This is a genomic window from Cytobacillus sp., assembly GCF_964223445.1.
Classification (GTDB): Bacteria; Bacillota; Bacilli; order Bacillales; family Cytobacillaceae; genus Cytobacillus.
This window is the reverse complement of the sequence record NZ_CAXQGS010000074.1, coordinates 1-57,671: the sequence shown is the minus strand read 5'-3', so window position 1 is coordinate 57,671 and position 57,671 is coordinate 1. Positions and strand designations below refer to the sequence as shown.

The window sequence follows — 57,671 nt, the reverse complement described above, 5'->3', positions numbered from 1 at the left end:
AAACAGAATGGGTGCTTCCAGACAGACTTTTGAGCATAGTGAAGGCTTCCTTGCCGCTGCCTGGCTTTCCTAAAACATTGCCGTCTTTAACTACAACTGTATCTGAGCCAATTACATATGAATCAGGATGCTTTTTAAATACAGCCTGTGCCTTTCTATGGGCAAGCTCCTTCACGATCTCTCCTGGTGACAGCACGGGATCAAAACTTTCATCGACATCACTGCTGGAGACTTCAAAATGCAAATGAAGATTTTCAAGAAGTTCTTTTCGCCGCGGGGAAGAAGAGGCTAAAATGAGGTTTTGCATGTAATCACCTTACCTTTATGTATCGTATTGGGAGATACAGGTTAATCGTATCAAAAAATTGCCAGACAAACAATTTTAAAGAGGTCATTTATTGATATTTTTATCATATATTATCGAATAATGACAAAAAGAAAGAGTCTGTCTAAATTTCCCGAACAGACTCCATTTAATATGTGATATTTCCCAGAAAATATTCGAAACGAATATTATTATGGCAAAATATGCCGGGTCCTTACTGCCCGTCTGACTGCAGCAAAGTCTGATAAGCTGCAAGAAACGCCAGCAGATGCTCCTGAATTTTTCCGGCTGATGCAGAATCACCCGCCTGCTGGTATGCGTCTATTTGCTTTGAAGCACCCAACAGTTCTTCTCTTATAGAAATCAGGCTTTTATTTTTAATTTGATCGGCCGGCAGATCATTCACTGCCTTGCTATGATTTTTTATTTTCTCAGCCGCCTCAGGGGTTATGGAGCTGCCGAGAGAGGCACTGGCTGCACCTTCTGAAAGGGATTGATAAAAGGCAGGAGCATTTTCTGCAAGTTTTTTCTCTTCGGTATTCAGCCCTTTAATCGCTTTACCTTCAAAGGCGACTTCTTTTGCAAATACATCAATCCCTTTGCTTTTTAGATCCGCACCTATTTCCTTCGCCTGATCAAGGCTACCGGAAACCCCTAAAAAAAGAAAAGTCTGCTCTCCCATTTTTATTGTTTGGCTATAGACTCCTTTTTGTGAGTTAGCTTCCTGGATTTGCTGTGCTGCTTCACTGTTTGAGAAAACGCCGCCTTGAACTACGTATGCAGTTAGGGCCTCTAAAGCTGCCGCTGCAGCGGGTGTCTTCTGATTTGATGCTGCCGGAGTTTCATTAATTGGAGGCGCCACAGTTTCTGCTGCCTGATCTGTAAATACCAGCTTCAGCATGATGAATCCAAAGCTTGTCCCAAGCAGTACAGCAAAAAACACAGCCAGAAATATGGATGTTAAGAATCCTTGCTTATTTCTCCCCTGGAATTTCTTAGCCAGAGTGCTCAGCCCATTTTTTGCTGGTGATTTAGGAGGAGCTGCTTTTTTATATTCCTTTATATCCGCATCTTCCGTTTCCTCAGGCAGAATCCAGTCGAAGCTGTCATCCGCCTCTTTGCCGGCCGCTGTTTGTATGGATGCGAAAAATTCAGTTTGCTCCTGCTTCTTCTTTCTATCCAGCTGTCTCGGATCCCATGCTTTCTCCTGCACTTCTTCCTTTTTCTCCTGAAACGGACGGTCCTTGCCATTTATTTTAATCGTGATCGTTTTTTCGCTTTTAGGCTTGTCCACATCTCATCCTCCTTCCGTACCGTTTCCTGAATTGTTTTCATCCTAACATAAGGAAAAAAAAAAATAACAAGACTTTTGTCGTCTTGTTACGGAAGGATTTCGTCAAATTTTTCATTAGTATTTCCGGATAATTTTCTGTAATTAAATCAGGATCTAATTTATATATGGGGATTCCTTCATTGCCATCAGAATAGCATAAACTCCGCTTTTCGCCTTTAAAACAAACAGCAGTTATGGATTTTCCTTTGACGACAGCAAAAGTATACTCTGAAGGCTGAAGAAGTTTTTTTGTATCCGGGTCCCTAATAGGTTCAATGAAGTCAGCTTCTGCCAGTCTTTTGTATGTCACTTTTTCCGGCAGCGCACTTCCGCTGATCATTTCATTTTTTATATAAAGCTCTGCTGATTCCTTTAATGCAAAGGCATTACCCACAAAAGCCTGATCCTTTACTCTTTGAATGACATTATTAACAGCGATGATGGCTATTAAAGAAATGATGCCTAATATAATTAGGACAGCAAGCACTTCAATTAATGTAAATCCTTTTTGTTTTAGTCTAGCAGCAAACATCATTTACTAGACCTCTCTTCATTTTTTTGATTAAGGTGTTTTCTCATCATCCTCAGCTTCCAGTTCAGAGAAACTGCTTAATGGATTTCTTTTATTGGAAATTCCCGGGGCATCCAAAGGAGGAATCTCCTTTCGCAATTCTTCCAGTTCAGGGTAGTAATAGGCAGCTATCGCCAGTTCGAATTCAACCATCTGGTCTTCCTGCATTACACTTACAACTTCATCGAATCCTGTATACTTCAGGCTTTCCACTTTAATGATTCTTTTTAAATCTAATAGATTCTTTATGAAACTTTCCATTTCAAAATATGTATCTGCTTGTCCATTTAAGACAATAGAAACCTTTTTAATCCCATTTGGCAGCTTCTCTTCAGATAATGGATCTGCTTCTGCAATTTCATTGGAATCATCCGTTTCAGGCTCCGCCTCTGAAACTTCTTGTTGAGACTGATTCCTTTCTTCTTCAGACAGGTCGATTTCTTCATCACTTTCCGTCCCATTCATCTTCAATTCTATGATATTGGTATCTGATATAATTTCAGATTTTTCGATATCCAAAAGAAGCTGATCAAGCAGCCTCTTAACCGGCACCTGTTTTTGAAGTTCAACTGTGCTCAATACGGTTTGATCATTCAGCTGCTGAAGATTATTTTCTAATATGGTTAATTGCTGAGCGGCCATTTGCAGCTCGGTTTGCTTTCTGTCCATTTTTTCGTTCAAAGGGCTAATAAAGAGATAATAACTGCCAAAAGCCATTGCCGCGAATAGAACAACGGCAAGCAAGAAAACCCCAAGCTGTTTTTTGGAAATTTCCCGGTTCACGGAGAATCATCTCCTTCCTCTTGCTGAGCGGCGGAATCCTTCTCCTCTATATCTTTGATTACTTTCTGTTCGGCTGCTTCATTAAGCAATGATGTGTTAATTTTTAATTCATATTCTGCATAATACCTCGGCTGAATGTTTGCCTGTTTTCGAAGTTCAGCTGCTTCATCTTTTAAGATGTCTGCTGTTTTAGCTTCGGTTATAATCGCTTCGTCAACCCAGGACAATTCCGTCAAACTATGCAAATAATAGGCCGCCTCACTTTTTGCATCAAATTGAACGATTTGTTTGATTCTGTTTTCTTCATCCAGCTCAAATTCTATTACAAATCCTCGTTCAGGAAGAAGCCTGGTTATTTGTTCCATAAGGAAGACTAAATCGAATGGCTGTCTGTCTGCCCATTCAATTGCAACTTTCAGCTCCTCTGCCGCATTGGAAGATTGATATTCTTGAAGCTTTGCCTGCTGAGCTTCAAGAATTTCATTTGTCTGGATTATTCTTTTCTCAATTCCCAAAAGCTCATTGTTTTTCTCTTTAACCGTTAAAAAAACAAGCAAGAAGGCTGCAGTAAGCAGGACTACAATAAAAGCTATCATAATATAGACGTTTTTAGGCCTTTTTTCCTTTTGAGGAAGCAGGTTAATGTCAACTCGCATGTGCTACCCCTCTTTTAAACCCAGTCCAATATTTACATGGAAAGATGATTGTTTTAACAGCTCATTTTGTCCGGTGATAAGGCAGTCTTCGAAAGAAGCAACTGGCACTTCCATTCTGTTTTTTATGTCCTTATGAATGTTTTCAAGCCATGGATGGTCACCGCTTACAATGATCCTGTCAATTTGGCGCTGTCCCTGATTTAATGAATACCTGTAAAAATTCATTACTTTTTCTATATCATTGTAAATATCCAATAGGGGATTTAGCACTTCTTCTTCTTTGCCAATGTATTCTATCTTCTTTTCTCCACTGGGCATTTTTACAGTCCCCCACTTGCTGAGATCGATCTCAATCGCAATATTTCTCATGAATACCGGTATGTCCGATTCGAAGATGCTGCACACTGCAGAATTAAGGTCAAACTGAATGAGCATGATATCTTCTCCTGTTTTATCCTCAAAATGGCTGCAATAAAGCCGATACAGTGCTAGAGAAGACACATCTGCAGCAGCGGGACGGAGTTTTGCATCCTCGAAAAGACCGGTATATTCCATGACAATTTCCTCAGGCGCAGCGAATAGCAGTATTTCAGTTGAATTCTGCTGATTAATACCGAGAACATGATAATCAAAAACAGGCTCTTCAAAAGGCAGGTGTATGCTTGTGCCGAGTTCCATATATAAATAGCCTTTAATTTCATCCAGCTGGACATCTCCTGGCAATGTCAGCTTTCTCAAAACAATAAAAGGATCAGGTACAGTAAAAAATACCTGCCTGTTTTTTATTTTCCACTCATTGACGCATTCTTCAAGAATGAGAGCAAGTGTATCATAATCCAGGATCTTCCCATCCTTAATAATTCCCGGCGGCAGAAAACGTTCATTCCATTTTGCCATTTCCAAATCGCGCTGACTTTTTAATTCTGCATAACGAATAACGTGGTCTTTGATAATGATATTTACAGGCTTCTTTTTTCCGGGAAGAAATCGCTTTGCCATGATGAAAAACTCCTTGTTAATAGAATTGCCTAGGGAGAGATAAGAGCCGGAATAATCCAGCTCCTAGCCCAAAAATTCGTATCCTTATAGAAATAAATGAAAATACCATTCAATTAATTCATTCCCATAGAAATATGCTATTAAAGTCCCGATTCCTATGAATGGACCAAATGGGATGGGCTTGCCTTTTTGCACAAGTCCCAGAACCATGCCAAGTCCTCCAAGGACAGCTCCGAACAAAGTTGCGAGAAAAAACGAAAGCATAACAAGCTTTACACCTAATGCAATGCCGATGACAGCATACAGCTTTATATCCCCTCCACCCATGCCGCCTTTACTGATAACAGCTATAAGCATCAGAAGGAAAAAACCAAGTCCTGAACCTGCTAAACTGTCCCACCATGGAGAGAGCGGAATGAAAATGCGTTCTGCCATAATAATTACAGCAAAAAACAATAAAACCTTATCCGGGATGATCATATATTTGAAATCAGATACAAACACAATGATCACAAGGGAAATCAGTGTCCAGGCGACAAACAATTCAGCAGTCCAGCCCATGATCAGCGGCGCAGCCGCAAATAAAATCCCTGTGGAAAGCTCAACAGCCGGATATAAGGCTGAAACCGGCGCTTTGCAGCGCCGGCATTTTCCGCCTAGAATTATATACGATAGTATTGGAATAAGCTCCAGAGGTGATAGAGTATGCTTACATTTTGGGCAATGGGACCGCGGTGCTGCGATAGACTGGTTTTGCGGGATTCTTAGGCCTGCTACGTTGTAGAAGGAGCCAAGGATGGTACCTAAAATAAATGACAAGCTATAAATGCTAATCATTTAATTAGTCTTCAACCTCTGTTCCTTCAGGATCATTTCCACTGAACTCAAGAAGTTGAGCTTCAGTAACTGTAACGTCACTTGTACTATCTTTAACAATTTTTCCACCATCATGTTTTTGCAGCTTGTAAGTGAACTTACCGTCAGTTCCTTTTTCTACTGTTACAACATAATCTTTATCTTTTACTTTCTCTAAATAAGATTTCAAATCATCGTGAGTCAAATCCTGAGCAGAAGGGTTTGTTGTAATATAAAGTTTTGCAGCATTAACAATCTGAACTGCTTCTGCAACTTTTGCATCATCCTTAGTTTTATTAATCAACCCACCGATACTAGGAACAGCAATCGCCGCAATAATTCCCAAAATAACAATAACCGCAAGCAATTCAATCAGTGTCAATCCTTTTTGATTCTTAAGTCTATTCCTTAAATTTTTCAGCATTTTTTCTCTCCCTCTCAAATATTCTAGTTTATTTTACCTATTATGGCACTATTATACTAAACTCAAATTCTAATAACAGTCGAATTTTTTACTATTTTGTAAATATTTAGCCAATGTGCTGGAATATTTCAAACATCGGTACCATAATTGATGTGACTATAGTCCCGACTATACTGGCCAGAAAGACGATCATGAGGGGTTCAATGAGTGATTTAAGCCTGTCTGTGGCGCTTTCTACTTCTTTTTCATAAAAGTCAGCTACCTTCCCAAGCATGGCATCAAGCGATCCTGACTCTTCCCCAATGGCTATCATTTGAGAGACTAGCGGAGGGAACACCCAGTGTTTTTTCATCGGTTCCGTCAGAGACTTCCCCTGCTCGAGTGAATCTCTTGATTTTGCAATTACCTTTGCCATCACTTCATTTTCTACAATGCTTTCTACAATGCTTAAGGCCTGCAGAATCGGCACAGAGCTGGAAAACAAGGAGCTTAAGGTTCTTGTCATTCTTGCTATGGCTGCTTTCTGAAGAATCTTTCCGAAGATAGGCATTCTCAGCAGGAAATAATCAAGATAATATTTACTGGCTTTGTTATTGCGAACTAATACAACACCCATAAAAACGACCAAAAATAAGCTGATGATCAGCCACCAGTATTGCTGCATAAATTCACTGGAGCCCAGAACAAATTGTGTAATGGCAGGGAGTTCTCCTCCGAAATCCTTAAACATCTCCACGAAAATAGGAACAACAGAAACAAGCAGAAAGATGACTACTGCAATAGCTATAATGCCGACAGTTATCGGATAGGCAAGTGCTGAAATGATTTTCTGCTTTGTGTAGTGCTGCTTTTCAAAATGAACTGCCAGCCTTTCCAGCGTTTCATCCATATTCCCGCCTGCTTCGCCTGCTTTGATCATATTGACAAACATTCCACTGAAGATTTTTCTATGTCTGGAGGCAGCATCTGAAAGCGGAAGTCCATCACGCAAGTCCTGTTCGACAGCTTTCAATGCTTTTTTCAGCGCTTTGCTTTCTGTTTGCTTCGCAAGTATTGCGGTTGACTCTACTACTGTCACTCCGGCTTTCAGCAAAGTTGCAAACTGACGCAGATAGATAACAAAATCCTGAAGCTTAACAGGATTGCCAATTGTTATTTCTTTTGTTAAAAAAGTCTCCGGAACTTCCTGTATATCAAGAACTCTTATTCCGTTTTCCTTCAGCTGAAGCATAGCTTCCCTTTTAGAAACTGCTGTCACGATCCCTGACTTCTTGCCTTTTCGGTCACGCCCGCTGTATTTATAGCGGGACATGATCCGTCACCTGTTCCTGTATGTATGGCAATGCTGATTCTTTGGCGATTTTTCCGGTCTCCAGGAGAGAATTAATGCTTGTCTCAAGTGTATGCATTCCCTGGGCGCGTGATGTTTGCATCACATTAATAATCTGATAAATCTTTTCATTTCGAATCAGGTTTGCTACAGCTGAATTATTGATAAGAATTTCTGTAGCTGCATAACGGCCCTTCCTGTCAGCTTTCAGAAAAAGTCGCTGCGATATAATTGATACTAGTACAGTGGCAAGCTGGATTCTGATTTGTGCCTGCTGTGAAGGCGGAAATACATCAATAATCCGGTTAATTGTAGCCGGAGCACTGGAAGTATGCAGTGTTCCAAGAACTAAATGGCCAGTTTCGGCTGCTGTTATGGCTGTTTGAATAGTTTCCAGGTCCCGCATTTCCCCTACTAGAATGACATCCGGGTCCTGCCGTAAAGCAGCTCTCAATCCATTAGCAAAATGCTTTGTATCAAATCCCACTTCACGCTGATCAATAATGCACTTTCCATGCTTATGCAGATATTCAATCGGGTCCTCGAGCGTGATAATATGTTTTCTCATCGTCTCGTTCATATAATTAATCATTGATGCCAATGTCGTTGATTTCCCGCTTCCCGTCGGCCCTGTTACCAGCACTAGCCCCTGGGGTTTTTCTGCCACTTTTTTTAATACAGGGGGAAGCCCAAGTTCTTCTAAAGCAGGAATTCGTGTAGGGACAACACGGATGGCCAGTGATATGCATGACCGCTGAAAATAAGCATTGACCCTGAAACGGGACAGTCCCGGGATTCCATATGAGAAATCAAGCTCGCCGATATCCTCGAATTTTTTCCATATGTCTGCAGGAATAATTGCCTTAGCCATGCCCTCGGTGTCTTCAGGACGCAAACTTTCTTTCCCATATTTTTTTAAACCCCCATTAATTCTTATGACGGGGGGGACCCCAACAGTCAAATGGAGATCCGAGGCCTTCAGCTCATACGCCACTCTCAACAGATGTTCTATTTTAGTTTTCATACTGTACTCCTAATCAGATATAGCTACCCGTAATACTTCTTCAGTGGTTGTAATGCCCTGTTTTACTTTTAGCAGGCCATCGTCAATAAGAAAAACTGTTTTATTTCTTATTGCATAATCCCGAAGTTTTGAAAATGATTCACCATTCATAATGATTTTACGCATCTCATCGTTTATGGGCAGCACTTCGTGAATGGCAATTCTCCCCTTATATCCAGTCATATTACAGGAAGAACAGCCTTTCCCCCGCACAACCTTCTCAAGCCTTATGCCTCTCTTTGCAAAGATTTCGATTTCCCGCTTAGCCGGCTGCTGTTCTTCGGCACAATCCCGGCAGACTTTCCTTACCAGCCGCTGTGCAACAATTCCGCTCAAAGACGATGCGACGAGAAATGGTTCGACTCCCATATCCAGCAGACGTGTAATGGAACCTAATGAATCATTTGTATGCAATGTACTAAGCACAAGATGTCCCGTTAATGATGCTCTAATTGAAACTTCTGCAGTTTCTCTATCCCTGATTTCACCTACCATAATGATATTTGGATCCTGACGCAGAATAGCTCGTAAACCTTTCGCAAAAGTCATTCCGACATTTGAGTTAACTTGAATCTGATTAATTCCTTCAAGCTGATACTCAACCGGATCTTCAACGGTTATAATGTTTACTTCTTCACAGTTCAGGCGATTTAAAGCCGCATATAGAGTAGAGGATTTCCCTGAGCCGGTAGGACCGGTTATCAAAACAATGCCTGTAGGCTTTTCAATCATTTCGGTAAATCTCTGCAGATTTAATTTATTGAAGCCAAGCTTTTGGATGTCATTCAAAGCACTGCCTAAGTCCAGCAATCTCAAAACAATTTTCTCACCATACACAGTGGGAAGTGTAGAAACCCTCAAGTCTACCGGATGAAAATCAATATTAAGCTTTATTCTTCCATCCTGGGGAATTCTATGTTCAGTAATATCCAGGTTGGACATGATTTTAATTCGGGCTGAAAGCACACTTTGCATATGCTTAGGGAGAACACGCTCAGTTCTTAAAACTCCATCTATCCGGTATCTGATCAGCACCTTTGTTTCCTGGGGATCTAGGTGTATATCACTTGCCTTTAAAGCAGCTGCACTGGCAATGATCTGATTGACAAGACGGACGACCGGGGAATCTTCATCTACCATCTGCTTATCTTCTGCTGCATCAGGATTCCCAGCTGTCCCCAGCAGTTCCTCAAAACCTTCATTCATATCGTAATATTTATTGATTGCCCGGAGAATATCATCCTTTGTTGCAATGGCCGCTTCAATTTGAAACCCCGTTGATAGCCGCAAATCATCAATAGTGTAGAAATCCATAGGATCGGCCATGGCCACAAATAGCTTCTCTCCGTCTTTCTTTAATGGGATGAGGAGATTGCGCTTTGCCACGTCTTTTGGAACGATGCTGAACAGCTTAGTATCAAAGGGATAGCGATACAAGCTGACATGTGGAATCCCAAGCTGAAATTCAAGAACCTCAATCAGCTGCTGTTCTGTAATATATCCTTTTTGAAGCAAAACATCACCGAGCTTTTGATTTGAATCCTTTTCTCTTAAAGATGTTTGAAGCTGCTCCCCGGTGATAAGGCCGGCGTCCACCAGCAAATCTCCCAGTCTCTTACGCATCTGCTTCATGCCCATCACTGCCTTACCTTTTTATTTGACGGCTTCATCCTCTATTCCCCATAGGTCTTCACCATTTCCACTTTTATTCACGCTAGTGTCTTTATTGCCATCTGTTTCAGATTGTTTATTTTTAGTGTCCTGTTCAGCTGAAGTACTGCCATCAACTGATTCTGATTTCTCATTCTCAGTGCTTACGCTTTCTTCAGGCACATTTCCCGCTGTTTCATTTGCGCTATTCGGATTATCCTTTTTAATTGCCAGACTGTATATAAGAACCTCATGAACTGGCGGATAGAAGTCCTCTGCTATTTTTTCGGAGTTTACTAGTTTTCCTGCTTCATCAATCTGATTACGATATACATCTATCAAAATGCCTTCTTCGCCTTCAACTCCAGTTCTTTTTTGTCCAAATGGCAGCTTGGCATCAGTTTGGATTATTGTTTTCGGCTTAAAAGTCTGCTTATTTTTTAGAACTGCCTGATAAGTATATATCGTTTTGGGCCCTTTAACAGAAACATACAAAAGCTTATCAAGCTGCTGGAATTCAATCACGTATTCATGGTCATTCGGATTACTAAAAATTAAATCCATTTGTTTTAGTGAGTCCACTCTGGCCTCAAATCCGGGTTCAATGTATCCAGGAAGCAATCTCCCAATATGCCTTTCTGTAATCATAAAGTTGGTGTTCAGCAGGGCTTTGTAAATAGCAGACGATAGGATGCTTATTTCGTCTGCTTCGAAATGCAAGCTTCCTCTTTCTTCAGCAAGCTCAAGAAAAGAAACTTGTGAATGCGGAGCAACTTCAATGCTTCCTTCTTTGCCAGCCCACATATCAATAACACTTTCTTTACCGGAGATTTTAGTTGACGATTCGGCAATCACCTCATCCTCGAGAAGGTCTCCGGGTAAATAGTTTTGCAGTTTTAACGTATGATTGCCATTTTCCAGCAATGTCGCATACATAAGAAGGTCAGCTAAAAGATTTTCGCGTTCTAAGCTATCTTTATAAAGGTCCGGCAGCATTTCTTCCAGAAGAGCATTGAGCTTTTCTTCATCTATTTTGACAATGAGCTGATTTTTCTTGCCTGACGATGCAAGAGAAATGCTTTGTTGAATATCAAATTGATAAAACGCTGAAACGGGTTTGATATCCTTCGTTACTTCCTGGAATTGAAGCGAGACAGCTGTACCATTAAGCCATTGTTCCTGCTTTTCAGTTATATAGGCTAATGCCCGGGACTTGTCCATTCCTGTTACGTCTTCATTTCCAATAAAAGTACCTTCAGCAAATGCGTCATGATCGGAAAAGACCTTTCCGTATGCTGCAGTTCCAATATAAGAAAAGCTTATAATAAACGAGGTGCAGAGTGCTGTAATCAAAAATAGCTTTATTATCTGAGGATTTCTCACATTGAGCTTCCTCCTTCAATTATGCATTCACATTCATTGACAGATTTACAACTACATTCGGGCCATTTTCTTGAGCTTTCTGTACGTCCTGTTCTGATAAAATTCGCCCGGACGGGAACAATATATTTCCATTTAAGTCATAGATATCAGCTTCTAACTCTTTGCCGACTAATAATTCCATTTGTTTGTTTTTCAATGATTGAAGCTGATAATTGTTGTCTTCTTCACTCGGAAAGACTCCACTTCCAGTTATTGGGTTAAGCAGTGATACATTGCTTAGGTACCTTTCAGATGAATCTTCCTTAACAATAAGAATATCCTTTCCATAAGTTAAGATTTCTTCGGCAGCCATTACTGCAGAAGCATCTGAAAGCTGAATCTCAACTCCTAGTATATTTCCAGTTTCTTCATCTGTGTAAAACTCCGCTGTTTCTCCCAATAATTGGCCTTTTCGTGTCATTACCTTGGTTTGGGTAATGCGGATTTTTTTGTTTACCAGCTGATTTGCAATTGGGATTTCATTTAAATCAATTACGGCACGGTCACTTTCCACTGTCACAGCGTATTCGCCGATTCCGATTATCTTTTTGAATGGAATTGCTTTTACACTAACTTGCCAATCTTCATGCTCAATTGTTAAGAAATCGATGGAGCCTTTTTCAGGATTTATGACCAATGATTTTACTGTTCCAATTTCCTGGCCTTCCTGAATAGAGATAATAGGAAGACCTGTAATTTCTGTATTTTTTTTCATTTTGACATCACCTTAATTTATAGTTTTTTCTCTTGGCTGCAGCAGCATAGGACATTTGGATAAATTTGATTTCCTGTTTTAGGACAGGATAAGCAGAAAATCTTGCTTCAAGACTTTCTGCAAGTTCCAGTAATTTATCAAACTCTTTATGAATGATATAGTGATCGAATAGTAATCTTGCAAATGTATAATAATCTGAGGGCTGCATATTAGGATTCATACATCCAATCACTAACATTTCATAACTTTTCTTATCAAGGCTATTGCGGGCCAGCTCAAGCTGGGGTGCTATCAGCTGGAACATTTGATTCTGGAATTCTGCTCTGCTTCCCGGATCGGCAGCCTGCCGTTTCTCTTCTGCTTTCGTTTCTTTCCCACTTTCATCCTTTATACCGATTTTTGCTTCAGCAGCAGCTGCCGCTTCTTCACTACATAGGGCTGGGGTGTGTTCCTCTGAGTCTGCCACCACATACTCAGTCTCTCCACCCATATAATGTTCCCTCAATTCACCAGAATCTTCAAATACGTTAAGAATTGCAAAGTATTCATCAGGTTCATGATCCGAAATCTTTAGCTCATCCTGACAAGTCTGATCCTCTGGTTCACGAATTTCCACAGCGGTATGGTTAGCAGGTTCCATTTCTTCATTCATCATATCTTCTAGTTCCGAGAGATAATTGATCTCTTGAAGGATTGGATCCAATGGATTCTCCACTTTATCTTTTTCATCTAATTGCAGGGCATTTTCCTCAATCACTTCTTCTAAAAGCATGCTTTCAATTTCCTCCAAACTGAAATCCTCCTGATGGCTTTCTTCCTCCGAAAGACCTATTGAAGCACCTTCTATTAACGAAACTTTTCGACTGCCACTATTCTCATCCTTGCTAAAATCTATTAAATCTAAGTCTTCATTATCTTCTTCTGATACATGTTCCACTAATGCCACAGCAGGTTTTTCAGTTTCCTGGTCTGCAGCGGCTATTGCATTTAAACTCTCATCTGAGACTGTTCTCTCAATTACAGATGCATTTAAAGCTCCTGTTTCTTCAGCTGCATGAAATAATCCGGTGATCTTATTATTGGCTAGATAAGTACCTGCCATTATAAGCAGTAAAAGAAGAAGTGCTACTTGCCATTCGGTGAATAAATCATTTGCTGTCAGCCCAAGCAGCCCTAAAAGGATTGAAACCACAACGACAAGCATTTTCCCTTTTTTAGTTAAGTCTGAAGGAATGAAATAAACAGCGGGAATAATGAAAATTAAAGATGCCAAAGCAAAAGCAAGGCAGATCATCTTATCTCTCCTTTCTTTGATAGACTTAACAGCTAAACTTATCAAAAAATGCATAATTCGACCTATACATACAAATATTGCTATTAAATATAGTATAATACAAATAGGTATTTTGAAAGAAGGAGTGGGCTATGAAATATAAAAAAATACTTACTGATTCTAAAGGCTTAACTCTTGTGGAAGTACTTGTTTCATTAACGATATTAGGAATTGTTTTAATGGGAACAATGAAGTTTTTTTCCCAGGCGTACACTTATACGAATATGAATGAAAAGAAGACGGCAGCTGTAAATGTTGCCAGAAATGCTTTAATGCATATTGAGAAAGAAAATTTTATAGAAGTTAGAGAGAGATTTAGAAATAACAAAAACGAAACTCTTAGCCTTCAAATTTGTAATAGTGCATACAAATTATTTTGGAGTGATGCTTCTTATGATATAGAATGCAGCCCTATAATAGTAAATAATATCGAGTACAATGTAACTATCAATTTACTAAAATCAGAAGATGAGAATGTTAACCTTGCTGATGGAGAACACTCTTCCTTTTTTGTTCCTCTTGAAGCATGTGTGTCCTGGGAAATCAATGGCAAGGAAGAAATTTCGACAATTGAAGGAGAAATAAAAAGTGAAGATCTTCGATGAGCGCGGTGCCACACTTTATGAATTGCTGGCTGTGCTGGTGATCAGCAGCATCATTCTTCCAATTATTTATGGAGTATTCACTTCAGGGTACAAGCTCTACAATAAGATTGGCATTGAAGGACAGCTGCGGGATGATGCCGATTACACAGCTACGATGATCATGAATACATTTTATTCTTTCCCTTTTGACTATGTTAGAGAATGCGGAGATAAAGATTGCATTGAGCTGGTCAATTCAGCTGGTACTGCTATAACAAAACAAGAGAAGGAACAACAGACTTTTTATAGTATAAATCAAAATGCTGCAATTGAAGCAGAACAAGTTATTAGGATTGAATTAACTGATTCTGAAAGTGACAGCAGCCGTAAAGTGTTTTTAGTCGATAGCGCAGCGATTGATTCGGCAGCTGATTTTAACGAATCGACATTAGGTTTAACATGTACAGAATTTATCAATGATAATAAATGCTCGCAGGGAATGATTAATTTAAAGCTTCAACTCGGTCATGAAAGGCTTGCAGAGAAACTGGAGCTTAATAGCATGTTCGGATTTTAAGAGGTGATGATTTTGCTGAAAAATGAGCGGGGAAATAGCCTCATTACTGTTTTATTAATGTCACTTATATTTACCGTTTTGGGAATGAGTATTGTGGCAGCTTCCCTGAGCGGGGCCAAAAGAACGGAAACGAGGGAGAGTGATATCTCCATAACATATGATTCTGTAAAGCTTATCGATCAAATGACTTCCAAGCTGGCCAGGATACTGCCGCAGCTTCCCCTCGAAAATTACCGGGGAAAGAGCACTGACGGAAATCTTTATGTGCGCAGTGACTTTGATACACGTTTAAAGCAGAAGCTGGAAGATGATTTAATCGTGCCGCATAAAGCAAATGAAAATATAAGCTGTTTAAACATTATTGACTTATCAGGCAGCAGCGCAAGCTTCATCGATACTGACACCCCTTGTATCGACGATATTTTAAAATACGATACATTTAATATAGAAACTGAAAATGATTTTACAAGAGTTCTGGATATCATAATTGTCACCAAAAACCCTATTGAAACAGAAGGCAGAATTACTCGGACAATTAAGAAAAGACTTATCCTGTCACCGCTTCCAAGCTTTTTGAAGTATGCAGCCGGCTCCTTTTCTGATAAAAATGATGCTGGCCTTATTTTAAACGGATCAGCAAATTTCTCTGGTAATGTATATGCTAATCAGCTGACAATAAATGAGGATGCAGAATTCGAGTTGAGAAATGGAAGTAAAAAGAGACAGGATACCAATATGTCCTCAATCAATGGGGATCTGTACAGTTCAGCAGCAAACCTTCTTCCGCTTCTGGATGAAGAGAACTTTTATAAGGGACAAGTTCCTGTACTAAAGCATGATAGCCAATTTATCAATATTGATTTTGACAAGACGATGAATGAACAGGCAAATCAATTATTATCAGCTAGCGGTATTCCTGTTTTCCGAACCGGAGAAGGCGAATTGTTTTCAAAAGAAATAGCATCAGGCATCCTTGCTTCCTTCTCAATGAACACTTTAATTGAGGGGCAAATTGAAAAACTAGCCGGCTTGCCTAAAACTTTGCAGCAAATCGTTACTAATATGGATGCACCTCTTGAAAGTTACCTAATAAACAATTCTGAAGCTGCCTCACTGCTCAGTGGCCTTATTCAAGGTGATGTGGTAATCATGGCTGAGGATGCTCCAATTGAAATAAATGAAAAGCTGATTGTTGATGGTGATCTCTATCTTGTTAATTATGAAAGTTTAACACTGAACGAAGATATATTAGTAACCGGGAGAACTCACCTTGTCAATTTTGACGGCAAGCTTGAGGTAAATGAAAGTATTACTTCCGCAAATAATGTTATCATCGAATCCTATGCTAAAAACAGGGATGATCTATTCGAGAAAGGCATTAAGGTGAATGGGGATATTTTAACCGGGAAAAGCACTATAATTAATGCACTTAATACTTCTATTGAAATGAAAGGGACAATAGTCTCCAATGAATCTTTCACTATTAATGGAGATGAAGCCGGTGAGCCTTCAGAAAACGATCAAGTGATCTTTGATTCTGTTGTGTATGCCGGCAAACGGGCCAATATTTCGAATGTAAATATTTTAGGAGCAGAAAATAATTCGAAACAGCTTGTGCTAATGGCAAAGGAAAACCTGCTTTTAACCCGCATTAATGAATTCAATAATTTTAATCCTCCTAGAGAAGGTGAAAAACCGTATATTCCTGAAGATGAAGGTATAAAGCCTTTAAAAGGATTTTTCTATACGGAAAATGATGCAGAATTATATGGAGTGGGTTCATTGTTTTATATCAATGGAGGAATTTTTGCCAAAGAAAGGCTGACAATTAATGCTATTCGAGGTGAAGTAGATTCCATAGAAAATCTACCTTTAAAATCATCACAGGAGGATAGGTATTCTCGCTTTATTGTGAATTACGATCAAAATGTCCTTCTTCAAAGGATAGACACCCTTCCAATCGTAAAACATCTTCAAATCTTTTCGGATGAATTATTAATAGAATAAGAAAAAGGTGCTCATATCAGCACCTTTTTCTTCTACCATTTTCCTTCCCCAGCAGGACCATTGTCAGTTTGATCAGCTTCATTCACTACTTCAAATAGAGCTGAAGCTTTCGGCTGCTTACCGTCTTTTTGCTCTTCAGCTGCAGCCGTTACCTTTGAGTATCCTATTGCTACACCTTCAATATACCACTCAGCACCTCTCTGAACTATTCGGACTTTATCCGGCATCTCAGAGAGCACTTCAACAATATCCTGGTCTGTGGCATTAGAAGGATTAAAGATCAGCAAATTTTTTACTGCGATGCTATCATCTTTGTCAATTTTGTATACAGCTTTATCAAATTTAATTTCCTCTAAGGCAATGTAAGGGTCAGTGACAATTATTTTAATTTTCCTCTCTATATTGGAGCCGTCCTTAGCTTTAACAACCAAATAAGTTTCACCTGCAGATTTTCCCAATATTGTATTGTCATCAACGAAGTCTGCTTTGGATGTATCCTCAATTATCATTTCGAGTTCTTGATTAGAAGCATCAGATGGAGAAATTTCTACTTTAAAGGATTTTGATTTATCAACATCCAATTCAATTGGATCTGGAGCTACGCTTATGCTTTCAATTCTTTTCACAATTGTAATTGACTTTGAGATTTCATTCCCGAACGCGAATCCTCCGGATGCTTTAACCTTAATTATATAAGACCCTGGAGCATCTAATAATACACTGCCCTCAGGAGCAAAGGGGTTCCAAATGCCTTCATTCCCATCTTTTTCAACTTTGTAAAAATAATTGACATCCTTGCCGGCAACCAGTTTAGATAGATTGATGGCAATTGGTTCGTAAGCAACACCCTTATCAGAAAAGACATTCCCAGTAACTACGCCATTCATCTCAAAATCCGGTTCAAAATAAAGCTGTGCGAGACTATCATCCGTATATTCAATTTTAAGGCCTGCTGCTTTGCTGTCTGAAAGGAAATATAAATTTTTGACAGGTTTATTTTTCAGGCCATAATTATTCGGAAACTCTGACTGTGCCAGTTTTTTACCGTTATTATTTAAATCTAACTTTGAAATGATCCCGGCTGCGTCTCCATCATAAGCGATGTTATTAAAACTATTTAATCTTACCTTTGCATCAATAACCTGGCTGGAAGCAGCAATACTAGTTGATTGAGGCTTGTCTGGGAATCTGCTGTCAGAATAGAAAACCTGTGAACGGGGCATGGTTAAGCCATAAAAGGCTCTATCAGCTTTTAATGCTATTTTGGCAGAAAGACGATTTGGTGTGAAAGCACCATTTTTATAGCTGCTTTGCTGATTTGTTAGAGTAAGTACCGCATGCCTCTGTCCATTTATGATCTCTTCTTTCACGGAAGGATCTGCAATAAGTATCCCTTCAGGAAGCGGCTGTTTGATAATAATATTCCTCAAGCTGCCTTCCACTCTATTGTCTGGAATTCCTATAGGCTCCAAATTATATTTGATATTAAACTGGTTTGACTTTTTATCCGAACTCATTTCTTTTACTAAGTCACGTAAATCGTTAAGCTCTTTTTCCAGAAGCATCGTCCCATTAAATGATGCTGGTGCATCATCCTGAACTTCAATCTGCACTTCCGGATGGACTATTACGTGTTCCTTATTATTCAAATCTTTGTATTTTAGCTTTATATTATCTTTAAAAACATACTTTCCTTCTTCTGCAAAATTTAGTGGAATACTGAAATCCAGTTCACTTATTGTTTCTTTCCCGATATCGTATTTGAAATTAACCTGCTTGGTAATGATGTTATCGGCATTTTGTATGGCATTTGCGCCTTCTGCCAGCGTTACTTTTCCTTTAAATGAATTTAAGTCTACTTGTATTTCAGCAGTGATGGATGGCTTTAGTACACTGCTTGAAATTCGCTCAAGAATATCTTCTATATTTCCTGTACCTGCCTGAATGGCGGTTTCTCCAGTATAATAGGACATCTCGTTTAGAAAATTCATATCGATATCATCGTCACTGCCAAACCCAATCGAATGCAGCTTGATATTACTGGCAGTGAGCTTTTTTACTTCATCGATAATAGCTTTTCTAATAGAAGTTTGAGTCGAAGCATAGTGTTCACTATTATTTTTTATTGAATAACTTCGGTTATTATTATCTATAAAATATTCATCGGCCAGGTATTGGTAGGGAATATAAGGATAAAATATGCCATTTTTTGTATAACCTCTCGTTAGAAGTTCTTCTATATACGTTACTTCTTCTGTTACTCTATTTGAATCGCAAAATATAAAAACACAGGATTTTTTATTAAAAGTTCTTATTTGTATACTCTCAGAATAAGTAGGCACACCATCTGTCAAAAAGACAATATTATTATTTCCATTCCCGCCTTTCAATAGCTCTTCAGCTTTTTTTATCGGGTCCTTATAATTTGTTCCATTGATTGCTGTTAATGTCCTGACTTTTTCTTTTATCATTCCAAGGTCATTAAGGGCATTTCCCGAAGGATAAAAAAATCCCTCTTGCTCACTGATTTTTTTATTGAAGGGTATTAAAAAGTATCTGTCTGCTGAATTTGCGGTCTGCAAAAAATGGTCAAGAGCATTATTCATGGCGGTTTTAGCACTATCAAGTTTACCAGCATCATTCATTGAACCGGAAATATCCATAATAAAGACAACATCCATTGGTTCTCTATTACTATCAGATGCAGATCCGCCCTGCTTTACTCTGAAATCCAGATTTGCTGCTGCTGGCCTATCGGCTGGTTTAACGATTATATTCTGGGAAGGCTGAACAGTGAAGTTTAATTTGGCATCATTTAATCCAGACGCCATTGAAGATTGTGCAGATAAGAAGCATATGATAAGAACGGTCAATAAACTAAGCAGTATTTTTTTTGCCATATAATAATATCCCTCCTTTACCAGAATTATGTATCACTACTATTATACCAATACACCTATAAGAACAATATATTTAATAGGTAAAAAGGTTTATTTTTGCACAAAAAAAATCCTTTTGTTTGTCAAAAGGATTTTTACTTCGCATATTCCGCAACCCTATTCCTCCCAGCCCGCTTCGCCCCGACATACAAAGCCCTATCGGCATGACGGATAAGGGCGAGTGCATCATCAGCATCTTTTGGAGCTGCAGCTACCCCGATGGAGGCTGTGATATGAACGGCCTTATTTTTGCTGCTGCCATCAATATGCTGTTCGAGTATGAATGGACGGTTGGCAATGGTCTGTCTGATTAACTCTGCCCAGCCTATCGCATCTTCTTTGCTGGTATCAGGCATTAAGACAACAAATTCCTCGCCGCCATATCGGGCAGCAATTCCTGCCTTATCTATTAAATTTGTCAGACGATCAGCCAGCTCACAGAGGATTTCATTACCGCTTTGGTGCCCATAAGTATCGTTCACTTTTTTAAAATGATCGATGTCAAGTATGATGAGTGAAAGTAGTTCTCTTTCACCATTTTGCAATCTGCTGAATTCTTCATTTAATTTAGCTTCCATATATCTATAATTGAATAGTTTCGTTAACGCACAGCGCTCGCTTTTATCTTTTGTTTCCTCATAGTGCTTTGCATTCTCTATTGCTATTGCAAAATGCGAACATAAAATATCGACAATCATGAGCTGTGACTTTTCATAGGACCTCTTTTTTGCTGAAGAAAGCAGCAGTATTCCCAATACTTCATTACTTCGGATTATCGGAACACAAATAAGGCTTTCGGCATCTTCAGGCAAGAATTCCTTAGCAATGCTTTTCCATTTCTTCCTAGAATGGAAAAGGGCAGATTTTCGGGTGCCCAAAACCAATCCGCTGATTCCCTCACTTTTTTTGGTAGGCTTAAGGTCATTAGGCTTTATTTGGCTATGCTCAATTCGGTATATTGTGTGAAGTTCCTCGTTATCCTTAATATCAAGAATATAGGCATAGTCAACAGGCAACATTTCGCTCAATTTCAAAATGAAAAGCTCCATAACTTCATTCACATCAAGGCGCTCTGCCATTTGATGGCCTATATCTGCGGCTTTCTGAAGGTAATCAATAACCTTTTCACTTGAGTAATAAAGATGAAGAATGATTGAAAGACTTACAAATGGCACCCCTACAAACAGCAGTGCAAGAATCCCCACCTCAGAATATAAAATGTAAAGGATAAGGCCAATCGGGAATGTTATGAGAGAGGTAATAGTTTCCCAAATAAGGTCTTTTTCCAGAAAAGATATTTTTCTGCCATACAATACAGCCTGGATTACGCTGATCAATACCTGATTTAGAGTAAAATGGATGACCGGATATGCTGCAGCAACCCAGAAATATTGGGGATTGGCTATTAGATCTACACCAACTTTACCACCCATTGCAAAGTAAGCGAGTCCGCTCAAAATAGATAATGCAAAGAACAAAAGTGAGTTAAGCGGCAGACGGAACAGCTGGTCCTTTTGTATTTTCAGCCTTAAAAGAAGTACCAGGATCCCCAATTGAACCATTATCATTTCAGCAAGGAGCCCAAAGGTTAAAAACACTGCCATCGTAACCCATTGTATTAAAAAGATTGGTGTATTATTGATTACCATCGGCATGGATGAAACGAAAAACATCAATATGAAAAAGGCAAACAAACTGATTCCCTGTCCTGAAAGATCGGGTGGGTAAAAATGATAGGTTAGCATGGAACCTGCAGGAAATATCAGTATCCATAATAACCATATTATTTTTTTGGCCAGTGAACTAACTATCTTTTTCCCCTCCTCCAATTTATTCAGGAAAATAGTCGGATGATACGAACATTTTATCAAATTTTCTAACTTTTGTCATATTTTCATTTATTATTTTCCAAAAGCTTCAAAAGAATAGGCTTCACATCTGAGAGGAAGTAAAGTGATCCAGTAATAACCAGCACGCTGTTTTTTCCTGCTTCACGCAGTTCAGTCTCCAATAACACTTTCCAGTCCGTATGAAACTGTCTCCTGGCATTTTTACTGAGATTATATAAATCTTCAGCTGATGCTGCTCTCGGAAACTCAAATTCGGTAAAGGTGATGCGTTCTGCAGCTGAATCAAGCATAGTGATCATTTTTTCAAGCTTTTTATCAGCCAGCGCAGCGAATACAATATTTTTGTTTTTATCTCCAAAACGGTTGTTCAGCTCCGCAGTTAAGGCAGCTATCCCTTCTTCATTATGGGCTCCATCTATTATCACCAGCGGGTCTTCAGATAGAATTTCAAATCGGCCGGGCCAGAAAGCTTTTTTCAAGCCTATTCTTATATGGTTTACCTCTATAAGGAAAGAATAAAATTTATTTAATAGCTCTGCTGCCATCACAGCCAGGGAAGCATTTTCAGTCTGGTGTTTTCCGCTCATTCCTGTCTCAAAATCAGGGTAGTTCTGAAAGACTGTCTTCAGGGAAAATACTTCTCCCTGGCCCAGGGATTTATGATCAGAAATCGTAAATTCATTCCCCAGCTGATAAACAGGGGACTTCATGCTTAAAGCTTTATCTTGAATAACAGCGAGAGCATCTTCTTGTTTAACAGCTGTAATAACACTGATTCCAGGTTTAATTATTCCCGCTTTTTCAAAAGCGATTTCCCCGTATGTATTCCCAAGTATGGCGGTGTGGTCGAGCCCGATGCTTGTAATGATTGATAATAATGGATAGATGATGTTAGTGGAGTCAAACCTGCCGCCAAGTCCCACTTCTAACAAAACGAGATCTACCTGCTGTACATGGCCAAAATATTGGAAAGCCATGGCGGTAATGATTTCAAACTCGGTTGGACCGCCAAGTTCCGTCTGTTCCAATTCAATTGCCAGCGGATATATATCATTAGCAACCCGAACGAGATCTTCATCTTTTATTGGAATTCCGTTAAGAGAAATCCGTTCATTAAATTTCTCAAAATATGGCGATGTAAACGTTCCGACTGAATAACCCGCCTCTTGAAGAATGGATCTTAAAAACGTAACTGTTGAGCCTTTACCATTCGTTCCGCCAATATGAACAGACTTAATTCTTCTCTCGGGATGCCCGAGTTTTTCCATCATCCATTCCATCCTTTGCAGACCCGGCTTCATCCCCAGTCTTAGCCTTGAATGAATCCATTCCAGTGCTTCTTCATAAGTAGAAAACATATATATGCACCTCCGTTATACAGGAAGGAAGACGAATCCTTCCTATGGACCCGCCTTCCGCAACTATTAATTATTCTCCTTTTAGCTCTTTAATGCGAGCTTCTACAGCTGCTCTCTTCTCGCTGTAGTCTTGTTCTTTTGCTTTCTCTTCCTCAATTACCTTTTCAGGCGCCTTTTTAATAAAGCCTTCGTTTGAAAGTTTCTTCTGGACTCTTTCAACTTCTTTATTTAATTTATCCCACTCTTTCTGAAGGCGTGCAACTTCTTCTTCAATGTTAATCAGGCCTTCAAGTGGAAGAATGATTTCTGCACCAGTCACAACTCCTGTCATCGCCTTATCAGGCGTCTCAACATTCAGAGCCAGCACTAGTTCTTCAGGGTTACAGAATCGTTCAATATAGGCACGGTTATTTTCCAGTGTACCCAGAATTTCCTCATCCTTAGCTTTAACCATCATTTTAATCTTCTTGCTCATCGGTGTGTTCACTTCAGCACGGCTGTTGCGGACAGAGCGGATGATTTCTACAAGCAGCTTCATTTCGTTTGCAGCCTGGGTATCTGTATACTCATCGTTTACTTCCGGCCACTGGGCAACCGTAATGGATTCACCTGAATGAGGAAGGTTCTGCCAAATTTCTTCCGTAATAAATGGCATAAATGGATGCAGCAGACGCATTGTATTGTCCAGAACATATGCCAGGATGGAACGCGTAGTTTTCTTGGCAGCTTCATCTTCTCCATACAGCGGAAGCTTTGCCATTTCGATATACCAATCACAGAAGTCATCCCAGATGAAGTTATACAGAACTCGGCCAACCTCGCCAAACTCGTAGCGGTCAGACAATCTTGTAACCGTCTCAATTGTTTCATTCAAACGGGTTAATATCCATTTATCTGCAACAGACTTTTCACCGCTTAAATCAATTTCTTCGTATGTTAATCCATCCATGTTCATTAAGGCAAATCGGGATGCGTTCCAGATTTTATTGGCAAAGTTCCATGTTGCCTCAACCTTTTCCATACTAAAGCGCAAATCCTGTCCCGGCGAGCTGCCTGTAGAAAGGAAATAACGGAGTGAATCGGCACCATACTGATCGATTACATCCATTGGATCAACGCCATTTCCAAGGGACTTACTCATCTTGCGTCCCTGTGAGTCACGAACAAGACCATGAATTAATACATCCTGGAATGGACGCTCTCCTGTAAATTCGAGACCCTGGAAGATCATTCGTGATACCCAGAAGAAAATGATATCATAGCCAGTTACCAGAGCAGCAGTCGGATAGTATCTCTTGAAATCGCTTGAGTCAGTATCCGGCCAGCCCATTGTTGAAAATGGCCAAAGGGCTGAACTGAACCAGGTATCCAAAACATCCTTGTCCTGCTCCCAGTTTTCAATATCTTCAGGTGCTTCGTGCCCTACGAAAACCTCACCTGTCTCTTTGTGGTACCAGGCCGGGATGCGGTGGCCCCACCAAAGCTGGCGTGAAATACACCAGTCACGAATATTTTCCATCCAGCGCAGATACGTTTTTTCAAATCGCTCTGGAACAAAGTTTACTTTTTCTTCTTTAGTTTGAAGAGCGATGGCTTCATCAGCAAGGGGCTGCATTTTAACAAACCATTGTGTTGAAAGGTACGGTTCAACTACTGCGCCGCTGCGCTCTGAATGGCCCACAGAATGCATATGTTCTTCAATTTTGAAAAGAACTTCTTCTTCCTGCAGATCCTTCACGATCTGCCTGCGGCATTCAAAGCGGTCCATATCCTGGTATTTACCGGCTCTGCTGTTCATTGTGCCATCTTCATTCATTACAAGAATTCTTTCAAGATTGTGGCGGTTTCCAATTTCGAAATCATTTGGGTCATGAGCCGGCGTAATTTTTACTGCACCTGACCCGAAATCCATTTCTACATAATCATCTGCAACTATTGGAATTTCGCGTCCTGTGATCGGCAGTTTAACTGTTTTGCCGATTAAATGCTTATAGCGCTCATCTTCCGGGTGTACTGCTACAGCTGTATCGCCAAGCATCGTTTCAGGGCGTGTAGTGGCAATTTCGATATGACCTGAGCCATCTGTCAGAGGATATCTCATATGGTAGAAAGCACCTTGCACATCCTTATAAATAACTTCGATATCAGAAAGGGCCGTTTTCGTAGACGGATCCCAGTTGATGATGTACTCGCCGCGATAAATCAAACCTTTATTATAAAGTGAAACGAAAACCTCTCTAACAGCTTTTGATAAGCCTTCATCAAGGGTGAAGCGTTCACGGCTGTAATCAAGCCCTAATCCAAGCTTTGACCATTGCTGGCGAATATGGCTCGCATACTCATCTTTCCATTTCCAAGTTTCTTCTACGAACTTCTCACGGCCTAAATCATAGCGGCTTTTGCCTTCATTGCGAAGCTTTTCTTCAACCTTTGCCTGAGTGGCAATACCCGCATGGTCCATTCCTGGAAGCCATAATACATCGTATCCCTGCATACGCTTCATCCGGGTGAGGATATCCTGCAGGGTCGTATCCCATGCATGGCCAAGATGAAGCTTTCCAGTTACGTTCGGAGGCGGAATTACAATGGTATAGGGTTGTTTAGTTTCATCGTCTTTTGCTTCAAAAAACTTCCCTTCGAGCCACCAGTCATATCGTCCTTTTTCAATCCCCTGCGGATCATATTTCGTCGGCATTGATAATTCATTACTATCCATATGTCATTCTTCCTTTCTAAAAACAATCCTAAACAAGAAAAGCGGAAGCGCCTTGCCCGCCCCTGACATGTTGAGGGGGAAGGCGGTGGAGCTAGACAGTTATCGACGTTTAGAATTGAATACTTTCTTTTAAAAATAAAAAACTCCATTCGCCATAAAAGGACGAATGGAGTATGCTTCGCGGTACCACCTTTTTTTCAATCACCAAAGAAAATCAGGGAAAGACATTCTTATAGAGATTGACACTTAATCAGATAACGGATTTCCCGTCTTTTACTACTAGGCTGCAGCCTTTCGCAAAAGATGCTCTAGGGCGACCTTCCAACGGTTCTGCCTGGATAACCTTTCAGCTGCTGGTTTTCCTCTCTAAAAGGCAAATGGCCATTGTACTCTTCCCTGTCTTAGCATCGATATTCAATTTTATATATAAAATATACTACCGAAAAAAGACTGTTATAGTCAATAAGGATACCCGAGTTTTTTATATATTATTCATTATTTCCATTGAAGTGATGATGATTTTGCCCGAAAAAAGTATTATAGCGGGTATAAAAATGCCGTTATACAGGAAAGAAACGAAAATAGGCACTTTACCGGTAAATGAATCATAGAATATACATATGAACATTCAGGAAAGGGGCATGCGACAATGAGAAGAAAATATAATCCTTACACACTGCCTCCCTGGTTAAGAACTTTCAGGAATGTGTGTGCACAGTTTATTATCCCGTTCTGTGTTTTTCAAGGCATAAGAACAATTTTGCTGCCTACCACCTTTGATGTACTGCTGCTATCGCTGTTCATTCTGATTGCAATTGCTTTCCACCTTCAACTGGTTTAGGAGCCCGCATTATTAGCTTTGGGCTCCTTCTTGCGCTTGAGCTTCGGCAGCTGCCTTTGCTTCTTGTTTTTGCCGTTCGATTTCATCGATTCTCATTGCAGCATATTCAATATTTTTCAAAAGCCAATACTGCCTTTGCAAATGCTGGACAGCCTTTCTTTCCCCCCTTTTTCCTTCCCCTTTATAATATTGCTCAGCAGCCCTGATAATAGGACCCGGATGAGCAAAGTAACTTTGAAACAGCAGCATCTCATCGTCTCTGAATGGAAAGTATTTCATATAATTGTAAATCCACTCTACACATTCTTCCGATCTTTTCGGATAAGTTTTCAGCGTTCTTGATAAAAACGGCAATAAATCATGGAGCGGCGACCCCTGTCTTGCATTTTCAAAATTCGTGAAGAATCCATATCCCCTATCGTCGTATAGAAAATGTTCGGTTGAAACTTTCCCATGAATGATTACTGTTCGTGCTTTGTCGCTTTCTTTCGTTTTTTCATACCAATCTTTAAATTTGTTTGTGGAGAATTTTAATGCCTGGCTGACATCGTGATAATAAAGTGAAAACATTAGCTCAAAGGGGGACATATACTCTTTTCTTTCGCATGATTCAATAAATCCGTCCAAAAATTCATTTTCCTTTTCCCATTCCTGCAAGGTTTTCTCATAATGATCGGTTCGATCTTCCTTTTTTATAGGAACTTCCCGCGAGGACAATGTGTGCAGTCTTGCCAGTTCCCTCAGCATTTGCTGATGCCTCTCAAATCTGTCCTCCTTTTCTTCATTGGGCATCCAGGGCATTAAATAAAATAATTCATTCTGATGGAGCACTGCATATCTTCCATCCACCGTCGGGTAAATAGGAACAATTCTGTTATACCCTTTTTGAAAGAGAGTTTGTACATGCCTTATAAAATCCGCTCCATGCTGAGGCTTTATTTTCTTCAGAGCAAACACACCTTTGCTGCTGTAAACTTTTTGAACTCTCCCAAACTCCTCTACAAAATGCGGCTCTAATGAATAATGATTTAAAATGGGGGAGACTTTCCGCAGCCGATTTTTTTCTTCCACCTAAACCACTCACTTTCCAGAATGAGAAAAAATGATGTTATTCTGAAATATATTGGCTAAACGAAAATAGCTGAGCGGGTTATCAATACCTGCTCAGCCTTTTAACCATTTAATGGGCTACCGCAACAGGAATGTACAGCACTTGCCCTTCATAAATATCCTGATTGATTTCAAGATGATTCACCCGTAATAGCTGCTGGGCTGGTATATCATACCTTTCAGCAATGGCATCAATTGTGTCGCCGTTCTGCACAATGCAAACCTTGAGCTTAACATGTTCCTCTGTCTCTTCTTTCCGGGCAAAGAACTCTGTTAACGACATGCTTTTCTTCTTGGAGAGTTTCTTCTTCTTAGCTTCCTGTTCTGAAGAGGATGAGGATTCCTCTGTTTCCTCATGAGCTGCCTGTGCAGCTGCTTGAACAGGCTTCTTTTCAAAGGAAGGACTATCTGATTCTGATGCTTCCGTCATTTGATAGATTTCCTGTGCGGTTGGCGGTGCTTCCTCCTCATTGCGCTGAGAAGAAAAAGATATTTCCGGTGCAGTTTTTGGCGTCTGTTCTTCTTCTGGCTGCTCTTGTTTAACTTCGAGGGCTGCAGGCACTGACGGTTTAATCACTTCTTGCTCTACCACTTCTGGCTGCTTTCTTGCTTCCGCCTCAAATGGAATATATACCTCATCTGTTTCTGGCTGCTCTTCCTGAGGCTCCTCTTCCCGTATATCTTCCTCGTTGCCAGCGTATACCTTTTCCTCTCTTTCTTCCTCTTCCTCTTCCTCCTGCTCCTGTTCTTCTAGCTGATATGAAGGCCATTCCTGCTGAATTATTTCTTCTTCCTCTATCTCCTCTGCCGCTGCAGAAGACCTGTACAGAGGCTCTAATTCTTCCGTTTCAGTTTCAGCTTCTTCCTCCCATTCTTGAACAGGAACATGCTGCTGATCGCCATACAATCCGGTTATGGTTAAATTTGCTGTCAATTTCATACAGCTTCGTTCCGGCAGAACATAATCGAAGGACTCTACCGCAACGTCAATATCGTAGATGCTTTGGATTCTATTATTTGGAATAGTGATATCGACAGGAAAATAGTGTTTGAATTCACAAACTCCTTCTCCTCTTTCTTCAACTGTCTGAACGAATTTGGTGACTGCCAAATCCTCTTGTTCTTCCTCAGATGCTTCTTCATCGCTGCGTCTATACTCACCTGCCAGTTCAAGAGCTCCCTGGATCGTTACATATTGATCGCTTTCCTGAATTGTTATATTGGGGTCTAACGAGATGGAAATCAGGTCCGATACTTCCTGTCCTTTTTGAAACCATACTGATTCTTCTAAAGAAAATCGTAAGCACGATGGATTCCCCTGAGACAAAGCGACTCCTCCCTTCGAATCTTTACGTTTAATCACTATGTCATTAACAATCCTATGAGGGATTAGGATACTTTATGATTAGAAAAATAGCGCTCTGAGGGAAACTTAGATTGATTTAGAAAAAATTCCTTGGATTAGACTTTTATCGCGCCTTCCACTCCAATCAACACCGTGCAAAATAAAAATTTGCATAATCACAGTCTATTGAATCCAGCAACAGTAAAGGGGATTCTTTCAAACGATACATAAAGACTCAAATAACCATAATTATAAGGTCATAAAAAAACACTCATCAAATCTGATGAGTGTCAGGTCTTGCTTATTTTAATTTGGAGAATGCCTTTTCAGCTGCCTGGATTGTTTTTTCAATATCTTCATCAGTGTGTGCAGTTGAGAGGAAGAGTCCTTCGAATTGGGATGGCGGCAGGAAGACTCCCTGGTTTGCCATTTCCCTGTAGTATTCTGCAAAGAAAACCAGGTTGGATGTTTTGGCTTTTTCATAGTTAATAACATTTTCATTTGTAAAGAAGATGCCAATCATGGATCCTGCACGGTTAATGGTGTGCGGGATATCATATTTTTCAGCAGCTGCTTTAAGCCCTTCTTCCAATCTGTCAGCTTTTCTTTCAAATTCTTTGTAGGAATGTGGAGTCAGCTGGCTTAAAGTCTCGAAGCCGGCAGTCATGGCAAGAGGGTTTCCAGATAGTGTTCCTGCCTGGTAAATTGGACCGCTTGGTGCAATCTGCTTCATAATTTCCGCTTTTCCGCCATATGCACCAACCGGGAGCCCACCGCCAATAACTTTTCCGAGACATGTAATATCCGGTGTCACTCCAAAGTAGCCCTGCGCACAATTATAGCCGACGCGGAAACCAGTCATTACTTCATCAAAAATAAGCAGTGAGCCGTTTTGTTCTGTAATTTCTCTTAAGCCTTCAAGGAAGCCTGGCTGAGGAGGAACGACTCCCATATTTCCAGCTACCGGTTCCACAATCACACCTGCTATATCATCTCCGAATTGCTCAAAGGCATATCTTACGCTTTCTAGGTCATTGTAAGGCACCGTAATTGTATTTTTGGCAACTCCTTCTGGAACACCTGGACTGTCAGGCAGCCCAAGGGTTGCTACACCAGAACCAGCTTTAATTAAAAGGGAATCACCGTGGCCATGATAGCAGCCTTCAAATTTCATGATTTTATTTCGGCCGGTATATCCTCGGGCAAGCCTCAGGGCACTCATAGTAGCTTCTGTTCCGGATGAAACCATTCGCACCACTTCAATGGAAGGCACGCGTTCAATGACCAGCTTGGCAAGCTCGTTCTCGATTTCAGTAGGAGCTCCAAAGCTTGTCCCCATTTCAGCTACTTTCTTAATACCTTCGACCACACGTTCATTAGTATGGCCGAGGATTAATGGGCCCCAGGACAAAACATAATCAATATATTCATTTCCATCGATATCGTAGATTTTAGAGCCTCGTCCGCGTTCCATAAAAATGGGATCCATATTAACTGATTTAAAGGCACGTACAGGGGAGTTTACTCCTCCAGGCATCAATTCGCTTGCCTCTTTAAAAGCCTTGACAGATTTTTCGTAAGAGCGCATGTCATCCCTCTTTTCGTTTAATAAGAAATTTTCAATTACTAAGACATCATATTATTAGTACTGTTCCTTAATCCACCTTGCCGCATCTTTCGCATGGTAAGTAATAATTAAATCACTTCCTGCACGCTTCATGCCTGTGAGCATTTCCATGACGATTTTCTGTTCATCGATCCAGCCGTTCTGTGCAGCCGCTTTAACCATTGAATATTCACCGCTCACATTATAAATCACAATCGGAAGGTTGATGTTGTTTTTAACATCCCGAACTATATCCAGATAAGGCATTCCCGGCTTAACAATCAGGAAGTCTGCCCCTTCCATTAAGTCAGATTCAGCTTCGCGCATGGCTTCCATGCGGTTGGAAGGATCCATCTGATATGCTTTTCGGTCGCCAAATTGAGGCGTACTGTCAGCTGCATCACGGAAAGGACCGTAGAATGCAGAAGCGTATTTAACCGCATAAGACATAACCGGGATATCTTCAAATCCGGCTTCATCGAGACCAGCACGGATGGCTGCTGTAAATCCGTCCATCATATTTGACGGGGCAATTATGTCTGCTCCTGCTTTAGCCTGGCTGACAGCTGTCTGCACAAGCAGTTCGAGGGATGCATCGTTCAGCACTTCTCCATTTTCAATCAACCCGCAATGGCCATGATCGGTATACTCGCAAAGGCATGTATCAGCAATTACGATAATTTCCGGATATCTAGCTTTTATAAATCTTGTAGCTTCCTGTACGATTCCATGATCATGATAAGCCTGCTGCCCGCATGCATCTTTCTCTTTCGGTATTCCAAATAAGAGCACCGATTTTATTCCAAGAGAAACAACCTCATTCATTTCCTCTTCAAGGTGATCAAGCGACAAATTGTATATTCCCGGCATTGAAGGGATTTCTCTTTTAATGCCGTCTCCTTCTGCCACGAAAATCGGATATATTAAATCCTCTGTACGCAAGAAGTTCTCACGGATAAGCGCTCTCATATTCGGACTTTTGCGAAGGCGTCTATGTCTATTAAATTGAAGATCCATTATATTTCCCTCCTGATTTCTGCCAAGTAGCTAATAATGCTCTTTAGCATGCTATGTACTGTATATTCTTCAGGAACCGCATGAACCTGCAGCCCGTAGGCATTTGCACGATCTCTAGTCACAGGCCCGATGCAGCCCACCACACTGTCTTTAACAGCATTCTGATATCCAAGCTCCTTTAAAGCCCCTATAAAATGATCCACTGTGGAAGGGCTGGTAAAAGGAAGGACATCTAACCCGGTTCCAGAAAGCTGTTTTTTTATCAGATCAATGCTTTCACGTGGAAAAGTTGTCTCATAAACAATGATTTCATCAACGTCTGCACCATTTTCCGAAAGGGAGGCTGCGATATAGTCACGTGCCAGATTCCCTTTGGGGATTAATACTTTCATTCCTTCTTCTACAAATGGCAAAAAATCCTCAACAAACCCTTCAGCAACATATTCCCGGGGCATAAACTGCACCTTTAATCCCTTATCCATAAGCAATTTCTTAGTCTTCTCTCCGATAACCGCTATGTTAGGGAAAGGCCCGTCCAGACTCAGATTTTCAAAAAAAGCATCCACAGCTATTTTGCTTGTAAAAATCACCCAATCATACGTGTGAATCCGCTTATGGGCTTGAAATAAAACTTCCTTATCCTCCAAAGGCTCGAAAGCAATCAAGGGGATCTCAACAGGTATCCCCCCATAGCTTTGGATAAGAGCTGAAAAGGAGTGAGCCTGATTTTTCCCTCTTGGCACTAAAACAGTCATGCCTTCTAAAGGGGAAGTCTGTTTCATTGCCCGTCAAGCTCCTCTTTAACCCTGTCAATCAGCTCTTTGGCCCCCTGTTCAGTAAGCTTGACTGCCATCTGAACACCAAGTTCTTCAGGATCAGAACCTGTCAGGGTCTCCTTATAAATCACTTTTCCATCAGGGGAACCTACAAGTCCGGTTAACTCCATTTCACCCGTTTCATTAATTGTGGCAAAGCCTGCAATCGGAACCTGGCAGCCGCCTTCCATTTTATGAAGGAACGCACGCTCAGCACGTACTGTCTGATTCGTCTCAGAGCATGTGAATTTATCCAGCAATGCCCGAAGCTCCTTATCACTTTCACGGCACTCAATGGATAGTGCCCCCTGGCCAACAGCCGGCACACAAACTTCCGGCTCCAGGAATTCTGTAACAACATCAGCTGCCCAGCCCATTCTGGAGAGACCAGCTGCTGCAAGGATAATCGCATCATATTCTTCCGTTTCCAGTTTAGATAATCTGGTATCAATATTTCCTCTGATCCACTTAATCTCCAGATCCGGACGCTGTGCGAGCAATTGCGCCGCTCTGCGCAGGCTGCTTGTTCCTACAATAGATCCTTCCTTTAAGTCATTCAGTTTTATATGCCCTTTTGAAATAAGGGCATCCCGATGGTCTTCCCTTTCAGGAATGCTGCCGATTGTCAGGCCTGCCGGAAGAACAGCGGGCATATCCTTCATGCTATGTACAGCCATATCTATTTCTTCGTCAAGCATGGCCTGCTCTATTTCCTTTACGAATAATCCTTTTCCTCCGACCTTCGAAAGGGTAACATCAAGAATTTTATCTCCCTTCGTGACAATTTCCTTCACCTCAAACTCAAAGGACGGGTCAATGCTTTTCAATTGGCTGATCACCCAATTTGTCTGAGTTAGTGCCAGCTTGCTTCGTCTTGAACCTACGATAATTTTTCTCATGACTGCCTCCTGCAAATATGTCTATCTTTGGCTCCTGCTGAACAGTCGCCTCCGCTTTTCTTTACTGTTTTTCCAGCTGCGGCTCTTAGCCCCTCGAGGTCATAAGCTGTTCTGCTCTGCGGCAACCTGCGCCGCGGCCGCAGCCCATCTTATGCTTGTCGGGGCTGAACAGTCGCCTCCGCTTTTCTAGGAATACCAAAAATGGAAAGATGAAAGTTTGCCAAACAAAAAGAAGTTAATTAATACAATTAAAAATGATGCCAAGTTCCAGAGGGCTAAAGATTTTCCATATAGGCCCTTTCCAACTTTCATATAGAGATAAATACTATATAAAGCAAGGACAATGAATGAACCGATCACCTTGGAGTCATACCAGACCATATAGGGCAACTTAATATATGCCCACTGGATTCCTAAAATTAAACTTATCATCAGCATAGGTACACCGATTACATTTAATACATAGGACATATGTTCAAGCTTTGACAAGTCCGTTATCCGGAGCAGCCGCGTTCCCCATTTTTTCCTTTTGAGCAAATCATATTGAATCAGATAAAGCAGGGAAAATACGAAGGAAAGCGAGAATGCTCCATATGAAAGGATTGCAACTGTTATATGAATCAGCAGAAGTTCTGAGATGAGCTGCTGTGCTTTTACAGCCGAATCAATCTGAACAGGTGCGAATGTATGGATCGCCATTATGATAAAGCCGAGAACATTTGTAAAAAAGACGATAAAATCTACTCTAAGCAGCCTGTTAATTCCCAAAGAAAGAGTGATAAGCACCCAGGCATAAAAGTATAGGCCCTCAAAAATGGTCAATACAGGGAACCTTCCTGTATTAATCATATAAAGTATCAGGAACACCGTTTGAAGCACCCATACAAATGCAAGTAACCAGAAGGCAATCCTATTCGCCTTCCGGTTATGGTGAAGAAAATCAATAAAATATAATAAGACACATAGGGCATACAGAACCACCGTTAATTCGTGCAGCCGTGTCATATAGATGTCAGACATGGACAGGACCCCTTTTACGATTGAAAGGAAGTCTGCGGTGATTGAGCGAATGCGTGCTTTGTTTTGGCTGCTGCGTGCACGTTCTGCTGATCTGAAACAAGTTCTTCTATATTAAAGATTTTTACAAATAAGTCTAATGCCTGTTCGGAATCTTTCTGTCCAGCCATTTCTTTAGCTTGTAAAATAGGATCTTTTAATAGCTGATTGATGATGCTCTTTGTATGCTTGTTCAGCACTTTTTTATCACGATCACTCAAATGCGGCAGCTTTCTTTCAATGCTTGTCATGGTTTCACTCTGTATAGCCAGTGCTTTCTCACGCAAGGCGGAAATTACCGGAACAACACCAAGCAGGTTCAGCCATTGCTTGAATTCAACAATATCCCCTTCAATCATCAGCTGAATCTTCTGGGCTGCCTTTTTACGCTCCTGAAGGTTTGCTTCAACAATGCCTTCAAGATCATCGATATCATATAGGAAAACGCTGTCCAGATCAGCCAATTTCGGATCCAGGTCTCTTGGGACAGCAATATCCACCATAAATAGAGGCTTGCCTTTGCGCATTTTTTCTGCGTAAGCCATCATATCCTTCGTGACAACAAACTCTTTGGCCCCAGTAGAGCTGATTAAAATATCAGCTTCAACAAGGGCACATTGAAGCTCATGCAATGTTTTTGCCTGGCCCGCATAGCGGCTTGCAAGATCCTGCGCTTTTTCAAATGTACGGTTAATAACTGTTACTTTACTGGCTCCGCTGGCATGAAGGTTTTGGATTGCCAGCTCACCCATTTTACCCGCTCCTAAAATAAGAACATGTTTCTTTTCGAGAGAGCCAAAAATCTTCTTTGCCAGTTCCACTGCTGCATAGCTGACAGATACTGCATTTGCCCCTATTTCCGTTTCAGAGTGTGCCCGCTTAGCAAGCGTTACTGCCTGCTTAAACAAGTGGTTGAAGACTGTTCCGGTTGTATTTTCTGATTGAGCCTCCAGAAAACTTGTCCTTACCTGTCCTAAAATCTGTGTCTCGCCAAGGATCATGGAGTTAAGGCCGCATGCTACCTTGAATAGATGCTCAATGGCCCCATCCTCTTCATAAATAAATAGGAATGGAGAAAATTCGCTCTGATCCATATTGAAATGTTCTGCCAAAAATTCCTTTATATAATAGCGGCCAGTATGTAGCTGGTCCACAACTGCATAAATTTCGGTCCGATTGCATGTAGACAGAATGACATTCTCTAAAATGCTTTTTTTGTCATTTAATGTCTGCATTGCCTCGCCCAATTGTGAAGGATTAAAGGTTAGACGTTCACGGATTTCAACAGGGGCAGTTTTATAGTTTAGACCGACGACCAAGATATGCATTGAAATTGACACCCCCAGAATTATTGCCTAGTTCATTAATATTAATTATATCATTTCTATTATTTCAATTAATGCTTAAATGTGAACAGATATTGAACACATATGGTACTATATTTTAAAAAGGAGCCCAGTCCTGGGTTTCCTAAATAGACAAATACTCCCTTATGTACAGTAACAAAAAAACTTGCCGGATTCAAGTGAACCTTATTGGAAGTGGTGTTTTTTATGAAAAATCAGCGTATTTTCCCAGGAATTATTTTACTCGGATTTGGTGCATACTTTTTCCTGCAGCAGAGCGGATTTACTGCCTTACAGCCTTTTTATTCCTGGCCGACTCTTCTCATTATTGTCGGAGCAGCCTTTTTAATTCAGGGATATGGTGCAAGAGATTATGATTCCATATTGCCTGGTGTTATTTTAACCGGATTTGGCCTGCACTTTCATGTGGTGAAACGCCTGGAAATTTGGCCGGATCACATCGGAACATTCATTCTGATAATAGCTCTCGGCTTCCTCCTTCGGCATCAGAAAACAGGGGCAGGATTGTTCCAGAGTATCTTATTTTTAATTCTTGCCGCATTGCTTCTTTTTTATGACAGGGTAGCAGAGTGGATGGGACTGCTGGAAAGTGGTGTTTCTGATGTTTGGCAGCTATGGCCGATTCTTTTAATGCTAATTGGATTATATTTTTTATTATCAAAGAAAAAATAAGGCTCTTTTCGTATATATTGTTGTTTTTGGCCTATTAATGTTGTCCGTTGATTTCCGCTCCAGGATGCTCGCTTTCCGCGGGGCGGTGAGCCTCCTCGACGCTGCGTCTGTGGGGTCTCACCTGTCCCGCTACTCCCGCAGGACTTTGAATAAGCTTCCTTGAGTAAACACTGCACGAAGAAAATGCGAAAGCATTTTCGAGGATCTCGCACCTTCCGCTACAATCAACTCAGTAAATAAGGTACATAAAGCAACAAACCTTTCGAAAACATCCAAAAATAAAAGACAGGGATATTTAGCTTTTCCCTATCTTTTACCATTCAAACTGTTTAGAGAACCGAATCCAGAAAATTTTTGGTTCTCTGTTCTTTTGGATTGTTAAACAGATCCTCCGGATGCCCCACCTCTACAATTTTTCCGTCATGCATATAGACAGCCCAATCTGCTACTTCTCTTGCAAAGCCCATTTCATGAGTGACGACGACCATAGTCATCCCTTCAAGAGCCAGCTCTTTCATTGTGGAAAGCACTTCCCCCACAAGCTCCGGATCAAGTGCAGATGTCGGCTCATCAAAAAGCATGATATCAGGCTTCATTGCCAGTGCCCTTGCAATGGCCACACGCTGTTTTTGTCCGCCTGAAAGTTTTGATGGATATACGTTTTCCTTATCAGAAAGCCCGACTTTTTTTAATAGTTCCTGGGCATCCTTTTTCACTTGATCCTTTGGAAGCTTTTTCACATGTAAAGGTGCTTCCATCACATTTTCGAGAACAGTCATATGAGGAAATAAATGAAAGTGCTGAAAAACCATTCCTACTTTTTCTCTTACTTTATTTAAATCGTGTGTATCTTTTTCAACCTTTTCACCCTCAAAAATGATATTGCCGCTGTCCTTTAATTCAAGAAAGTTTAAACAGCGGAGAAGTGTGCTTTTTCCGGACCCGCTTGCACCGATCAGGCAAACAACATCACTTTCTTTCACTGTTATGTCAATGTCCTTTAGTACGTGAAGATCCCCGAATGATTTGTTCAATTTTTCCACCTTAATCATATACGATTCACTCATGCCTTGATCCCCCCTTAATCACTGCTTGCCATTCTTTTCTCAATCATATTTACAAGGATGGAGAAAATAAGTACAAGTACTAAATAGTAAACAGCTACGATCAGCAAATAGCTCATGTAGTCATATTCATTAGAACCGTATGTCGTGGCTACGTTAAAGAGCTCGTACATGCCGATAAAAGAAGCAAGTGATGAATCCTTCAAAGCAATGATAAATTGATTGCCCAGAGGCGGCATAGCCCGGCGGAAAGCCTGAGGAAGAATGATCCTTCTCATTGCAAGGCCAGCAGTCATACCCAGCGATCGCCCTGCTTCCATTTGTCCTTTGTCTATGGATTGAATAGAGCCCCTGAAAATTTCGGCTATATAGGCACCATTGTGAAAAGCAAGTCCAAGAACAACCGACCAAAACTGTGAAATATCCAATGCTGTCAATCCGAAATAGAAGATAAAAATCTGGACAACAAGAGGCGTTCCCCTGACAAGGAAAATATAGATGTCCGCAATCCATTCCAGAACTTTAATTCTTGAAATCTTTAAAAAGGCAAAAAACAATCCTATAAAAATAGCAATAAACACGGCAACAATGGTTAATTGAAAGGTTAAGAGCATTCCCTTTAAAAATACGGGATATGTATCAATAAACTTTGTAAGCAAATCCACAAAAATCCCCCTTCAGATGGCTATTTCAGAATGTGTAAAAACAAAACAGGCGAATGTTTGTCACACATCCGCCCGCAATGTTATTCCTTCTCAGGATCAACTGTTATATCTTCACCGATATATTTTTTGCTGATTTCTGTGAGTGTTCCATTCTCGCGAAGTGTTTCAAGAGCTTCATTCACTTTTTCGAGCAGCTCTTTATTATCCTTTGCAACAGCAATTGCCTGCTCACTGCGGCCCAGCAGCTCTTTGCCTTCGATTTTCATTCCGGCCCCAATCGCTTCTTTACCTGTTACGAAGTCAGTGATGACAGCATCATGTTTTCCCTTGCTCAAGGCCTCCAGGGCGACGACATCACTATCGTAGAACTGGATGTTATCTGTAACCTCCTCTGCATTTGAAGTGTATGTAGAACCCTTGGATACTGCTATTTCCATGCCTTCGAGATCGGCAAGCGTTTCAACGCTGCTGTCTGGACGCACATATATTTGCGGGCCGGAATAGTAATATGGCGTAGAAAAATTGACTGCCTTCAAACGTTCTTCTGTAATGGTGTGACTGGCTACCGCTGCATCAAAACGGCCGGACTTCACACCTTCGACAATACCGCCAAACTTAAATTTATTCTGAACCGGCTCAAGCCCGAGTTCTTTTGCTACAGCCTCGGCCACATCAATATCAAAGCCGCTCATGCTTCCATCATCATTTGTATAACTAAAAGGTTTGAACTCTCCCGAAGCAGCGTACGTAAATTTGTCTTCGTCTACCAAATCCATTCCGCTTTTAGACGCTTCCTCTGATCCGCATGCCGCCAGGACCAAAACAAAAGCAGCTGCTATAATTCCTTTTAACCAATGTCTCACTAGTCTAAATTCCCCCTTCAGTATCTCTCTTTTATAAATGCCCCTTAACTCTATCATGATTTTAAAATATTCTCAAAATTCATATTATATGATAATTAATGATATTAAAGAATTTAAGCTGTTCTCATCAACTGACCCTCTTTGAACTCCAATATGACTCCATATCCTCCAGTATTCTTCAGATTCCTCACCCTTCGACAAACATTTTATCCATTTTACCCCATAATCTATTCCCCTTCGAAATATTGCAATGAAAGCACTCCTAGGAGGAAAGACCTTAATTCAGAAATACAAAAATCCCGCTGCCCATTGCAGCGGGATTTTTTTTTACATAAAGCTTTTCAATGCCGACCAAGCCTTGTCTTTTCCATAACCCGTTTCAGAGGAAAACATAATAATCTGATCATTCGGATCGATATCCAATGTTTCTTCCGTGATTTTCATATGTTTTTGCCACTTGGACTTAGGTATTTTATCCGCTTTGGTAGCAATCACTATACAAGGAATTTCATAATGCTTTAAAAAGTCGTACATCATGACATCGTCACTTGTAGGGGGATGGCGCAAATCAACTATCAGCACAACTGCTTTTAACTGTTCTCTGCTGGTTAAGTATGTTTCTATCATCTTTCCCCATGCTTCGCGTTCCTTTTTGGATACCTTTGCATACCCATAGCCTGGAACATCAACAAAATGAAGAATTTCGTTAATAAGGTAAAAATTCAGGGTCTGTGTCTTCCCCGGTTTAGAGGATATCCTGGCAAGTCCCCTACGATTAAGCATTTTATTAATGAACGAAGATTTGCCGACGTTGGAACGGCCGGCAAGGGCGAATTCCGGCAAATCACTTTCAGGGTATTGATCAGGCTTAACAGCACTGATGACGATTTCTGAGCTGGTTACCTTCATGCTTGAACACCGCCATTCAGGGCATGTTTTAAGACTTCGTCCACATGTGATACCAAAACAAAATCAAGCTCTTCCCTGATGCTTTCGGGGATATCTTCAATATCCTTTTCATTATCTTTAGGGAGGATAATCTTAGTCAATCCTGCACGATGGGCGCTCAAAGATTTTTCCTTCAAACCGCCAATAGGAAGCACTCGGCCTCTTAAGGTGATCTCCCCTGTCATTCCCACTTCTTTACGGATTGGTTTTCCAGACAGCGCAGAAACCAGTGCGGTTGTAATGGTAATTCCTGCAGATGGACCATCTTTTGGAACAGCACCTTCTGGTACATGGATGTGAATGTCATGCTTTTCATGGAAATTCTCATCAATGCCCAGTTCTTTAGCCTTTGAACGAACATAACTGAATGCCGCTTGAGCAGACTCTTTCATAACATCCCCAAGTTTGCCTGTAAGAACAAGCTTCCCTTTTCCAGGAGAAAGGGATACTTCTATCTGAAGGGTGTCGCCGCCAACTGTGGTATAGGCCAGCCCTGTAGCAACGCCAACCTGGTCTTCAAGCTCAGCCTGACCGTAGCGGTATTTAGGCTTTCCAAGAAACTCATCAGTATTTTTACTATTCACAATCACTTTCTTCTTTTCGCCGGATACGATAATTTTCGCCGTTTTTCTGCAGATAGTAGCCAGCTGACGCTCCAACCCCCGGACTCCTGCCTCACGAGTATAATAGCGGACTACCTTCTGCAGGCCATCTTCACGAATCTGAAGCTGTGATTTGGAAAGTCCATGTTCTTTAATTTGCTTAGGCAGCAGGTGGTCTTTTGCTATATGAATCTTCTCTTGCTCTGTATAGCCTGCAATCGTGATAACTTCCATTCTGTCCAGCAGCGGACCAGGGATCGTCCCGAGATTGTTGGCTGTTGCTATAAACATGACCTTTGAGAGATCATATGTTTCTTCAATATAATGATCACTAAAATTATGGTTCTGCTCAGGGTCTAAAACCTCCAGCATCGCAGATGAAGGATCCCCGCGGAAATCAGAAGACATTTTGTCAATTTCATCAAGCAGGAACACAGGGTTAATGGTCCCTGCCTTTTTCATGCCCTGAATGATGCGGCCAGGCATGGCACCTACATAAGTCCTTCTATGTCCGCGAATCTCAGACTCATCCCGGACCCCGCCTAGGGATACCCGGACGAAATTGCGGTTAAGCGATGTTGCAATAGAACGCGCAAGGCTTGTTTTACCGACACCCGGAGGGCCAGCAAGACAAAGAATCGGCCCCTTAAGGGAATTCGTCAGCTTTTGCACCGCGAGGTATTCCAGAACCCGTTCCTTAACTTTTTCCAGGCCGTGATGGTCTTCATTCAAAATTCTTTCCGCCTTCAGGATATCCAAGTCATCATCTGTTGCCCTTGACCATGGCAATGTGACAAGCCATTCGATATAGTTGCGGATAACTGCACTTTCAGCTGAACTGGATGGAACTTTCTCATATCGGTCCAGTTCTTTTAAAGCTGTCAGCTCGACATGCTCAGGCATGCCTGCATTTTCAATCTTTTCCGTCAGCTCAGCTATTTCTCCTGTCTTGCCTTCCTTATCCCCCAGCTCTTTTTGGATTGCTTTCATCTGTTCACGCAAATAATATTCCTTCTGCGTTCGCTCCATTGATTTTTTCACACGCTGGCCAATCTTTTTTTCAAGGTTCAGAACTTCTTTTTCATTATGAATGATTTCGATAACCTGGTTCATGCGCTCTTTTACATCAATGGTTTCAAGAATTTCCTGTTTTTCTTTAAGCTTTAAAGGCAAATGGGAAGAAATGATATCTGCCATGCGCCCCGGCTCTTCTATATCTGCTACAGAGGAGTACGTTTCGGCTGAAATCTTCTTCGATACCTTTATGTATTGCTCAAAATATTCAAGCATGGTCCTCATCAATGCCTGATCTTCTACGTCCTTGGTCTCAGGATCCTCAAAAACCTTCACACTAACGGAATAATGTTCGGCTTCTTCCTGAAAATCAATGATTTCCGCTCTCTTAAGCCCTTCAACAAGAACACGGATTGTACCGTTTGGAAGCTTGAGCATCTGCTTTACACGTGTTAGCGTGCCCATTCCATATAGATCATCTTCTGATGGTTCATCTATAGATATATCCTTTTGTGTTGTTAAGAAAATTAAATGGTCATCTACCATTGCTTTTTCAAGAGCCTGAACCGATTTCTCACGGCCTACATCCAAATGCAGAACCATGGTCGGATAAACAAGCAAGCCCCGAAGCGGCAGGAGGGGGACGATGATTTCTTTCTTTTTCGCCATTCCATTGCACCTCCAAAATGCATCTTTTTAACCCCATTATTGCTAATAATTTCTTTGTACAATTCTATCGTATTTAAATAGCAGTGTCTATTAAAGAGAAATTGCTGAAAGCCTGTATTAAAAAGATATTCATTTATAATTACACTTTATCCTTCTTTACGCAAATAAAACTTCGGTTTGTAGCCTAAACTGCAAACCGAAGTTTCTGACCGCGATTAGCGGGAGGCGTTTGTACAGCGGTTTTTCCATAACTGACAAACCCTGAATGGGTTACTGGGCCACACATCATATGCTCTCTTTTTTCTTTAATTCGATTGAAGCGGTTATGGCCTGCTCTTTGAGATACTCTTTTTGCAGCGCTGCATCAAATACTTCATTCAAATGGGTTACAGGAATAATCTTAATACCTGTTATCTCCTTTAAGATGGATTGCATATTTTCTTTTGGGATAATTACTGTCTGTGCTCCTGCTTTTTTGGCAGCTTTCACCTTTGGATATATTCCTCCAATTGGCTTAACGTACCCATGTATGCTGATTTCCCCGGTCATAGCTACAGTATTGTCCACTGGCCGTTTATAAATAGCAGAATAGATCCCTGTCGCCATAGCAATGCCCGCAGAAGGGCCGTCAATTGGAACTCCGCCAGGGAAGTTGACATGAATATCATATTCGTCAGCCGGTACGCCCATTGATCTCAAAACAGTAATAACATTTTCAATTGAACCCTTGGCCATACTTTTTCTGCGGATTGATTTTCCTTGGCCGCCAATACTTTCTTCTTCTACTATGCCTGTAATATTTATACTGCCTTTTTCTTTTGCAGGAATTACAGTAACTTCAATATCAAGCAAAGCACCTGTGTTCGGTCCATATACGGCCAGCCCATTTACTAGACCAACAGCAGAATGGGAATTGATTTTTCTTTCCATTCTCGGTGAAAGCTGACTCGATTGCACAACCCATTCAATATCTTCATCTTTTATGTAATCTCGGTCTTCAGTAATCGCTAAACCTGCAGAGATTTGAATCATATTAACCGCTTCCCGCCCATTTCTTGCATAATTAGCAAGAATGCCAAGCGCATTTTCACTAATAGTGAGATTAACCTTTTCCGAAGCCTTTTTTGCTACAGCTGAAATCTCTTCTTCAGCTAGCTCTCTGAAAAAAACCTCCATGCATCTTGAACGGATGGCAGGCGGTATTTCATTCGGAGTCCTGGTAGTTGCTCCGATCAGGCGGAAGTCCGCAGGCAGGCCATTTTTAAAAATATCATGAATATGGGTTGGTATTTGAGTATTTTCTTCATTATAATAAGCACTTTCCAGAAATACTTTCCGGTCTTCAAGCACTTTCAGAAGCTTGTTCATCTGTATGGGGTGAAGCTCACCGATTTCGTCAATAAAAAGTACGCCTCCATGCGCATTTGTAACAGCACCCTGTTTAGGCTGCGGAATTCCCGCCTGGCCCATTGCCCCAGCACCCTGATAGATAGGATCATGAACAGAACCAATCAGAGGATCTGCAATGCCCCTCTCATCGAATCTCGCCGTAGTAGCATCCAGTTCTATAAAAACAGAAGCTTTCTCAAAAGGGGACTTTGCATTTTTCTTAGCTTCTTCCAGTACCAATCTGGCCGCAGCCGTTTTTCCCACGCCAGGGGGACCATATATTATAACATGTTGAGGATTGGGTCCGCACAATGCCGCTTTCAGAGATTTAATTCCATCCTCCTGCCCCACAATGTCTGCAAAACTGGCTGGACGAACTTTTTCTGATAATGGTTCAGTTAGTGAAATGGAACGCATCTTTTTTAATACATCCATTTCCTTCCTTGATTCACGGTCGATAGAAACCTTTTGTGTCCGCTGGCTCCTAAGCAAATTCCAAAAGTAAAGTCCAATGACAATTCCAAAAAACAATTGGATAAATAAAGCGATCCCCGTCCAACTCATTGTGTTCCCTCCTGCATTATTTGTTCTCGTTGATAATGCTAGTATCTCCCTGACTGAGTTGGAATAAACAAGGAATTCATTTAAAAGTAAGCGTCTTGTCCACCACCGATTGTTCGCGAGGAAGGTGGCGCTTGACAATCCTAAGTATACAAAGTTTTAAATTCCGAAAGGCATAAAAAGTGGCCATGCCCCAAGGCTGGCCACTTTTTATTATGCTGAAGTCTTGCGCTCTTCTTCTACAACTGTTCCGTCCTCCAAAACAAGTTTTGGCGAACCATTGTCAATAACCGTTTCTTTCGTAATAATGCACTTTTTAATATCTTCGCGCGATGGAAGATCAAACATTACATCCAGCATGATTCCTTCAATAATGGAGCGCAGACCGCGGGCCCCTGTTTTTCTTTCAATTGCTTTTTTAGCAATTTCTTCAAGTGCGCCTTCTTCAAAATCAAGCTCAACATCGTCAAGTTCAAGCATTTTCTGGTATTGTTTGACAAGTGCATTTTTAGGTTTAGTTAAAATCTCAATTAATGCAGCTTCATCAAGCTGGGAAAGACTTGCAATAACCGGAAGACGCCCGATAAATTCAGGAATTAACCCGAATTTCAGCAGGTCTTCAGGAAGCACCTTTGCAAGAAGATCCTTTGGCTCAATTTCTTTTTGATTCTGGTCGGATCCAAAGCCAATAACCTTCTGGCCTAAACGGCGTTTAATAATTTGCTCGATGCCATCAAATGCGCCGCCGCAAATAAACAGGATATTGGTCGTGTCAATCTGGATAAATTCCTGATGAGGATGTTTGCGGCCCCCTTGTGGCGGTACGCTCGCAACTGTACCTTCCAGAATTTTCAATAGAGCCTGCTGAACACCTTCACCCGATACATCACGAGTAATTGACGGATTTTCCGACTTACGTGCAACTTTATCAATCTCATCGATATAAATGATTCCTTTTTCTGCCTTTTCCACATCATAATCTGCTGCCTGAATAAGCTTTAGGAGGATGTTTTCAACATCTTCCCCGACATATCCGGCTTCAGTCAAAGATGTTGCGTCTGCTATTGCAAACGGAACATTTAGAATACGGGCCAATGTCTGAGCCAGCAAGGTTTTACCGCTTCCAGTCGGACCGATCATGGCAATATTACTTTTTGATAGTTCAACTTCATCAATCTTGCTGTTGGAATTGATGCGCTTATAGTGATTATATACTGCTACAGATAACGATTTCTTAGCCTGATCCTGGCCAATTACGTACTCATCCAGAATATCGCGGATTTCTGCTGGCTTTGGAACATCTTTGAATTCCACTTCTTCTTCTGTCCCCAGCTCTTCTTCCACAATTTCAGTGCAAAGCTCAATGCATTCATCACATATATATACTCCTGGCCCAGCAACAAGTTTGCGGACCTGATCCTGTGTCTTGCCACAGAAAGAACATTTCAATTGCCCTTTTTCATCATTAAATTTAAACAAATCCTTCACCCCTTGAAAAAACTTCAAAACGATATATTAAGCTTGCGAGATCACATGCAAATAGTTCTTTATTCAGCCATAGAAAGGTTGGGAATTATAGTGGACTCTGTGAAATATACGTGCAAACATGCCCTCTTTAATAATTCACACTTTCTTAAAAATCAAAACCTTCAGCAGTTATGTATTGCATTGTAACACATTTTTACAGTGGACAGGAAATGATAACTCTTAAAACATTCCAATTATGTATGCATGCATGTGATGGCATTTCGCAAAGAAAAAACAGGCTGAATTTTATATGTACTTTCATAAGCTTAACCAAAAATGGCTAAATTAAGTCGGTCCCTTGGACCGATAATTAAATTATCTATATATGTATTTGTATTCCTGTCCATGTCCAATATGCCGTAAAACTTTTCACCAGGCAAAAGATACAAGGGAGATTTTCATTATGTATGGTCTTGATGGTATAAAACAAGGCACGATAAACTCGCGCCTTGTTTACTACTACTTCTATTATGCAACAGTCTTGCTATTTTCCACAAGAAAATCGACTGCTTTTTTAATTTGAAGATCTGCTTTTAGGCCTTCAAGGCTTCCAAGAGCTTGTGTGATCTGGTCAGCAGACATGTTGTACATTTCTGCCATTTTGTTAAGTTCTTCTGTAACTTCTTCATCGCTTACTTCGATGTTTTCTGCTTTTGCAATTGCTTCAAGAGTCAGGTTAACGCGTACGCGTTTTTCAGCTTCCTCTTTCATTTGCTCGCGCAGTGCATCTTCATCCTGTCCGGAGAACTGGAAGTACAGTTCAAGGTTCATGCCTTGCATTTGCAGACGCTGTTCAAATTCCTGCATCATGCGGTTAACTTCTGTGTCAACCATAGCAGCTGGAATTTCCATTTCAGCGTTAGCTGCTGCTGCTTCAACAACAGTATCGCGGACATGGTGCTCAGCTTCATGCTTTTTGCTTTCTTCTAAGCGAGTTTTAATTTTTTCTTTTAATGCATCCAAAGTTTCAACTTCTTCGTCTGCATCTTTAGCAAACTCATCATCAAGCTCAGGAAGCTGTTTTGTTTTGATTTCATGTACAGTTACTTTAAAAGTTGCAGGCTTTCCAGCTAGCTCAGCAGCATGGTATTCCTCTGGGAATGTAACTTCAACTTCCTTAGATTCTCCAGCTGCAGTACCAGCCAGCTGATCTTCAAAGCCAGGGATGAATTGTCCTGAACCAAGTTCTAAAGAGTAGTTCTCAGCTTTTCCGCCTTCGAAAGCTTCGCCATCAACGAACCCTTCAAAGTCCATAACAACTGTATCGCCATTTTCAGCTTTTCCTTCTTCTTTAACGGCAAGTTCAGCTTGTCTTTCCTGAAGTGAAGTTAGCTCGCTGTTAACATCTTCATCTGTAACGTTTGTTTCAAGCGGCTTAACTTCAAGGCCTTTGTATTCGCCAAGCTTTACTTCAGGCTTAACAGTAACTGTAGCTTTGAAGATAAGGCTTTTTCCTTTTTCGATTTGCTCAACATCGATTTCAGGACGATCTACCGGCTCAACGCCTGTTTCATCAATTGCATTAGCATAGGCTTCTGGAAGAAGATAATCTACTGCATCCTGGTATAAAGATTCAATTCCGAAACGCTTTTCAAACATTCCGCGAGGCATTTTCCCTTTACGGAATCCTGGAACGTTAACTTGCTTAACTACTTTTTTAAATGCAGCGTCTAAGCCTTCGTTTACTTTCTCTGCATCTACTTCAATTGTAAGAACCCCGCGGTTCCCTTCTAACTTTTCAAATTTAGCAGACATACAATCATTTCCCTCCAAAAATCTATTGTCATTTCATTCAACACAGAATGTTATGAATATCTCTTGTTTTCAAGCCATATCCATTAAAAAAAATGTATATATACACATAATACAACCATTATATTATAACATACACTCTCTGTCTTTCAACATTGAAGGCTAAATATTGGGATAAGAAATTTCTTCTATCTTTCTTATTAAGACAAGAGCCTGCTCTATTTCCTCATCTGGAGCTTCATAAATATCTCCCAGTTTGCTGATAGAACTGGTTAAGCCATGATACTCATATGAAAGCATATGGTATGCCGCCGCCCAGGACGCAGCATTATCCGGTGAGGCTTCAAGCGGATATAACAGGAAAAAGTGCCTTTCTGCAAGGCTCTTTGTATTTTCATATAATACCGGATCTTCCTGCTCAATTTGAATCTCCAGTTTATTGACTATTTTTAACAGCATCGGCTGCCGATGTACAGGGGGGAGTTCAGCAGGAATAACCCGGACACTTTTATTAAACTTCCGAATCGGTACATATTTATCATATTCATGCTCTGTAAGCACATTTAACAGCATCGTTTTAAAGAAAGGATTTCCGTCATCTGCTTCAAGGTATGCTTTAATATCTTCTATATATGGCCTGATATTATGTTCTGCCAGCTGTGCAGCAATCTGCATTTGTTCATGCTGATCCTGGCAGGAGAACAGATCGAGCTTTCTACCCTTGAATTTCTCCATTTCAGGTGCTTCAATCTCGGCTTCGGAGGGTGAAGCACCCATCTTTCTGCTGAACTCAAGCATTCTGCTGAAATGTTCAAACTTCTCCTTCGGAATCTCCCTCTCTTCAAGGAGAACTTCAATCATTGCTGCAATCTCGCTGTATTGATGCAGCTGCACAAGGATCATTAAATAAAGATCCATTACTTGTATGTAATCCCCAATGCCTGTCTGGAGCATTTTATTAGCCAGTTCTTTCGCTTTTTCCAAAGCTCCCGCTTCATAATATGCCAGAACAAGCCCGATATGGACATCGGTATTATCAGGATCCATCACCTTCGCTTCTTCAAAGTACTGGATCGATTCCTGATACCTTTTCAGCTGAAAGGACTCAAGCCCTTTTTCCAGCAGTCTTTTCTCAAGGCCGGGGAATAGAATTATTTTATTGTTTTGTTTTTTCCGTTCCCGCTTTCCCATGCTAGTACCGCCTCAACTTATATTTTTGAAGTTAGTGTAGCATGAATCAGCAGAAAAACAAAAAGATTCATGGTTTCCCGCCATGAATCTTTCACACATTCTTACTGTACTGCTAACTGTTTTCCTTCAAAATTTGAAATGTTTTTTTCTAATTGAAGGGTAATCTCTATTTCATCCCAGCCATTAATCAGCATTTTTTTCCAGTAATCATTAATAGAAAATGACGCTGAAAAATTATGTTCATCTTCAATAACTTGATTCTGCAAATCAACCTTCAATTCGTACGGCTGGCTTTTAGCACTCTTTAGCAGATATTCGACAGTTTCAGCCGGAAGAGTGATTGGCAATAGTCCATTTTTTAAGCAATTTTGATGAAAAATATCAGCAAATGAAGGGGCAATGATGACTTTAAAGCCATAATCTCCTAAAGCCCATGGTGCATGCTCCCTCGAAGAACCGCAGCCGAAGTTTTCATTTGCAATGAGGATAGGGGCACCCTGGTTTTCTTCCTTATTCAACTCAAACTCAGGGTTTGGCAAACCATCTTTTGTAAATCTCCAGTCATAGAATAGGTACTGTCCAAACCCCGTTTTCTCAATTCTTTTAAGAAATTGCTTGGGGATAATCTGATCGGTATCCACATTTGCTCTATCTAAAGCAGCAGCTTTCCCTTGCAGTGTTTTAAATCCGCTCATTTTGTTCTCCTCCTTCTTATTGAACTGTTTCTGCACTAAGCAAAGCACCTACGTCCACAAAATGTCCGTACAAAGCTGCAGCTGCCGCCATTAATGGACTGACAAGATGTGTTCTGGCCCCTGATCCCTGGCGTCCTTCAAAATTTCGGTTGGATGTTGATGCACAATGCTCGCCGCTTGGCACAATATCATTATTCATGCTCAAACACATGCTGCAGCCTGATTCCCTCCATTCAAAACCAGCCTGCTTAAAGATTAGATCCAGTCCTTCAGCCTCCGCCTGCTTTTTGACCTGCTGTGACCCTGGAACAACAAGTGCACGGACTCGAGGATGAACCTTCTTCCCTCTAATTATTTCCGCGGCCTGTTTTAAGTCTTCCAGCCGGGAATTTGTACAGGACCCGATGAAAACATGCTGAATCTGAATGTCTTCAATTCTCTGCCCTTCCTGCAGCCCCATATAATCTAACGCTCTGGAAAGTGACTTTTGTTCAAGCTCATTCTTGCATTCCTCAAGTTTTGGAAGCTGTTCATTTATTTTGGAAGTCATTGAAGGATTCGTTCCCCAGCTTACCATTGGCGCAATATCTGCTGCATCAATTCGAATGGTTTTATCGTAATCCGCATCAGGATCGGATACAAGCTCTTTCCAATTCTCGACCGCTTGCGCAAATTCTGCTCCTTCTGGTGCATACTTCCGTCCTTGCAGATACGCAAACGTCGTTTCATCAGGACTGACAAGCCCCGCCCTTGCTCCTCCTTCAATGGACATATTGCAAATCGTCATTCTTTCTTCCATTGACATTTTCGCAATGGCATCCCCGCAATATTCAATAATATGACTCGTGCCAAAGCCAATTCCGTTTTGAGCAATAATATAAAGTATGACATCTTTAGCGGTAACACCCTTTTTCAGCTCGCCATTAATCTCCAGCTTTAATGTTTTAGGCTTGCTTTGCCATAAAGTCTGGGTAGCCATGACATGCTCCACTTCACTTGTTCCAATGCCAAATGCTATTGATCCAAATGCTCCATGAGTGGATGTATGGCTGTCGCCGCAAACAATCGTCATGCCTGGCTGAGTAAGCCCCAGCTCCGGACCGATCACATGTACAATCCCCTGTTCAGGACTATCCAGCCCGGCAAGAGGGATGCCGAATTCCAGGCAGTTTTTTTCCAAAGTGGTCATTTGATTTAATGCAACAGGATCATTGATGACTTTTCGGTTATCAGTAGGAATATTGTGGTCAACTGTAGCAAACGTTTTATCAGGCCTTCTCACTTTCCTGTTTTTCATTCTTAAACCGGAAAAAGCCTGAGGGGATGTAACTTCATGCACCAAGTGGAGGTCTATGTACATCAAATCCGGCTTTCCCTCTTCCCTGTGGACTACATGCTTTTCCCAAATCTTATCTATTATTGATTTTCCCATTCTGCTCCACTCCCTTTTTAAAAGAAACACGGCCGATGAAGGCCGTGTCTCAGTTTTTAAAATCAGCTGAAACTGTGTCCAGCCATCATTTCAGCTTTTATGCATAAGCCCCCATGATATTTAGAATAGCTTCGTTATCCAAAAGGGTAGCCTTCACCTCTTCAATCATTTCAGAAGTAGTAACTACCTTTTTTCCAAATGAAACAATATCTCTTGTTCGATAGCCAGCTTCAAGCACTTGATTAACAGCATTCTCAACCGCTTCAGCTTCCTCTTCCATTCCGAAAGATAAGCGAAGCATCATGGCTGCTGATAAAATCATGGCAATAGGATTGGCTGCATTCTTCCCTTGAATATCCGGTGCTGAGCCATGGATTGGTTCGTATAAATAAGGTCCGTTTTCAGAAATGCTGGCAGAAGGAAGCATCCCTAAAGAGCCAGTCAATACAGACGCTTCATCGCTCAAAATATCGCCAAACATATTTTCCGTTACTACAACATCGAACTGCTTCGGATTTTTAATCATTTGCATCGCTGCATTGTCAACCAGCATATGCTCCAATGCAACTTCCGGATATTGCTTTGCGATGTCCTCTGCTACCTCTCTCCACATTCGGCTTGATTCCAGGACATTGGCCTTGTCAACAGAAGTCACCTTGCCACGGCGGCTTCCGGCAAGTTCAAAAGCCAGTTTAATAACACGCCGCATTTCTTCTTTTTGATAAAACAATGTATCTACCACAGCATCTTTGCCGTTTTGCTTGGTCCTCTCGCTTGGCTTTCCGAAATACAGGCCGCCGGTTAATTCCCTGACCATCAGCATATCCACACCTTCAATTACTTCATTTTTTAAAGGAGAAGTATCAGAAAGGCTGGAATAATATTGGGTTGGCCGCAGATTGGCATAGAGATTTAATTCCTTGCGGATCTTCAAAAGACCCTTTTCAGGACGAAGGTGGGGAGGCTGCCGGTCCCATTTAGGCCCTCCAACCGCTCCCAGCATGACCGCATCGCTATCTTTGCAAAGCTCCAGCGTTTCATCAGGCAGAGGAGTTCCTGCTTCATCAATAGCAGATCCGCCGATTTTGCCATATGAAAATTGGAATTGATGTCCGAACCGTTCTCCAACGGCCTGCAGGACTTCAATTGCCCCCTTCACCACTTCTTTGCCGATCCCATCTCCTGGAAGTACTGCGATACGTTTTTTCATTTTTAATCCCTCCGTCTGTTTGTTTGTTTGGGCTTATTTATTATCGTTTAGTGAATGAAGCACTTTGATTTCAGCACATGTTACTTGCTTTCCGCAGGGGAAGAACGGGAGCTCGATCAATTCGCCTCTACCGCCTGTGCCTGTGCTTTCTCTTTCATATATATCACTCTATTAACAGCGTTCAAGTAAGCTTTTGAGGAAGCCTCAAGCACATCCTGGGCCAAACCGCGGCCGCTGGTTTCCATTCCTTCGTAGTTAAGCTTTACATAAACCTGTGCTAATGCGTCTCTTCCGGCCCCAACGGATTGAATGCGGTAATCCAGAAGGTTAGCTGTTCCATTCAGGCATTTTTCCAATGTGTTATAGAGCGCTTCGATGCTTCCTGCTCCAGTACCCGCTTCCTGGATCACTTCGTTGTTCGATCCTGACAGAGTAACAGTTGCAGTCGGAACAGAGTTAGTGCCATATTGAATTTGAATACCGATTAAATCATAGAACCGCTGCTCCTTGGAGAGCTTCTCTTCAAGTACGATGGCTGCAAGGTCGTCGTCTGTCATCTCTTTTTTGCGGTCGGCCAAATCTTTGAAAACTGTGAATAGACGGTTTGCTTCTTCATCTGCTACTTCAAGCCCCAGTTCACTCAAGCGGTTTTTAAAGGCATGACGTCCAGAATGTTTTCCAAGCACCATGGAATTGGATTGGAATCCGACTAGATCAGGGGAAATAATTTCATAAGTTGTTTTTTCCTTCAGTACCCCATCCTGATGTATTCCTGATTCATGTGCAAAAGCATTTCTTCCGACAATTGCTTTATTTGCAGGTACCACCATGCCTGTCAGCTTGCTGATCAGGCTGCTCGTTCTGCTGATTTCCTGAAGGTTCAGACGCGTCGAAGCCTGATAATGATCATTCCGGATATAAAGGGCTACCGCCAGCTCCTCCAAAGCCGCATTTCCAGCTCTTTCACCAATCCCGTTGATGGTGCCCTCAACCTGTGTTGCTCCATTCTCTATAGCTGAAAGGGAATTAGCTATGGCCATTCCCAAGTCATCATGGCAATGAGCCGATAGAGACACTTTATCAATAGAAGGAACATGATTTCTTAGATATTGAAATATCTCTCCATATTCCTGAGGTGTTGTATATCCAACAGTATCCGGTATATTGATGATCCTCGCCCCTGCCTGGATGACCCTTTCAATTATTTCAGCAAGAAAAGGCAATTCTGTTCTGGTAGCATCCTCTGCAGACCATTGGACGATCGGAAACTTTGAAGCAGCATACTTAACTGTTTCTACTGCTGTTTCAACCACTTCTTCTTTCGTTTTCTTTAGCTTATATTGCCTGTGGATTGGAGAGGTTGCCAGGAATGTATGTATTCTTGGCTCAGCCCCGTCCTTTAATGCTCCCCATGCAGCATCTATGTCAGAGATAACTGCTCTTGCCAGTCCTGTGACCGAGCAATTTTTAATCGTCTGGGCAATTTTCTGTACAGAAGCAAAATCACCTTTGGACGCTGCAGGAAAACCGGCTTCAATAATATCTACATTCAGGCGCTCCAGCTGCCTGGCGATTTCTAACTTTTCGGAAAAGTTAAGGTTGACACCTGCTGATTGTTCGCCATCTCGTAACGTTGTGTCAAATATTTTAATTGTTTGCACTTACGACCACTTCTTTCTTCTTGCTGCTATTGACAAACGGCATCATTTTGCGAAGCTCTCTTCCTACCTGTTCAATTGGATGCTCATTCTCTCTCTGATTCACGGCATTAAATACCGGTCTATTTGCCTGGTTCTCCAAAATCCAGCCTTTAGCAAAATTACCTTCCTGGATATCTTTCAAAACTGCCTTCATTTCTTCTTTCACCCTTGCATCTACCACGCGCGGGCCGCTGACAAAGTCACCCCATTGTGCAGTATCCGAGATGGAATAGCGCATTCCTTCCAGACCTCCTTCATACATAAGGTCAACGATGAGTTTAAGCTCATGCAGACATTCAAAGTATGCAAGTTCCGGCTGATAGCCTGCTTCTGTAAGAGTTTCAAATCCTGCTTTAACCAATGAAGTAAGCCCTCCGCAAAGCACTGCCTGTTCACCAAACAGATCTGTCTCCGTTTCTTCTTTAAAAGTTGTTTCCAATGCACCTGCGCGAAGTGACCCAATGGCTTTAGCGTAAGAAAGGGCAAGCTCCTTTTATTCTCCTGTTACATACTGATGTACTGCAAACAGAGCTGGGACACCTTCATCCTGTTCATATGTTCTTCTGACCAAATGCCCTGGCCCTTTTGGTGCTACAAGCAATACATCACACTCTTTTGGAGGCACGATCTGATTAAAATGGATATTAAATCCATGGGCAAACATTAATGCCTGGTTTGATAGATTCGGTTCAATTTCTTCCTTGTATACTTTTGGCTGGAGTTCATCCGGCAATAGAATCATCACTACATCTGCCTGTGCTGCTGCCTCACCCACTGAGTATACCTGGAAGCCGTCTTCTTCTGCTTTTTCCCAAGACTTCCCTTTTCTAAGGCCGATTACAACTTCAACTCCGCTGTCCCTCATGTTTAACGCATGCGCATGTCCCTGAGATCCATATCCGATAACCGCTACTTTCTTTCCGTTTAAATAAGCTGCATTTGCATCTCCGTTATAGTACATTTTTGCCATGTTTTATCTCCCTCTCCGATTAAAATTTTATATTTTAGTAATAGATTTATTAAACAATTGAATATGATTTGGACTGCTGGGAAGTACGCTGTGTTCCTCTAGGGAATGCCGTTGTTCCCGTCCTGGCAAGCTCTTTAATTCCATATGGTTTAATGAGTTCAATGAAAGCTTCTACCTTATCAGATTCACCTGTAATCTGAACGGTCATGCTATCCTTGCTGACATCTATTACAGAAGCTCTGAAAGGTTCAATTAATGAGTAAATTTCATTTCTGGTATAAGGGACCGCCTGAACTTTAATGAGGGCGAGCTCTCTTGCCACTATCGATTGATCAGTGATATCAGTCACTTTTATCACATCGATTTGCTTGTTTAGCTGTTTTGTAATTTGTTCACTGGCACTGGAGTCCTCAACATGGACCACACAAGTGATGCGCGACATCCCTTCATGTTCAGACAGGCCAACTGAAATGCTTTCAATATTAAAGTTTCTTTTGGAAAATAAATTCGTGATTCTGTTTAGAACGCCCGGCCGATTCATAACAGTCAGGCATATAACTCTTTTCATGGTTTTACACCTGCCATTTCATGAAGTCCTTTTCCAGGTGCAATCATCGGATACACATTTTCATCCGGATCCACCCGGAAATCGATAAGCACTGGCTCACGGTTATGAAGCACTTCATCCAATAACTCTTCAGCTTCTTCTTCAGATTGAATGACATATCCTTTTATTCCATAGGCTTCTGCCAATTTTACGAAAGATGGCTGTACTGGGATTTTGCTGTGAGAGAAGCGGGACTCATAAAAAATCTCCTGCCATTGCCGAACCATGCCAAGGGCCATATTATTAAAAATGATAATTTTTACCGGCAGGTTCATTTCCTGTATAACGGCAAGCTCCTGCGTTGACATTTGGAATCCTCCATCTCCGCAAATAGCGAGTACGCATGCTTCCGGGTCAGCCAGCTGAGCTCCGATACTTGCAGGGAATCCAAATCCCATTGTTCCTAGCCCCCCTGAAGTCACCCATCTGTCTGCCTTATTAAAGCGGTAGTATTGGGCTGCCCACATTTGATGCTGCCCTACGTCTGTTACGACGATGGCATTCCCTTCTGTTTTTGAATGAAGCATTTCCATGACTTTTTGGGGTTTCAGCCGTCCAGATTCTTTATCATAGAAATATGGATATTCCTCCTGCCACCTCAGGATGGTTTCCATCCATTCTTTATGGGCCGGCGGTTTTCCATCCTGCAGAATCAGCTGCTCAAGAGCTTCTTTTGCATCTGCCACAATCGGAATGGACGTCGGAACGTTCTTGCCGATTTCAGCAGGATCAATATCAATATGGGCGACTGTTGCATGTGGTGCAAAATGCTGTAAGTTTCCTGTTAATCTGTCATCAAATCGGGCTCCAATATTTATCAGCAAGTCACATTCTGTAAGTCCCATGTTGGCTGCATAACAGCCATGCATCCCTGCCATTCCGATGAATAATGGATGATCTGCCGGGAACCCGCCGAGGCCCAAGAGTGTGTGAATAACAGGAATTTGCTGCTGCTCTGCGTACTCTTTTAATTCTTTGGATGCTCTTCCATGAAGCACGCCAGCACCAGCCAGGATGACAGGCTTTTTCGATCTGCTGACCGCTTCAGTTAATTTCCTTATTTGCAGGTAATTTGGTTTCAATGTCGGCTGATATCCCGGCAGATTCACTTCCTTTTCTTCCTCGGGCTGATCTGAAATTCCCGCAGCGATATCTTTAGGGATATCGATCAGCACCGGTCCTGGCCTGCCGGTTGAAGCTATATAAAAAGCTTCTTTAACAATTCTCGGGATATCTTCAATGCTGCGGACCTTATAATTGTATTTTGTAATTGGAGTGGTTATCCCCAGGATATCTGCCTCCTGAAAGGCGTCTGATCCAATGACTCCCGTTGCCACCTGACCTGTAAAAACAATCAGCGGAAGTGAATCCATCATTGCGTCTGCAAGCCCGGTAACAATATTAGTGGCTCCTGGTCCTGAAGTGGCAATTACAACACCCGGTTTTCCAGTTATCCGGGCATACCCTTCAGCAGCATGAATTCCTCCCTGTTCATGACGCGGCAGCACATGAAGAATCTCTGAATGATACAGTTTGTCGTAGAGTGGAAGAACAGCTCCTCCAGGATAACCAAAAATCACTTCAACATTTTCTTTCTCCAAGGCTCTTAATAACAGATCTGCACCGGTGACAGGATGTGTCTCCGTTTTTGTTTCTGTTAAGGCAGCTTCCTGCAGCATTTGTTGATAACCTCCTCATGTAATTTATAACTCCAATATAAAAAGCCCTTCCACCCCTAAAGACACCTATCGATTGTAGGTATAAGGGATGAAAAGGCTTTGATAACCTGTTCCACGGTACCACCCTGATTCACGCTTATAGTGCGTGCACTCATGAACAGCTATATGCTGTCCGTTTTGATAACGGGTGAAGAACACCCGGCAGCCCCTAGTCGATCATCGATCATCTTTCAGGACTGCGCTCAGAGGTGAGTTCATTTTAAGAGGGCATTACCGGTTTTCAGCAGGTCCGGCTCTCTGTGAATGCCTGTCATAAAACTACTTATCCTCTTCTACGCTTTTCCTATTCGGAGTAAAACCCATTAAAACATTAACGCTTTAAACCACTGAATTATTAAGTTAAAAAAATTCATTATTGAGAGAGAGATTTCACTTAGATGAAGGTTATAATTCTATTTAACTTAAAGGTGTGAATTTCTTATATTGAGGACTATCTTACGCCCATTTTTATCAGCCGTCAACACCCTTTTCATGAATTATTTGATAATTTCGATTAATCTGTTTTTCTGTATCCGCTTACATTGTTGATATATTCACATTCCCTGGGACAAAAAAATTTTAGAGAATTTTTTAATTACGGGAGATGACAGCTGATATGAGGTTCAAATATTAAGAGGTTTGTAAAGACGATTTAAGTCGAGGGCTGCACTGGCAGACTCCTGCCATTGAAACTAAATAAAAAACAAAAAAACTCACCAAAAAGGTGAGTAAGAATTCGGTAAGATATGTAGTGCTGCCAGATGTGTAAATGGCGTCCCAGGAGAGATTCGAACTCCCGACCGACGGCTTAGAAGGCCGTTGCTCTATCCAGCTGAGCTACGGGCGCAATCGAACATTCCTGCTACCCTAAAGTCA

At 41.3% G+C, this 57,671-nt stretch carries 46 protein-coding genes, 1 pseudogene and 2 other annotated features (1 of these 49 running past the window's edge); of the genes and pseudogenes, 5 read left to right on the top strand and 42 right to left on the bottom strand.

Features of this window, described 5'->3' with window-relative positions:
• The 14 genes from ACEQ1T_RS13875 to ACEQ1T_RS13810 form a co-directional block, all read right to left on the bottom strand.
• On the bottom strand, positions 1-307 hold the 5' portion of the coding sequence (locus ACEQ1T_RS13875; protein WP_206838942.1) for a nucleoside triphosphate pyrophosphatase. Its footprint begins 263 nt before the window's first position; only the first 307 of its 570 coding nucleotides appear in the window; its start codon is at positions 305-307; the stop codon falls past the left edge of the window.
• 232 nt (positions 308-539) lie between these two features.
• Positions 540-1,619, bottom strand: a complete 1,080-nt coding sequence (locus ACEQ1T_RS13870; protein WP_206838943.1) for a hypothetical protein — start codon at positions 1,617-1,619, stop codon at positions 540-542.
• Positions 1,620-1,656: 37 nt separating this feature from the next.
• On the bottom strand, positions 1,657-2,193 hold the full coding sequence (locus tag ACEQ1T_RS13865) for a Tfp pilus assembly protein FimT/FimU (RefSeq protein ID WP_370223408.1): 537 nt from the start codon (positions 2,191-2,193) through the stop codon (positions 1,657-1,659).
• Positions 2,194-2,220: 27 nt separating this feature from the next.
• A complete protein-coding gene (locus tag ACEQ1T_RS13860) occupies positions 2,221-3,012 on the bottom strand; it encodes a pilus assembly protein PilO (RefSeq protein ID WP_370223406.1) in 792 nt (263 codons plus the stop codon).
• Positions 3,009-3,668, bottom strand: a complete 660-nt coding sequence (locus ACEQ1T_RS13855) for a fimbrial assembly protein (RefSeq protein ID WP_370223405.1) — start codon at positions 3,666-3,668, stop codon at positions 3,009-3,011. Before ACEQ1T_RS13855 ends, ACEQ1T_RS13860 begins: the two co-directional genes overlap by 4 nt.
• Before the next feature lie 3 nt (positions 3,669-3,671).
• Complete coding sequence (pilM, locus tag ACEQ1T_RS13850) at positions 3,672-4,667, bottom strand: type IV pilus biogenesis protein PilM (protein ID WP_370223404.1); 996 nt, start codon at positions 4,665-4,667, stop codon at positions 3,672-3,674.
• An 84-nt stretch (positions 4,668-4,751) separates the two neighbouring features.
• Positions 4,752-5,504 carry an A24 family peptidase gene (locus tag ACEQ1T_RS13845; protein WP_370223402.1) on the bottom strand — a complete coding sequence of 251 codons (753 nt, stop codon included), beginning with the start codon at positions 5,502-5,504 and terminating at the stop codon, positions 4,752-4,754.
• Positions 5,505-5,508: 4 nt separating this feature from the next.
• Positions 5,509-5,946, bottom strand: a complete 438-nt coding sequence (locus ACEQ1T_RS13840; RefSeq protein WP_370223401.1) for a type II secretion system protein — start codon at positions 5,944-5,946, stop codon at positions 5,509-5,511.
• A 106-nt stretch (positions 5,947-6,052) separates the two neighbouring features.
• Complete coding sequence (locus ACEQ1T_RS13835) at positions 6,053-7,258, bottom strand: type II secretion system F family protein (RefSeq protein WP_370223400.1); 1,206 nt, start codon at positions 7,256-7,258, stop codon at positions 6,053-6,055.
• Positions 7,245-8,300: a type IV pilus twitching motility protein PilT gene (locus ACEQ1T_RS13830; protein ID WP_370223399.1), complete on the bottom strand. Its 1,056-nt coding sequence runs from the start codon at positions 8,298-8,300 to the stop codon at positions 7,245-7,247. The genes ACEQ1T_RS13835 and ACEQ1T_RS13830 overlap by 14 nt, the downstream gene beginning before the upstream one ends.
• Positions 8,301-8,309: 9 nt before the next feature.
• Positions 8,310-9,971, bottom strand: a complete 1,662-nt coding sequence (locus tag ACEQ1T_RS13825; RefSeq protein ID WP_370223397.1) for a GspE/PulE family protein — start codon at positions 9,969-9,971, stop codon at positions 8,310-8,312.
• A 21-nt stretch (positions 9,972-9,992) separates the two neighbouring features.
• Positions 9,993-11,372: a VanW family protein gene (locus ACEQ1T_RS13820; protein ID WP_370223396.1), complete on the bottom strand. Its 1,380-nt coding sequence runs from the start codon at positions 11,370-11,372 to the stop codon at positions 9,993-9,995.
• 19 nt (positions 11,373-11,391) lie between these two features.
• Positions 11,392-12,126 (bottom strand): PRC-barrel domain-containing protein, encoded by a 735-nt coding sequence (locus ACEQ1T_RS13815; RefSeq protein ID WP_370223395.1) that lies wholly within the window; start codon positions 12,124-12,126, stop codon positions 11,392-11,394.
• A 7-nt stretch (positions 12,127-12,133) separates the two neighbouring features.
• The gene (locus ACEQ1T_RS13810) at positions 12,134-13,420 is read right to left on the bottom strand and encodes a hypothetical protein (RefSeq protein ID WP_370223393.1); all 1,287 of its coding nucleotides are present in this window, start codon (positions 13,418-13,420) and stop codon (positions 12,134-12,136) included.
• A gap of 131 nt (positions 13,421-13,551) precedes the next feature.
• On the opposite strand from ACEQ1T_RS13810, the gene ACEQ1T_RS13805 reads away from it, so the two are divergent.
• From ACEQ1T_RS13805 to ACEQ1T_RS13795, 3 genes are read left to right on the top strand one after another with little or no spacing between them, the layout of a single operon-like run.
• Positions 13,552-14,064: a prepilin-type N-terminal cleavage/methylation domain-containing protein gene (locus ACEQ1T_RS13805; protein ID WP_370223392.1), complete on the top strand. Its 513-nt coding sequence runs from the start codon at positions 13,552-13,554 to the stop codon at positions 14,062-14,064.
• Entirely contained in the window at positions 14,048-14,620 is a 573-nt protein-coding gene (locus ACEQ1T_RS13800; RefSeq protein ID WP_370223391.1) for a hypothetical protein, read from the top strand. Before ACEQ1T_RS13805 ends, ACEQ1T_RS13800 begins: the two co-directional genes overlap by 17 nt.
• Positions 14,621-14,632: 12 nt before the next feature.
• A complete protein-coding gene (locus ACEQ1T_RS13795) occupies positions 14,633-16,627 on the top strand; it encodes a hypothetical protein (RefSeq protein ID WP_370223390.1) in 1,995 nt (664 codons plus the stop codon).
• A 32-nt stretch (positions 16,628-16,659) separates the two neighbouring features.
• On the opposite strand, the gene ACEQ1T_RS13790 is transcribed toward ACEQ1T_RS13795, so the two are convergent.
• The 4 genes from ACEQ1T_RS13790 to ACEQ1T_RS13775 all read right to left on the bottom strand — a co-directional run bounded on the left by ACEQ1T_RS13790 (position 16,660) and on the right by ACEQ1T_RS13775 (position 25,490).
• Positions 16,660-19,527, bottom strand: a complete 2,868-nt coding sequence (locus ACEQ1T_RS13790) for a VWA domain-containing protein (RefSeq protein WP_370223388.1) — start codon at positions 19,525-19,527, stop codon at positions 16,660-16,662.
• 134 nt (positions 19,528-19,661) lie between these two features.
• Positions 19,662-21,311: a sensor domain-containing diguanylate cyclase gene (locus tag ACEQ1T_RS13785; RefSeq protein ID WP_370223387.1), complete on the bottom strand. Its 1,650-nt coding sequence runs from the start codon at positions 21,309-21,311 to the stop codon at positions 19,662-19,664.
• A gap of 149 nt (positions 21,312-21,460) precedes the next feature.
• Entirely contained in the window at positions 21,461-22,774 is a 1,314-nt protein-coding gene (locus ACEQ1T_RS13780) for a folylpolyglutamate synthase/dihydrofolate synthase family protein (RefSeq protein WP_206838964.1), read from the bottom strand.
• Positions 22,775-22,844: 70 nt separating this feature from the next.
• The gene (locus tag ACEQ1T_RS13775) at positions 22,845-25,490 is read right to left on the bottom strand and encodes a valine--tRNA ligase (protein ID WP_370223386.1); all 2,646 of its coding nucleotides are present in this window, start codon (positions 25,488-25,490) and stop codon (positions 22,845-22,847) included.
• A gap of 155 nt (positions 25,491-25,645) precedes the next feature.
• Positions 25,646-25,902 (bottom strand) — a binding site (T-box leader).
• A 237-nt stretch (positions 25,903-26,139) separates the two neighbouring features.
• Here ACEQ1T_RS13775 and ACEQ1T_RS13770 point away from each other — a divergent pair.
• Positions 26,140-26,331, top strand: coding sequence for a hypothetical protein (locus tag ACEQ1T_RS13770; protein ID WP_019380294.1), 192 nt, complete (start codon positions 26,140-26,142; stop codon positions 26,329-26,331).
• Positions 26,332-26,343: 12 nt separating this feature from the next.
• Here ACEQ1T_RS13770 and ysxE read toward each other — a convergent pair whose 3' ends face one another.
• The 8 genes from ysxE to hemA all read right to left on the bottom strand — a co-directional run bounded on the left by ysxE (position 26,344) and on the right by hemA (position 35,507).
• A complete protein-coding gene (ysxE, locus tag ACEQ1T_RS13765; RefSeq protein WP_206838968.1) occupies positions 26,344-27,402 on the bottom strand; it encodes a spore coat protein YsxE in 1,059 nt (352 codons plus the stop codon).
• A 109-nt stretch (positions 27,403-27,511) separates the two neighbouring features.
• Positions 27,512-28,768 carry a stage VI sporulation protein D gene (gene spoVID, locus ACEQ1T_RS13760; RefSeq protein WP_370223383.1) on the bottom strand — a complete coding sequence of 419 codons (1,257 nt, stop codon included), beginning with the start codon at positions 28,766-28,768 and terminating at the stop codon, positions 27,512-27,514.
• A gap of 319 nt (positions 28,769-29,087) precedes the next feature.
• Positions 29,088-30,374 (bottom strand): glutamate-1-semialdehyde 2,1-aminomutase, encoded by a 1,287-nt coding sequence (gene hemL / locus ACEQ1T_RS13755; RefSeq protein ID WP_370223381.1) that lies wholly within the window; start codon positions 30,372-30,374, stop codon positions 29,088-29,090.
• A gap of 54 nt (positions 30,375-30,428) precedes the next feature.
• Entirely contained in the window at positions 30,429-31,409 is a 981-nt protein-coding gene (gene hemB, locus ACEQ1T_RS13750) for a porphobilinogen synthase (RefSeq protein ID WP_206838973.1), read from the bottom strand.
• Positions 31,409-32,191, bottom strand: a complete 783-nt coding sequence (locus tag ACEQ1T_RS13745) for a uroporphyrinogen-III synthase (protein WP_206838974.1) — start codon at positions 32,189-32,191, stop codon at positions 31,409-31,411. The genes hemB and ACEQ1T_RS13745 overlap by 1 nt, the downstream gene beginning before the upstream one ends.
• Positions 32,188-33,123, bottom strand: coding sequence for a hydroxymethylbilane synthase (gene hemC / locus ACEQ1T_RS13740; RefSeq protein ID WP_206838976.1), 936 nt, complete (start codon positions 33,121-33,123; stop codon positions 32,188-32,190). Before hemC ends, ACEQ1T_RS13745 begins: the two co-directional genes overlap by 4 nt.
• A gap of 186 nt (positions 33,124-33,309) precedes the next feature.
• Complete coding sequence (locus ACEQ1T_RS13735) at positions 33,310-34,143, bottom strand: cytochrome c biogenesis protein (RefSeq protein ID WP_206838986.1); 834 nt, start codon at positions 34,141-34,143, stop codon at positions 33,310-33,312.
• A gap of 14 nt (positions 34,144-34,157) precedes the next feature.
• Positions 34,158-35,507 (bottom strand): glutamyl-tRNA reductase, encoded by a 1,350-nt coding sequence (gene hemA, locus ACEQ1T_RS13730; RefSeq protein WP_206838988.1) that lies wholly within the window; start codon positions 35,505-35,507, stop codon positions 34,158-34,160.
• A gap of 225 nt (positions 35,508-35,732) precedes the next feature.
• Between hemA and ACEQ1T_RS13725 the strand changes: the two genes are divergently transcribed.
• Entirely contained in the window at positions 35,733-36,218 is a 486-nt protein-coding gene (locus ACEQ1T_RS13725) for a LiaI-LiaF-like domain-containing protein (RefSeq protein ID WP_206838989.1), read from the top strand.
• Between the two features lie 329 nt (positions 36,219-36,547).
• Here ACEQ1T_RS13725 and ACEQ1T_RS13720 read toward each other — a convergent pair whose 3' ends face one another.
• The 16 genes and pseudogenes from ACEQ1T_RS13720 to ilvB form a co-directional block, all read right to left on the bottom strand.
• The gene (locus ACEQ1T_RS13720) at positions 36,548-37,285 is read right to left on the bottom strand and encodes an amino acid ABC transporter ATP-binding protein (RefSeq protein WP_280516076.1); all 738 of its coding nucleotides are present in this window, start codon (positions 37,283-37,285) and stop codon (positions 36,548-36,550) included.
• A 14-nt stretch (positions 37,286-37,299) separates the two neighbouring features.
• Positions 37,300-37,947, bottom strand: coding sequence for an amino acid ABC transporter permease (locus tag ACEQ1T_RS13715; protein WP_206838991.1), 648 nt, complete (start codon positions 37,945-37,947; stop codon positions 37,300-37,302).
• Between the two features lie 80 nt (positions 37,948-38,027).
• Positions 38,028-38,810, bottom strand: a complete 783-nt coding sequence (locus tag ACEQ1T_RS13710) for a transporter substrate-binding domain-containing protein (protein ID WP_370223377.1) — start codon at positions 38,808-38,810, stop codon at positions 38,028-38,030.
• A gap of 327 nt (positions 38,811-39,137) precedes the next feature.
• Positions 39,138-39,719, bottom strand: coding sequence for a ribosome biogenesis GTP-binding protein YihA/YsxC (gene yihA, locus ACEQ1T_RS13705; protein WP_206838993.1), 582 nt, complete (start codon positions 39,717-39,719; stop codon positions 39,138-39,140).
• The gene (gene lon / locus ACEQ1T_RS13700; protein ID WP_370223375.1) at positions 39,716-42,043 is read right to left on the bottom strand and encodes an endopeptidase La; all 2,328 of its coding nucleotides are present in this window, start codon (positions 42,041-42,043) and stop codon (positions 39,716-39,718) included. The genes yihA and lon overlap by 4 nt, the downstream gene beginning before the upstream one ends.
• A gap of 285 nt (positions 42,044-42,328) precedes the next feature.
• A complete protein-coding gene (lonB, locus tag ACEQ1T_RS13695; protein WP_370223373.1) occupies positions 42,329-43,996 on the bottom strand; it encodes an ATP-dependent protease LonB in 1,668 nt (555 codons plus the stop codon).
• A 210-nt stretch (positions 43,997-44,206) separates the two neighbouring features.
• Entirely contained in the window at positions 44,207-45,472 is a 1,266-nt protein-coding gene (gene clpX, locus ACEQ1T_RS13690) for an ATP-dependent protease ATP-binding subunit ClpX (RefSeq protein ID WP_009333167.1), read from the bottom strand.
• A 516-nt stretch (positions 45,473-45,988) separates the two neighbouring features.
• Positions 45,989-47,275, bottom strand: a complete 1,287-nt coding sequence (tig, locus tag ACEQ1T_RS13685; RefSeq protein ID WP_370223371.1) for a trigger factor — start codon at positions 47,273-47,275, stop codon at positions 45,989-45,991.
• Between the two features lie 159 nt (positions 47,276-47,434).
• Positions 47,435-48,463, bottom strand: a complete 1,029-nt coding sequence (locus tag ACEQ1T_RS13680) for a tetratricopeptide repeat protein (RefSeq protein ID WP_370223369.1) — start codon at positions 48,461-48,463, stop codon at positions 47,435-47,437.
• Between the two features lie 101 nt (positions 48,464-48,564).
• Positions 48,565-49,158, bottom strand: coding sequence for a 3-isopropylmalate dehydratase small subunit (leuD, locus tag ACEQ1T_RS13675; protein ID WP_206838998.1), 594 nt, complete (start codon positions 49,156-49,158; stop codon positions 48,565-48,567).
• A 16-nt stretch (positions 49,159-49,174) separates the two neighbouring features.
• On the bottom strand, positions 49,175-50,590 hold the full coding sequence (gene leuC / locus ACEQ1T_RS13670; protein WP_206839000.1) for a 3-isopropylmalate dehydratase large subunit: 1,416 nt from the start codon (positions 50,588-50,590) through the stop codon (positions 49,175-49,177).
• Positions 50,591-50,687: 97 nt separating this feature from the next.
• Entirely contained in the window at positions 50,688-51,800 is a 1,113-nt protein-coding gene (leuB, locus tag ACEQ1T_RS13665; protein WP_206839002.1) for a 3-isopropylmalate dehydrogenase, read from the bottom strand.
• A 116-nt stretch (positions 51,801-51,916) separates the two neighbouring features.
• The gene (locus ACEQ1T_RS13660) at positions 51,917-53,461 is read right to left on the bottom strand and encodes a 2-isopropylmalate synthase (RefSeq protein ID WP_370223367.1); all 1,545 of its coding nucleotides are present in this window, start codon (positions 53,459-53,461) and stop codon (positions 51,917-51,919) included.
• A pseudogene (gene ilvC / locus ACEQ1T_RS13655) lies at positions 53,448-54,470 on the bottom strand (ketol-acid reductoisomerase). The gene ACEQ1T_RS13660 and the pseudogene ilvC overlap by 14 nt, the downstream one beginning before the upstream one ends.
• A 49-nt stretch (positions 54,471-54,519) precedes the next feature.
• A complete protein-coding gene (gene ilvN, locus ACEQ1T_RS13650; RefSeq protein ID WP_009333175.1) occupies positions 54,520-55,038 on the bottom strand; it encodes an acetolactate synthase small subunit in 519 nt (172 codons plus the stop codon).
• Positions 55,035-56,756: an acetolactate synthase large subunit gene (gene ilvB, locus ACEQ1T_RS13645; RefSeq protein WP_370223365.1), complete on the bottom strand. Its 1,722-nt coding sequence runs from the start codon at positions 56,754-56,756 to the stop codon at positions 55,035-55,037. Before ilvB ends, ilvN begins: the two co-directional genes overlap by 4 nt.
• Positions 56,757-56,837: 81 nt before the next feature.
• Positions 56,838-57,100: a binding site (T-box leader), on the bottom strand.
• Positions 57,101-57,671 lie beyond the last annotated feature (571 nt).

What these genes read in the sequence shown, in the direction of transcription:
- ACEQ1T_RS13865 (WP_370223408.1), bottom strand. Translation starts at nt 2,193, where the DNA reads ATGATGTTTGCTGCTAGACTAAAACAAAAAGGATTTACATTAATTGAA.
- ACEQ1T_RS13855 (WP_370223405.1), bottom strand. Translation starts at nt 3,668, where the DNA reads ATGCGAGTTGACATTAACCTGCTTCCTCAAAAGGAAAAAAGGCCTAAA.
- pilM (WP_370223404.1), bottom strand. Translation starts at nt 4,667, where the DNA reads ATGGCAAAGCGATTTCTTCCCGGAAAAAAGAAGCCTGTAAATATCATT.
- ACEQ1T_RS13845 (WP_370223402.1), bottom strand. Translation starts at nt 5,504, where the DNA reads ATGATTAGCATTTATAGCTTGTCATTTATTTTAGGTACCATCCTTGGC.
- ACEQ1T_RS13840 (WP_370223401.1), bottom strand. Translation starts at nt 5,946, where the DNA reads ATGCTGAAAAATTTAAGGAATAGACTTAAGAATCAAAAAGGATTGACA.
- ACEQ1T_RS13835 (WP_370223400.1), bottom strand. Translation starts at nt 7,258, where the DNA reads ATGTCCCGCTATAAATACAGCGGGCGTGACCGAAAAGGCAAGAAGTCA.
- ACEQ1T_RS13830 (WP_370223399.1), bottom strand. Translation starts at nt 8,300, where the DNA reads ATGAAAACTAAAATAGAACATCTGTTGAGAGTGGCGTATGAGCTGAAG.
- ACEQ1T_RS13825 (WP_370223397.1), bottom strand. Translation starts at nt 9,971, where the DNA reads ATGAAGCAGATGCGTAAGAGACTGGGAGATTTGCTGGTGGACGCCGGC.
- ACEQ1T_RS13815 (WP_370223395.1), bottom strand. Translation starts at nt 12,126, where the DNA reads ATGAAAAAAAATACAGAAATTACAGGTCTTCCTATTATCTCTATTCAG.
- ACEQ1T_RS13810 (WP_370223393.1), bottom strand. Translation starts at nt 13,420, where the DNA reads ATGATCTGCCTTGCTTTTGCTTTGGCATCTTTAATTTTCATTATTCCC.
- ACEQ1T_RS13805 (WP_370223392.1), top strand. Translation starts at nt 13,552, where the DNA reads ATGAAATATAAAAAAATACTTACTGATTCTAAAGGCTTAACTCTTGTG.
- ACEQ1T_RS13790 (WP_370223388.1), bottom strand. Translation starts at nt 19,527, where the DNA reads ATGGCAAAAAAAATACTGCTTAGTTTATTGACCGTTCTTATCATATGC.
- ACEQ1T_RS13785 (WP_370223387.1), bottom strand. Translation starts at nt 21,311, where the DNA reads ATGCTAACCTATCATTTTTACCCACCCGATCTTTCAGGACAGGGAATC.
- ACEQ1T_RS13780 (WP_206838964.1), bottom strand. Translation starts at nt 22,774, where the DNA reads ATGTTTTCTACTTATGAAGAAGCACTGGAATGGATTCATTCAAGGCTA.
- ACEQ1T_RS13775 (WP_370223386.1), bottom strand. Translation starts at nt 25,490, where the DNA reads ATGGATAGTAATGAATTATCAATGCCGACGAAATATGATCCGCAGGGG.
- ACEQ1T_RS13770 (WP_019380294.1), top strand. Translation starts at nt 26,140, where the DNA reads ATGAGAAGAAAATATAATCCTTACACACTGCCTCCCTGGTTAAGAACT.
- hemL (WP_370223381.1), bottom strand. Translation starts at nt 30,374, where the DNA reads ATGCGCTCTTACGAAAAATCTGTCAAGGCTTTTAAAGAGGCAAGCGAA.
- hemB (WP_206838973.1), bottom strand. Translation starts at nt 31,409, where the DNA reads ATGGATCTTCAATTTAATAGACATAGACGCCTTCGCAAAAGTCCGAAT.
- ACEQ1T_RS13745 (WP_206838974.1), bottom strand. Translation starts at nt 32,191, where the DNA reads ATGAAACAGACTTCCCCTTTAGAAGGCATGACTGTTTTAGTGCCAAGA.
- hemC (WP_206838976.1), bottom strand. Translation starts at nt 33,123, where the DNA reads ATGAGAAAAATTATCGTAGGTTCAAGACGAAGCAAGCTGGCACTAACT.
- ACEQ1T_RS13735 (WP_206838986.1), bottom strand. Translation starts at nt 34,143, where the DNA reads ATGTCTGACATCTATATGACACGGCTGCACGAATTAACGGTGGTTCTG.
- hemA (WP_206838988.1), bottom strand. Translation starts at nt 35,507, where the DNA reads ATGCATATCTTGGTCGTCGGTCTAAACTATAAAACTGCCCCTGTTGAA.
- ACEQ1T_RS13725 (WP_206838989.1), top strand. Translation starts at nt 35,733, where the DNA reads ATGAAAAATCAGCGTATTTTCCCAGGAATTATTTTACTCGGATTTGGT.
- ACEQ1T_RS13720 (WP_280516076.1), bottom strand. Translation starts at nt 37,285, where the DNA reads ATGAGTGAATCGTATATGATTAAGGTGGAAAAATTGAACAAATCATTC.
- yihA (WP_206838993.1), bottom strand. Translation starts at nt 39,719, where the DNA reads ATGAAGGTAACCAGCTCAGAAATCGTCATCAGTGCTGTTAAGCCTGAT.
- lon (WP_370223375.1), bottom strand. Translation starts at nt 42,043, where the DNA reads ATGGCGAAAAAGAAAGAAATCATCGTCCCCCTCCTGCCGCTTCGGGGC.
- lonB (WP_370223373.1), bottom strand. Translation starts at nt 43,996, where the DNA reads ATGAGTTGGACGGGGATCGCTTTATTTATCCAATTGTTTTTTGGAATT.
- tig (WP_370223371.1), bottom strand. Translation starts at nt 47,275, where the DNA reads ATGTCTGCTAAATTTGAAAAGTTAGAAGGGAACCGCGGGGTTCTTACA.
- ACEQ1T_RS13680 (WP_370223369.1), bottom strand. Translation starts at nt 48,463, where the DNA reads ATGGGAAAGCGGGAACGGAAAAAACAAAACAATAAAATAATTCTATTC.
- leuD (WP_206838998.1), bottom strand. Translation starts at nt 49,158, where the DNA reads ATGAGCGGATTTAAAACACTGCAAGGGAAAGCTGCTGCTTTAGATAGA.
- leuC (WP_206839000.1), bottom strand. Translation starts at nt 50,590, where the DNA reads ATGGGAAAATCAATAATAGATAAGATTTGGGAAAAGCATGTAGTCCAC.
- leuB (WP_206839002.1), bottom strand. Translation starts at nt 51,800, where the DNA reads ATGAAAAAACGTATCGCAGTACTTCCAGGAGATGGGATCGGCAAAGAA.
- ilvN (WP_009333175.1), bottom strand. Translation starts at nt 55,038, where the DNA reads ATGAAAAGAGTTATATGCCTGACTGTTATGAATCGGCCGGGCGTTCTA.
- ilvB (WP_370223365.1), bottom strand. Translation starts at nt 56,756, where the DNA reads ATGCTGCAGGAAGCTGCCTTAACAGAAACAAAAACGGAGACACATCCT.